Consider the following 57,671-nt stretch of genomic DNA (forward strand, 5'->3'; position numbering starts at 1 on the left):
GTCGGGGGTGCCGTCACCCGCGAACTGTTCGGCCCCGGCGGTCGGACGGGTCAGGTTCTGCGGACGCAGCACGATCGGGTTCGAGGCGCTGCCGATGTAGCAGTTGCTGCCCAGGAACGGGTTCTCCAGGTGGATGCGCACCGGCAGCGAGACGATCGGTTTGCCCGTCGTCGTGCCTGCCAGCAGCTGGAAGTCGCTCGGTGAGTTGACCGACTGAATGGTGGCGGTGACCTTGTTCAGGGTGCTGTCGGTGATCTGCTGGCAGATGGAGCTGACGACCGGGATGCCACTGGGACACATCAACCCGAGCAGTCCGCCCGGGAGTTGGGCCGGGTCGGCGACGAGTGCACCGCCGACCGGGGAGACCAGGGTCGAGGTGCCGTTGGCATGGGTGACCACACCGAGCTGGAGATCGCTGGCCCCGGTCGGCACGACGGAGCTGCCGAGCTTGATGGACCCGCCGGCCGAGTGGGACGAGACGCACAGAGCGGTGTTGTCCTGGCCGTCGGCGGCCAGCATGGTGGGATCGTCCACCGGGCAGCGCGTGAACGAGGCCCAGCTCCCGTTCAGTTCGGTGGGGGCGCCGGCCGCGGTGGCCGTGCCCACCGATATGAACGAGGCGAGCGCCGTGCTGGTGGCGAGCAGCCCCACTCGTACCCGGGTCGAAGCGGATCTCATGAGTTCCCCTTTTTTCTACTGGAGCAGCGGTCCGTGCGTGAGCGACGCACGGGGAGTTGTGGAAGAACAGAGGGCGTGAAAGGTGAATCCAGGCATACGGGACGGTTCAGTCTCCGGAATCGCCGAGCTGTGACGTTACTGGCGGGAAACACCACGGCACAATCCCGCCGTTCGAGGAACTTGTCCCTTTCTTCCGCGACGGGACGACGCCCGGCATGAATTGTCATCAGAGGACAGGTTTCGCTTCGGCATTGCTCAGTTGTCGCCAAGAACGGGGTGTTCGCGCGGTTACTCGTGAAATCTTGAAGAACTAGTATTGCGGGCCAGGTTACCCGGCCGTAACGTCGCACCGTAAGCAACTCGGCCTGTTGGTCCGGGGATTGCGCGTATGTGGAAAGGGGGGTTCCCGCAGTGGCCCGTCACCTGGGATTCATCGGGCGGGAGCCGGCGCTCCGGTCCCTCCTGAGGGCGGGCGTTCCGGCCGCCGGGCACCGCGGTCCCGGCCTCCGGGGCCGCAGGACTCCGGCCGGGGGCCCCGTTCTCCGTACGCAGTTTTCGACAAGATCGGCGGACGGACTTGTCATCGGATGACAAGTGTCCGGGATCTTGCTGAATTCCCTGTTCAAGGGCTTGTCCCGGCGGTGTCGGTGAACTTAACGTGCGCCTCTCGGTGCGCTTCTGTCACTTCGTGAGTGTATGCAGGGGGTGGGATGGGAATCGAAGTAGTCGTTGAAGGGCTCACGAAGTCTTTCGGCAAGCAGAACATCTGGCAGGACGTGACACTCACGCTTCCCGCCGGTGAAGTGAGCGTCATGCTCGGGCCTTCCGGAACGGGAAAGACCGTATTCCTGAAGTCCGTCATCGGGTTGCTCAAGCCGGAGCGCGGCAGTGTCCTCATCGACGGCGTCGACATGGTCAGCAGCCCAGAGCGCGACATCTACGAGACGCGCAAGCTCTTCGGCCTGATGTTCCAGGACGGTGCGCTCTTCGGCTCGATGACTCTCTTCGACAACATCGCCTTCCCGCTCCGCGAGCACACCAGGAAGAAAGAGTCCGAAATTCGCCGCATCGTCATGGAGCGGATGGACATGGTCGGGCTCGTGGGCGACGAGGACAAGCTGCCCGGTGAGATCTCCGGCGGCATGCGCAAGAGGGCAGGCCTCGCACGGGCGTTGGTGCTCGATCCCCAGATCATTCTCTGCGACGAGCCCGACTCCGGCCTCGACCCGGTCCGGACCGCGTACATCTCGCAGCTCCTGATCGACCTCAACGCCCAGATCGACGCCACCATGCTGATCGTCACGCACAACCTCGACATCGCGGCCACCGTGCCCGACAACATGGGCATGCTCTTCCGCCGCAACCTGGTCACCTTCGGTCCGCGTGAAGTGCTGCTCACCAGCGAGGAGCCGGTCGTCGCGCAGTTCCTCAGCGGTCGCCGCGAGGGGCCCATCGGGATGTCCGAGGAGAAGGACGCCGCGACCATCGCGCGGGAGCAGCTGAGCGTCAACGGCGGCAGCCTCACCCCGGACGGCCCCCGGTCACTGGTGCCGCAGCTGGAGCCGTCGCCGGGGATGCCGGAGCGCAGGGCTGTCCTGCGGCGCCGCGAGCGGGTGCTCGGCATGATGGCGCAGTTGCCCGAAGCGGCTCGCTCGGCCATCGCCAAGAGCTACGCCGCCCCGTCGGCCGGCGAGGCGCGGACATGACGGCGCAGCTGCCGGTCCGGCCGTCCGAGCCGTCGGACGCGCCCGGCGAGAAGGCCGGTACCCGCTCGGCGCCCAGACCACCGCTGCGTGCTCTCGCGCCGCTGCGCGAGACCGGGAAGCTCTTCGCGCTCGGGGCCACGGTGACCCGGGCGATCTTCCGAAGACCCTTCCAGGTAAGGGAGTTCATCGAGCAGTTCTGGTTCGTCGCGAGCGTGACCATCCTCCCGGCCGCGCTCGTCTCCATTCCCTTCGGCGCGGTCATCGCCCTCCAGGTGGGCTCGCTCACCCAGCAGCTCGGCGCCCAGTCCTTCACCGGAGGCGCGAGCGTACTCGCCGTCATCCAGCAGGCGAGCCCGCTGATCGTCGCCCTGCTGATCGCGGGCGCGGGCGGCTCCGCCATCTGCGCCGATCTCGGATCGCGCAAGATCCGCGAGGAGCTGGACGCGATGGAGGTCATGGGGGTGTCACCGGTCCAGCGGCTGGTCGTTCCCCGGGTGCTGGCCACCATGTTCGTGGCCGTGCTGCTGAACGGCCTGGTCTCCGTCGTCGGCACGCTGGGCGGCTACTTCTTCAACGTGATCATGCAGCACGGCACGCCCGGCGCGTACCTCTCCAGCTTCTCCGCACTCGCCCAGCTCCCCGACCTCTACATCAGTGAGTTCAAGGCGCTGATCTTCGGGTTCCTGGCCGGAATCGTCGCCGCCTACCGGGGCCTGAACCCCCGGGGCGGCCCCAAGGGGGTCGGCGACGCGGTCAACCAGTCCGTCGTCATCACCTTCATGCTGCTGTTCTTCGTGAACATGGTCCTCACGGCGGTCTATCTCCAGATCGTCCCCGCGAAGGGGAGCTGAGAGATGTCCATGCTCGGCTGGCTCGATCGCTCCGGCGATCAACTCGCTTTCTACATCAGGGCCTTGCTCTGGATCCCGCGCACCCTGCGCAGATACCTGAGAGAGGTGCAGCGGCTCCTCGCCGAAGTGGCGTTCGGCAGCGGCGGACTCGGTGTCATCGGCGGCACGATCGGCGTGATGATCGCCATGACCCTGTTCACCGGCACGGTCGTCGGCCTCCAGGGGTACGCCGCGCTCAACCAGATCGGCACCGCGGCCTTCACCGGCTTCATCTCCGCGTACTTCAACACCCGCGAGATCGCCCCGCTGGTCGCCGGTCTCGCCCTCTCCGCGACCGTCGGCGCCGGATTCACCGCGCAGCTCGGCGCGATGCGCATCAACGAGGAGGTCGACGCCCTCGAAGCGATGGGCGTGCGGTCCATGCCGTACCTCGTCACCACCCGGATCATCGCCGGCGTCGTGGCGATCATCCCGCTGTACGCCATGGGGCTGCTCAGCTCCTATGTCGCGTCGCGCTATGTGACGGTCCTCTTCAACGGGCAGTCCTCCGGCACCTACGACCACTACTTCAATCTCTTCCTCTCGCCGGACGACGTGCTCCTGTCGGTGCTCAAGGTGCTGATCTTCAGCGTGATGGTGATCCTGGCCCACTGCTACTACGGCTTCCGGGCCAGCGGCGGCCCGGCCGGGGTCGGGATCGCGGTCGGACGGTCCGTCCGTAACGCCATCGTGCTGATCAGCGTCACCGACTTCTTCCTCTCGCTCGCCATCTGGGGTGCCACGACGACCGTGAAGGTGGCGGGATGAGCGCGCGTACGGTGCAACGCAGACTCGCCGGAGTGGTCTTCATCGTGGTCCCCGCGCTGCTGATCTGGCTGTCGGTCGCCGTGTACCAGAAGGACTTCACCGACTCCGCGACCATCAGGGTGGACGCCGACACGGTCGGCAGCGAGATGCACCTCAACGCCGACGTGAAACTGCGCGGAGTGGTCATCGGACAGGTCCGTGACATCACGTCGCACGGCGACGGGGCGCAGCTCACCCTGGCCATCCAGCCCGACAAGCTCGGGCAGGTGCCGTCGGACGTCACCGCGCAGATGCTGCCGACGACGCTCTTCGGCGAGCGGTACGTCGCCCTGGTGCCGCCCGCGAACGCCTCGGCGCAGCCGCTGAAGGCGGGTGTCACCATCCCGCAGGACCGGTCGCGCAACGCCATCGAGCTGGAACAGGTCCTGGACAACGTGCTGCCCCTGCTCACCGCGGTGCAGCCGGAGAAGCTGTCCGCGACCCTCACCGCGGTCTCGCAGGCCCTGAACGGGCGCGGCCAGAAGCTGGGCGACACCCTCGTCACCCTCGACACCTACCTGAAGAAGCTCAACCCCCAACTCCCCACGCTCAACAGGGACATAGCGCAGCTGGTGAAGGTCACCCAGGTGTACTCGGACGCGTCGCCCGACATCCTCACGGCGCTCACCGACTTCACCACCACCAGCTCCACCCTCGCGCAGAAGCAGGCCGAACTGGCGGGGCTCTACGGCTCGACCACCCGGACCGCCCAGGACGTCACGGCCTTCCTCCAGCAGAACAAGGACAACATCATCCGGCTCTCGGCGACCAGCAGGCCCACCCTGGAACTCCTCGCCAAGTACGCGCCCGAGTTCCCCTGCACGCTGAGCACCCTCGCGGGCTTCGTCCCCGCCATGGACAAGGCGCTCGGCAAGGGCACGGACCAACCGGGGCTGCACGTCAGCCTCGTCTCCGTCCCCTCGCTCGGGAAGTACACGGCGGGCCGGGACACCCCGGCCTACCACGCGAGCGGCGGGCCGAACTGCTACTCGGTTCCCTACATCGGCAAGACCGTCCCGACAGCGGCGACCGGTGCGAGCAAGAAGGACAGCCTGGGGCTGCCCAACTCGCCCCAGGAGAACCAGCTCGTCAACGAACTGCTGTCGCCCGGCGCGAAGGCCGGGGCGAAGTCCCTGCCCGACTGGAGCAGCCTGCTGGCCGGTCCCGTCTTCCGCGGTGCGGAGGTGAAGCTGAAGTGAAACGCCGCAGCATGACCGGACCGGTCGTCAAATCCCTGGTTTTCACCGTGGTGACCTCGCTGGCCACCGTGGTCCTCGGGCTCAGCATCGCCAATACGGACGTCGGCGACACCGTCTCGTACAAGGCCCGCTTCACCGACGCCACCGGACTGATCGCGGGCGACAGCGTGCGGATCGCCGGGGTGAAGGTCGGCCAGGTCGAGTCGGTCCGGGTCGCGGACCGGCGGCTCGCCGAGGTGAGCTTCGCGGTGAAGAAGGGCCGGACCCTGCCCGCGTCGGTGACCGCGTCGATCAAGTACCTCAACATGGTCGGCCAGCGGTACGTCGACCTGGAGCAGGGCAGCGGTCCCGTCGGGCAGCACTTCGCGCACGGGGCCACCATCCCCCTCTCGCGCACCACGCCCGCGCTCGATCTCACCCAGCTCTTCAACGGATTCCAGCCGCTGCTGCAGGGGCTGGCACCGGACGAGATGAACCAGCTCGCCAACTCCATCGTGCAGGTCCTGCAGGGTGAGGGCGGGACCGTCGACAGCCTGCTCCAGCACGTCGGATCGCTGACCACCACGGTCGCGGCCAAGGACAAGGTGATCGGCCAGGTCATCAAGAACCTCAACACGGTACTGACGACCGTCAACGACCGGGAGTCGGACTTCAACGACCTCGTCGTCACCCTCCAGCAGCTCGTCTCGGGCTTCGCCGGAGACCGTAAACCCCTCGGCGACGCGATCACCGCCATGGGCGCGCTCACCACCACGACCGCCGGCCTGCTCCAGGACGGCCGGGCACCCCTCAAGCAGGACATCAGCGAACTCGGGCGACTTTCCCGGCAGTTGGACGCCGGTAAGCCGAAACTTCAGGACTTCCTGCAGAACACACCCGCCAAGATGCAGGCCATCACCCGGCTCGCCTCGTACGGATCGTGGCTCAACCTCTATCTCTGCGAGGCCAAGGTGACGGGCGTGACCACCTCGGACGGCAGCACGCCGCCCACCGGCATCGGGATCACCGAATCGAGGTGCCAGGGATGAAGGCACCCCGTGGCCGGATACCGAGGCTCAAGCCCGTACGGGACCGCAACCCGGTCGCGGTGAGCCTGGTCGGCCTGCTGGTCCTCGCACTCATCGGGCTCGCCGCCTACCGCGCCGACTCACTGCCCTTCATCGGCGGCGGTACGACCTACACCGCGGACTTCAGCGAGTCCGCGGGGCTCAGCAACGGTGACGAGGTACGGATCGCCGGCGTCAAGGTCGGGAAGGTGACGGGCGTCGGACTCGACGGCCCCAAGGTGAAGGTGACGTTCAAGGTCAAGGACGCCTGGGTCGGCAACTCCAGCACGGCGGCCATCGCGATCAAGACCCTGCTCGGCGACAAGTACCTGGCGCTCGACCCGGTCGGCACCGGCCCGCAGGACCCGTCGAGCCGCATACCGCTGAGCCGCACCACCTCCCCGTACGACGTCACCCAGGCGTTCAGCGGGCTCAGCGACACCATCGGGGAGATCGACACCAAGCAGCTCGCCAAGAGCTTCGAGACGATCTCCGCGACCTTCAAGAACTCGCCCCCCGATGTGAAGACCGCCGCCGACGGCCTCTCCGCGCTGTCGAAAACGGTCTCCGAACGGGACACCGAACTGGCCAAACTCCTCAAGGGCAGCAAGCAGCTCACCAAGACGCTGTCCGGGCAGAACAGCAGCTTCGACGCCCTGCTCAAGGACGGGAACCTGCTGCTCGGCGAGATCCAGAACCGGCGGGACTCCATCCACCTGCTGCTCACCGGGACCACCGACCTGGGCACCGAACTGACCGGCCTGGTCAAGGACAACAACAAGCAACTGCAACCGACCCTGACCGCGCTGAACAACGTCACGACCGTCCTGCTGAAGAACCGCAAGAGCCTCGACAAGGCCCTGTCACTGGCCGGACCGTACTACCGGCTCGTCGGCAACACCCTCGGCAACGGCCGCTGGTTCGACAGCTACATCTGCGGTCTCGTCCCGAAGAACTACCTGCCCGCCGGCACGCCTCCGGACACCGGATGCATGTCGCCCCAGCAGACCTCAGGCGGCAGCCGATGAACCACACCACCAGACGCGTCGTCACCACCGGCGTCGGACTCGCGCTCGTCGCGGGCGTGGCCACCACCGGCGTCGTCGCGCTCGACGACGCGGAAGGCAACCGGGTCACCGCCTACTTCGACCAGGCCACCGGCATCTACGCGGGGTCCGACCTGCGGATCCTCGGGGTGAAGGTCGGAAAGGTCGACTCCGTCAGACCCCAGGGCAAGGAGGTGAAGGTGGTGCTGATCCTCGACAAAGGGGTGAAGGTGCCGGCCGACGCCCACGCCGTCATCGTCGCGTCCAGCGTCGTCGCCGACCGCTACGTCCAGCTCTCACCGGCGTACGCGGGCGGCCCGCAGCTGAAGGACCGGGCCACGCTCGCCGCCGACCGCAACGCCACGCCCGTCGAGGTCGACCAGCTGTACGCGAGCGTCACCCAGCTCGCCGACGCGCTGGGACCGAAGGGAGCCAACTCCCAGGGCGCGCTGTCCGATCTGCTGAACACCGGGGCGGCCAACCTCGACGGCAACGGCAAGGCGATCGGCGACTCCATCGAGCAGTTCGGAAAGGCCACCAAGACGCTCGACAAGAGCAGCGGCAACCTCTTCGACACGCTCGCCTACCTCCAGTCCTTCACCACGATGCTCAAGGGCAACGACGGGAAGGTGCACACCGCGGAGCAGCAGCTCTCCACCGTCACCAGCTTCCTCGACGCCGACAAGAAGGACCTGGGGAGCGCCCTGCGGGAGCTCGGCACGGCGCTCGGCCAGGTGAAGACCTTCATCGAGAAGAACCGCGGTTCGCTGAAGAAGAGCGTCAGCCAGCTGAGGCCGATCACCGAGACCCTGGTCAAGCAACGGGCCTCGCTCGCCGAGATGCTGGACACCGCTCCACTGGCCGCCGGGAACCTGGTCAACGCCTACGACCCGGTGCACCGCACCATCGACGGCCGGGGCAACCTCAACGAACTGAGCATGAACAGCGCCCTCAACGGTGCGAGCACACCATCGGCGGGCGGTTCGGCGCTGAGCGGTCTGGTGCCCGTGCGGCCGTCGGAACAGAAGGCGCTCCCCGCGCTGCCGCTGCCCACGGTCGGGGACGTGTACGGCTCGCCGTCGCAGTCCGCACCGAAGACCTCTTCCGGGGCACCGTCACAGAAGGGGGCCACCCGATGAGCCGGGTCACCGGGCGCACCCGATCCCGTACCGGCCTGGCGGCCACGGTCGCCCTGGCCGTCGGCTGCGTCGTCACCCTCGGCGGCTGCGCCGCCCCGTCGTTCTCCGGAATCGAGAACCTTCCGCTGCCCGGCGGCGCCGACCTCGGCTCCCATCCGTACGAGATCACCGCGGACTTCGGCGATGTGCTGAACCTGGTACCGCAGGCCGCGGTGAAGGTGAACGACGTCGCCGTCGGCCGGGTCACGAAGATCACGCTGTCGCCCGACGACTGGTCGGCCCGGGTCACCATGCGGGTCAACGGCAAGGTACGGCTGCCGGAGAACGCGTACGCCCATCTCGAACAGTCCAGTCTGCTCGGCGAGAAGTTCATCCAGCTCGTCGCCCCCGAGAAGGGCGCGTCGACCGCCTCGCTGGGCAACGGCCAGACCATTCCGATCTCCCGCACCAACCGCAACCCGGAGGTCGAAGAGGTCTTCGGCGCGCTGTCGCTGCTCCTCAACGGCGGCGGCATCCAGCAGCTGAAGACCATCAGCACCGAACTCAACAAGACACTCGGCGGCCGGGAGCCACAGATCCGGTCGATGCTCCACGACGTCGACACGCTGGTGACCAGCCTGGACGACCACAGGAGTGACATCACGGACGCCCTGGACGGGGTCAACCGGCTCTCCGCGACACTCGCCACCCGTAAGCAGGACATCGGGAAGGTCCTCACGGGAGTCAGCCCCGGACTGAAGGTGCTGGAGAAGCAGCGCGGCTCACTGCTCACGATGCTCAAGGCACTCGACACCCTGTCCGGCGTCGCCGTGGACACGGTGAACAGGAGCAAGGACGACATGGTCGCCGATCTCAAGGCACTGGCACCGACGCTGAAGGAGCTGGCCGACTCCGGCAAGGATCTGCCCGACTCCCTCCAGGTGCTCTTCACCTATCCCTTCACGGACGAGGTGATGCGCGGGGTGAAGGGGGACTACCTCAACCTCTACCTGGACGTGACGGCCGTGCCCGGGACGCAGATCATCCCCCCGGTCGCCCCCACCACCATCGGGGCGGCGACGGCGAAATCCGGTGCGCCGCCCCTGCCGCTGCCCTCCGTCACAGCGCCGTCCACGAAAGGCGGCCACTGATGATCACCACGGCCACCCGGCTGAAGAACATCTCCTTCCTGCTGATCGCGGTGCTCGTCCTGGGCTACCTCGGGGCCCGGTACGCGGACCTCGGCCATCTGATCGGGCTGCGCGGCTACTACGTCGTCAAGGTCGAACTCCCGGAGACCGGCGGCCTCTTCACCCACTCCAACGTCACCTACCGGGGTGTCTCGGTGGGGCGGGTAGGACCGATCCGGCTGACCGCCGACGGCGTGGAGGCGGAGCTGCGGATCAACAATTCCGCGCCCGCCATCCCGGCCGACCTCAAGGCGGTCGTCGCGAACCTCTCCGCCGTCGGCGAGGAGTACATCGATCTGCGGCCCGTCGACAGCGGCAGCCCCTATCTGGAGGACGGCTCGACCATCGCGCAGGCCGACGCCAGCATCCCGGCGCCCGTGACACAGGTCCTCACCAGCGTCAACGACCTGTCGTCCTCGGTGGACCTGGACTCCCTGCGCACCGTGGTCGACGAGTTCGGCGCCGCGCTGAACGGCCGCGGGGAGGACCTCCAGGTCCTGATGGACAGCAGCAGCGACTTCCTCAAGGCGGCGGACAAGGCCCTCCCCACGGACACCAAGCTGATGGTGGACGGTGAGACCGTGCTCCGCACCCAGTCCGAGGAGGGCGACGCCCTCAAGTCCTTCGCCACGGGTGCCAAGGGGCTGGCCGGACAGCTCGTCGACTCCGACGCCGATCTGCGTTCCCTGATCGCGGTCGCGCCTGATGCGGCGACCCAGGTCAGCGGACTGCTCCGGGACCTCGACCCTGATCTGAGCGTGGTGCTCGCCAATTTGCTGACCACCTCGGACGTGGCGGTGACCCGTCAGCGGGGCACGGAGGAACTGCTGGTGAAACTGCCCGCCGTGGCTGCCGCGGGTTCGACCGCGATCAATGGCAAGGGGGCCCGCTTCGGCATGGCCGTCACCTTCTTCTCACCGCTGCCGTGCACCGCCGGGTACGGCGGGACGAAGTACCGCAACGGCCTGGACACCAGCGCCACTTCGGCCCTCAACACCGACGCGCGCTGCACCTCGCCGCCCAGCAGCGGCAAGGAGGTGCGCGGGTCGGCGAACGCCCCTCGTGGGGGACCCGTGCTGCCACCCGCGAAGCCGGGATCCCTGCTGCTGGGAACCGACGCGGGAGGCCCGCTCCCCGGAGCGCTCGGCATGCCCGCGCTGCCCGCCGGCGGTCCCACCGGCCTCGGCGGTCTGCTCGCACCGGGAGGCACTCGGTGAACAGGCGTACGCGCATGATGTGCGGGGCCGCGGTCCTGGTGGCCGTGCTCTTCTGCGGATTCTCCGGGTGGGTGTACTGGCAGGCGCACGACGACGGCTCACTCGCGTACTCCGCCTCACGCGACCGGGCGCTGACTGCTGGGCGTGAGCGTGTCGCCCAGCTCAACACGCTCGACGTGCGGCACACCGATGCCGGGCTCAAGCAGTGGCTGGACGCCTCGACCGGCGCGCTGCACGACAAGCTGGCCGCCACCCGGACCACCGACCGCACCACACTCACCGACGCCGGGACCTCCGCACGGGGCACCGTCACGGACGCGGCGCTCACCGCTCTCGACGACCGGGCGGGAACGGCTTCGCTGATCGCGACCGTCGACGTCGCCATCACGGCCAAGGGCGGTACGGCCACCACCGACCGCAAACGCTTCGCGGCCTCGCTCGCCCGGACCCCGGACGGCTGGAAGGTCACCGCACTCACCGCAGTGCCGGTGGGGAAGGAGGGCGCATGAGCGGCACCGTCGAAGAGACGCAGGAGGCCGAAGCGGCGCAGGAGACCGGTGAGTCGCCCGGGACCGGAGAGTTGCAGTCGGCAGAGGAGACCCCGGAGGCCCCGGAGGCCCCGGAGGCCCCGGAGACCCCGGAGACTCTGAAGAGTTCGGAGACCCCGGCGGAGGCCCCGGCCGCCCGGCCGCGCGGCCGGGGCCCGCTGGTGGTCGCCGTCGCCGTCCTGCTGCTGGTGCTCGGCGGCGCCGGACTGCTCTTCCGCGCCCACCAGTTGAGAAGCACCCCGGCCGCGGCGAACCAGGCGCTCACCGACACCGAGGCCACCGCTCAGGTCACCGGGGATGTCAGCGACGCGCTCGGCAAGGTCCTGTCGTACACGCCGCAGGCCACCGGCGTCACGGAGCAGGCAGCCCGCGAACTGCTCGCGGGAAAGGCGGCGAGGCAGTACGGCGCGCTCTTCGGGCAGGTCGGCAAGCGCGCCCAGGAGCAGAAACTGACGCTCACCACGCAGGTCGTACGGGCCGGTGTCACCCGGCTGACCGGCAGTGAGGCGCACCTGCTGGTCTTCCTCGACCAGACCGCGCAGCGCAAGGGCAAACCGGCCGAGGTAGTGGCCGCACAGCTGTCGGTGACCGCCGAACTCCGCGGCGGCAACTGGCTGATCACCGACATCACGGCCCGTTGAGGGACCCGCTGAGGGAGACGCACATGCTGAGCACGGTAAGAAACCCGCTGACCGCAGTGGCGCTGGCGCTGGCGCTGCTGGCCGCGGGCGCGGCGGCCTGGGGCGGCTGGTCCTGGTACGCGGCGGCACACGACGACTCCGCCGCCTACGCGCGGACCCGGGACAGTGTCCTCGCGGCGGGGGAGCAGGCCGTACAGAACATGAACACCCTGGACCACCGGAAGGTGGCGAGCGGGCTGGACGCGTGGGAGAACTCGACCACCGGGGATCTCCACCAGCAACTGACCAATGGGCGAACGGAGTTCGAGAAGCAGATCAAGGAGGCCCGGACGGTCTCCACGGCGAAGGTGCTGTCCGGTGCGGTCACCGAACTGGACGCCCGCACGGGGAAGGCCAGCGTGATGGTGGCGCTGCGGATCACCGTGACCGCTCCGAAGGGCAAGCCTTCGGAGAAGGAGAGCCGACTGCTCGGGGAGCTCACCCGTACCTCCGGGGGCTGGAAGCTCAGCGCACTCGGCCAGGCGCCCGTCGGCAACACCGCCGGCTGATCTCGGACAGGAGCTGAGAACGACATGTCGACGACCCGTCACCTCATCAACAGGCAGCGGCGGCTGGCAGCTGTGACGCCGGTGCGCGTCAAGCCCCGGGGGGAAGAGGAGCGGCCCGCGCAGGATCCGTCCGCGCAGGACCCGCCTACGAAGAGGCCGTCGGGGGAGGAACCGCTGCCCGACGAGCCGGACGCCGACGCACTGGAAGCCGACGAGTCGCACGCCGACACACTGGACTCCGACGAACTGGACCCCGACGGGCCGGACTCGGGCGGGCCGGACGCCGAGAAGGCGCACTCCCCGAAGACCTCCCGCAGGAACACCTGGCTGCCCGCCGTGCTCGGCGTCCTCACCGTGCTGCTCGGCGGATTCGCGGCGTACGCGGGAACCCAGGCGTCCGACCTGCACGACGACTCCGCGGCCGGCAACTCCGCGCTGACCGACGTCGCCCGTACGACCGAGGTGAAGGGCCAGGTCACCAGCGCGGTCGACGCGCTCTTCTCCTACAACTACGCCGATACCGGCAAGGCCGACCGGGCCGCGGCGACCCTCCTCACCGGCAAGGCGGTCCAGCAGCACAAGACCATGCTGGCTGCCGTGCGCGCGCAGGCGGCGAAACAGAAACTCGTGCTCACCACCACCGTGACCGCGAGCGGAGTGGAACTGATCGACGGCTCCCGCGCGCGGGTGCTGCTCTTCGCCGATCAGAGCAACACCGACACCGCGGCGAAGAAGGACCGGACGACGTACGCCGCCGCGATGTTCGCCGTCGACGCGGTGCGTGGGGGCGGCAGTTGGAAGATCTCGAACATCGACACCTTCACGCGATGAGCCCGTTGCGTCAGGTGGGCCCGACGACCCGGACAATTCGATGAGGGAGCGGCGTATGAGGCACGTACGGCGGATGCGGCGGGGACTCGGCGGTACGGCCGTCGCGGCGGTGGCCATGGCAGCGCTCACCGCCTCCCAGGCGCCCGGATTCGTCCACCACCAGGTTCCGCACCCGAAGGGACCGTTACCCGTGGGCGAGACCACCGCGCAGGTGGACGGACCCACGGACAACTCGTACCACACCGAGATTCCGCCGCTGATCACTCCGCCGCCGCCGGGCAACCCGGTCGACGCCGCCGGCGCGGGGGCTGTCCAGCAGCAGTCGGGGATCCCGGCCACCGTCCTCGCCGCCTACCGCTCGGCCGAGGCGCGGCTGCACCGCAGCGACCCCGGCTGCCATCTGCCGTGGGAACTGCTCGCCGCGATCGGCAAGGTCGAATCCGGGCAGGCCCGGGGTGGTGCGGTCGACGCGCACGGCACCACGCTCTCCCCGATCCTCGGCCCGGTGCTGAACGGCGCGGGCTTCGCGCACATCCCCGACACCGACCACGGCGCGTACGACGGGGACACCAGGTACGACCGTGCGGTCGGCCCGATGCAGTTCATCCCGTCGACCTGGGCCACCTGGGGCCAGGACGGGAACGGCGACGGCAAGAAGGACCCCAACAACGTCTTCGACGCGGCGCTCGCCGCCGGACGCTACCTCTGCGCGGGCGGCAGGGACCTGGCGACGGGGGCGGGGCTGGACAGTGCGGTCCTCAGCTACAACCACTCGGACGCCTATCTGCGGCTGGTGCGCTCCTGGCTGTCCTTCTACCGGAACGGGACGCACGAGGTACCCGACGGCGAAGGGGTGCTGCCCACCAGCCCGGGTGCGGGCAGTGAGTCGGACCCCGGAGGGAAGCCGGGCAAGGGCGGACCGGACAAGAACGGCCACGGCAAGGGCGGTGGCGGGATCGTCATCGGTCCCGCGCCGTCCCACAGCGCGTCGCCCAGCCCGTCCGGCGGTGCTTCCGGTGGTGGCACGCCCACGGGCGGCACCACGCCGACGCCGTCCGGCAGTCCGTCGGACGAACCGGGCGGGCCTCCCACCTCCGACCCCTCGTCGGGCCCGCCGTCCGACTCCCCGTCCCCCGATCCCAGCAGCACCCCGCCGGACTGCCCGACGCCCTCCGGGTCCGCGTCGCCCTCCGCCGACCCGTCCCCGAGCGGATCCCCCGGGGACGGCTGTGTCCCCCTCCCGGGAGAGGGGGACACACCGGTGGAGGGAGCTACAGCTCCTTGACGCGGATGTCGCGGTACGAGATCACGTCCGACGTGGAGTGGACCTGGAGCCCGACGTAGCCGGAGGCGAAGCGCCGGCCGTCGGTCCCCGGGTCGTCCGCGCGGGCCGGGGAGAACTCCTGCCCGCCCACGTTGTCGAACTCATTGATCAGGACACCGTTGCGCAGGATCGAGTAGTGCTGGTCCACCACCCGGATCTCGTAGTCGTTCCAGGTGCCCTTCGGTGTGACGCCCGCACCGCCCAGGCCCACCCGGTCGAAACCGTAGACCGAGCCCGTCTTGTACATGTCGCCGTCGGGCTTGTCGAGGATCTGGATCTCGTGCCCGTACTTGATGGCAGCCCACTCGGGCCGCGGCTCCTCCGGGTTGTCGTGCACCCAGGGGAACCGTACGAAGACCCCGCCGTTGGCGTTGCCCGCGTCCGGGGCGTCGTCGCGCCACTGCAGCTTCAGCGAGAAGTTGTCGTACTTCCGCTGCGGGTACCAGAGCATCCCCATGCCCTCCACGGTGGTGGAGCTGGTGATCGACCCGTCGGCGTTCAGGGCGAACTTCCCGCCGCCCACCTGCTCCCACTGGTCGAAGGACTTCCGGGTGCCGTCGAGGATGGTGTGGTAACCCGCGGTCTGTCCCGGCTTGCCGATGCCCGACTGCCTGGCCGCCCTGGCGATCCTCTTCTGCTCGCGTGCGTCGATCACCCCTTCACCGAGGAGAGCGCCGAGCACCTTGTCGACGTGCTTGAGGAAGAGGGCCTGGGACGTCCACTCCTTCTCGTCCTCGATCAGTTCGTTGACGGTGCAGCGGCTGCGGGTCATCCGGTTCGGCACGCCGGTGTCGACCGTGCCCACGATGACCGTCAACCGCTCGTCGTACTCCGGGCAGTTGGGGGCGGGGACGCCGCCGCCCTCGGCGACGGTGAACACCTGCTGCCCGGCGTCCGAGGTGTTGCCCGCCCTGTCGGTGGCCCGGTGCGCGAAGGTGTGCCGGCCCACCCGGTCGACGAGGACGGGCGCGGTGTACGCGAGGTAGGGGCCGCCGTCGAGGGAGTACTCGACCCTGTCCACCCCCGACCCGGTGTCCGTCGCGGTGACCGTCACCTCGGCGCTGGTGGCGTACGCGCCGTCGGAGTTGGTCCTCCCGCCGACCACCGCCGTGGTCACCGGCGGGGTCGTGTCCTCGGTGGGCGGGGCGACCACGGTGAACTCGGCCGCCTTCTCCGCCGCGACGTTTCCGGCCTTGTCGGTGGCCCGGTACCGCACCTTCCGGGCGCCGGCCCCATGGACCATCACCGGCCCGGTGTACGCGGCCCAGTCGGCCTGATCCACCGCGTACTCGATGGAGTTGACGCCCGAACCGGTGTCGGACGCGGTCACCGTCACCGTGGCCATGCCCAGGTAGTTGCCGTCGGCGTCCTGCTCGCCGCTGACCGTCGCCGAGGTCTCCGGGGGTGTCGTGTCGTCCGTCGGCGGCGCGGCGACCGTGAAGCTCTCCGTCTTCTCGGCGGACACGTTGCCCGCCTTGTCGGTGGCCCGGTAGCGGACCGTGTGGTCGCCGACCGTGCTGATCACGACCGGTGTGGTGTACGGCTGCCAGGCGTCGTCGCCGTCCGCGTACTCGACCGTGGCGACACCGGAGTCCGCGTCGGTCGCGGCGAGCGTCACCTTCGCCTGCCCGATGTACGCGCCCGCGGCGTTCTTCTCCCCTTCGACGGTGGCCGAGGTCTCCGGCGCCGTGGTGTCCGCACCGCCCCCGCCGTCCGTGACGACCAGGAGGCCCGTCATCGACGTATGGCCCGGAATGGTGCAGTGGTAGCGGTACGTGCCGGGGGTCAGCGTGACCTCGGCGGTGTGCTTGCCGCCCTGTGCGTCACCCGGGTTGGCCAGGATGTTCAGCGGGACGTCGTGGTTGTAGGCGGGGTCGGACACATCGAAGGTCAGCGTGTGCGGCATGCCCGTGGTGTTGCCCGTCGCCGCACTGTTCTCGAAGACGATCGTCGCCGGTCCCGCCACCGCGGTGGCCGGAGCGGAGGCGTACGCCGTGATGCTGTCACCGGCGGTCCAGGCGAGTACCTGGGCGGCGGCCCGCCGCTGATCACCGGTACGGCCGTACGCGGCCGTGGACGTCAGCCCGAGGATCATCAGCAGCGCCGTCAGCAGTACCGCCCCGCTGCGCGGCCGAGGAATTCGTCGCCTCACCGTCACTCCGCCTTCCTGGCCAGATCCGTGGCGGCCGGTGTCGGCCCGCCGCCCTTGTAAGTGACGCGCCACAGCGCCGATTCGGCGTCCGAGGTGAAGAAGCCGCGCCCGTAGTCGAGGACGTACAGCGAACCGTCCGGTGCGAACTTCCAGTCCATGAGGTTGCGGATACCGCCCTCGCCCACCGGAATGATCTTCTTCAGGGACTCGGCATGGGTGGGAATGCCGCCCTGGCCGACGGTCCTGGGGTCGGTGAGCACCGCGTGCCGCGGCTGGTCGCCGTCGTAGAAGTCACCGACGAACCACTTGCCGTCCCAGTACGCGGGCCACTTGTCCTCGCTGGTGCTGGTGGCGTCGTACCGGTAGACCGGTCCGTTCATGGTCGCCTGGCCACCGCCCTTGAGCCACGGCATCAGCTGCTTGCCCTCCTCCGTCCGGTAGCTGGGGATGCCGTCGGCGTCACGCGGGTAGTCGATGCCGCCGCCCTGCGGGGAGTACCAGATGTTGTTGCCGGTGACGGGCGGCAGGTTCACCAGGCCGTCGTTGTTGGGCGACTCGTTCTTCGGGTGATCGCAGTCGTACCAGCCCAGCGGCTTGTCCGGGTCCGGCAGATTGCGGTCGCGGTAGGGCTGCTTGTTGCCCATGCAGTACGGCCAGCCGCGGTTGCCCGCCTCGGTGATCGCGGCGAACGTGTCGTACTTGGCGGGGCCCCAGGTCGTCGACGGCTCACCGGCGTCGGGGCCGACCCAGCCCGCGTACAGGACGTCGGTCTTCCGGTCGACGGCGATCCTGGCCGGGTTGCGCACCCCCATGACGTAGATCTCGCCCCGGGTCCTGCCACCGCCCTCGTCCTGCTCCTTGCCGGTGAAGAGATTGCCGGCGGGCAGGGTGTACGTCCCGTCGGCCTCGGGGTGGATGCGCAGGATCTTGCCGTTGAGGTTGTTGGTGTTGCCCGCGGTGCGGCGGGCGTCGGCGAAGGAGAGGCCCTTGTAGTGGGGCTCCGGGTTGTTGCCGGAGTAACCGTCGCTGAATCCGGAGGAGTTGTTGTCACCGGTGGCGATGTAGAGATTGCCCTTGCTGTCCCAGGCCATCCCACCGCCCGCGTGGCAGCAGCTGTGCACCTGGACCGGCCACTTCAGCAGTACCTTCTCCGACGCCAGGTCGAGCTTGTCGGTCGCCAGGTCCAGGGTGAAGCGGGAGACGCGGCGTTCGGCGACCTGCTTGTCGCGGTCGAGCTGCGAGTGGGGTGTGTAGTGCAGATACACCCAGCCGTTCCGCTCGAACCCCGGGTCCAGCTCGATCCCGAGCAGTCCCTCCTCGACCTTGACCAGCTCGTCGCCGCCACCCTTGTTGCCGAAGACCGTCAGCGCGCCGGCGAGTGTCACCTTCTTGGTCTTCGGGTCGTACACATGGATCTGGCCCTGGCCCTTGCCGACATCGGGGTCGTTCCAGTCGGTGACCACGGGCTGATCGGAGTCCGCGCCGCCGCGACCGATGTAGAGCACCCGCCCGTCGGGGGCGGTGACCAGCCCGTGCGGCTCGCCGATCTGGTCGGACTGGCCCGGCTTGTTGGGCCGGGTGACGCGTTCCGCCTTGTAGTTGGCGTCGATGGTGGCCTTGCAGTCGGCCCGCACCAGCCGGGTCGTCCACAGCAGCGCGCCACGCAGATGGTCGCGGAAGTCGGCTTCGCTGTAGGAGTCCGCGGTGCCGCCCATCCCGGTGTAGAAGGAACGCCCGCCGTCGTAGTCGCGGCACCAGGAGACCGGGTGGTCCCAGCCGTTGGCGCTCGCGCCCGGCTTGTACGAGATCTCCCGCACCCGGGCCACGGTGTGGACGGCGCCGGACGGATTGGTCTTCCAGTTCAGCCAGGTGTCGGGCCGCTTCCACTCCAGCGGAAGGTCCTTGGTGGCCGGATGCACCCGGTCGCCGACCTCGACCGTGGCGCGCTGGACGGCGGCCGGGCTGCCGTCGGCGGGCCGGGCGCCGATCAGTCCGGTGAACCAGTCCGAGTACGGCTCGGTGCGCGCCGCGTCGTGGATGCCGAGGAACCCGCCTCCCGCCTCCATGTACGACTCCAGACCCGCCTCCTGCTCCGGGTCGAGGATGTCGCCGCCGCCGGTCAGGAAGACCACCGCGTTGTAGGTGCCGAGCTTCTTGGCGGAGGCGAAGACGGAGGCGTCGTCGGAGGCCACGGTCTTGAACCGCTGGTTCGCCGGGCCGCTCTGCCCGATCTTCTCGATGGCCGCGATCCCGGCGTCCACCGTCGGCGACTCCGCGGTCGCCGAGCCGTGGAAGACCAGCACCTTGACGTTGCTGCCGCCGGGTGGCGACGGCAGGGACAACGTTGTCCTCGGGCCGGTCCGTGCCTGCGTTCCGTCGGCCGGTGGAATCGGCCGGGCCGCCGCCGAGGGTCCGCCGAGTAACGACGCGCCCAGAGCGCCGGCCGCGAGAGCCGCCACCAGACCACGCCGCGATCCGGAGCCGCGTCGCTGTGGTGTGTGCTGCATGTGTTCACCCACCCCTCTGTGGTCACTGCAAACGCGGATGAAGCTAGACCTCTTTGCGCGGCACGCCAAGAGCTATGACCGCAATCGCACGAACTTTGTCCTGGGTGTGGATAAACGGGGATCCCCCGGCTACCGTACGGACGTCCCGGGGCGGCCTGTGCCCCGTCAATCTCCGTACAGCAGTGGGGAGTTCGGCATGGACCGACGTACCTTCAACCGGCGTCTCCTGGCGGGTGGCGCGGTCGCCGCGACGGGCGCGACATCGTTGTCCCTCGCCACGGCCACCGGACCCGCGAGCGCGGCGGAGACCGCTCCGAGGACGGCCCCGGCCGGCGGAGCGGTCCGCACGGTCAAGCTGTACGCCGAGAAGCTGGCGGACGGGAAGATGGGGTACGGCCTGGAGAAGGGGAAGGCTTCGGTCCCGGGGCCGCTGATCGAACTGACCGAGGGCGACACCCTCCACATCGAGTTCGAGAACACCATGGACGTGGACGCGAGCCTCCATGTGCACGGGGTGGACTACGACGTGGCGAGCGACGGCACCCGGCTCAACAAGAGCCATGTCGAGCCCGGCGGCACCCGTACGTACACCTGGCGCACCCACGCCCCCGGCAGGCGCAAGGACGGCACCTACCAGGCGGGCAGCGCCGGGTACTGGCACTACCACGACCATGTCGTCGGGACGGATCACGGCACCGGCGGCATCCGCAACGGGCTCTACGGCGGGGTGGTGGTCCGCAGGAAGGGGGACCTGCTGCCCGACCGGACGTTCACGATCGTCTTCAACGACATGACGATCAACAACCAGCCGCCGCACTCCGGTCCGGACCTGAAGGCGACCGTCGGTGACCGGGTGGAGATCGTCATGATCACGCACGGCGAGTACTACCACACGTTCCACATGCACGGTCATCGCTGGGCGGACAACCGGACCGGGATGCTGGCCGGGCCCGACGATCCGAGCCGGGTGGTGGATACGAAGATCGTCGGGCCCGCGGACTCCTTCGGGTTCCAGATCCTGGCGGGGGAGCATGTCGGCGCGGGTGCCTGGATGTACCACTGCCATGTCCAGAGCCACTCCGACATGGGGATGGCCGGTCTCTTCCTGGTGGCCAAACCGGACGGAACGATCCCCGGCTACGAACCGCACCACCCTGCCTGACCCGTGCACCGGGCCGTGAGAGGGCGCGGCGGGTCGGGGCGGAGTGTCCGCACGTACGCCAATGGGGTCGTCGCGCTACCCGGCCGGACGCACCGGGCGGCCCGCGCCGGGCCGCCCCGTCCGGGCCCCGCCAGACTCGGGAAGCAGGTCAGCGGGCACCCCAACAGAGGAGCAACCTCATGCTCAGCATCCCGTTCGTCGCGGGCTCACCCAACTGGATCGACCTCGCCACCCCCGACCTCGCGGGGGCCAACGCCTTCTACGGCGGGCTGTTCGGCTGGACGTTCCGGTCGGCAGGGCCCCAGTTCGGCGGCTACGGGATGTACATGCAGGACGGGAAGGCGGTCGGGGCCGCCATGGAGATGCCCGCCGAGCAGGCGAAGCCCTCCTGGTCCGTCTACTTCCACGCCGTGGACTCCGAGGCGACCGTCAAGGCCGTGGAGGCCGCGGGCGGTGCGTCGATGTTCGGGCCGCACGACGTGGCCGCGCTGGGGCGGATGTCCGGGTTCACGGACGTGACAGGTGCGCGCTTCTCGACCTGGCAGCCCGAGGAGCACAAGGGGCTGGACGAGGTGAACGCCCCCGGCACGTTCTGCTGGGCCGAGTTGTACACCACCGACGTGCCCGCGTCGGCGGCGTTCTACCGCGCGGTGTTCGGCTGGGACACCAACTCGGCGCCGTACCCGGGAGGTACGTACACGATGGCGAGCCCCGCGGGCACCGGCCCCGAGGCGAACTTCGCGGGCTTCGTCCAGACCGGGGCCGACTCGTCCGACGGCTGTTACTGGCTGCCGTACTTCGAGGTCGACGATGTCGACGCGACCGTGGCCAGGGCGAAGCAGCTCGGCGGCTCGGTGGTGATGGAGCCGGTCGACCTGCCGGGTGTGGGCCGACTGGCCAAGGCCACCGACCCGTACGGCGCGCAGTTCGCGCTGATCAAGGACGCCGACGCGGACGCGTGAGCACGGCGCGATCCTCGTTCATCGTTTGTTGAACGGATATTGATCGCTGCCGGGCACTGTGTCACCCATGTCGATCACCATCAGCAACGCCCCTGAGCTCGCTTGGCAGGAGCGGGCGCTGTGCGCCCAGACGGGGCCGGAGTTCTTCTTCCCCGACCCCGGAAGCTCGACCCGCGACGCCAAGCGGCTCTGCGGCATCTGCGAGGAGCGCGTGGCCTGCCTGGAATACGCACTCGACAACGACGAGCGGTTCGGCGTCTGGGGCGGCCTCTCCGAGAAGGAGCGGCTCCGCCTCAGACGCGAGGCGAGCTGACCCGGCGCCCGCGGACACCCGACGCCGCCGCCCGGTGGCCGGCGCCGACAACGGCACCGGCCACCGGGCGGCGGCTGCGAAACGGGAGCGGTGACGAGACCGGCGCGGCTACGACGCGGCGGCGGCGCGCGCCGCCATCCGCGCCTTGCGGGCCGCGAGCTTCTCGTCGAACTTGGCGGCCTCGGAGTCCAGGCCCCCCATGTACATCCCCAGCTCTTCCTGCGCCTTGAGCCCCTCCGGGCCGAGCCCGTCGATGTCCAGGACCTTCAGGTAGCGCAGCACGGGCTGGAGCACGTCGTCGTGGTGGATCCGCATGTTGTAGATCTCGCCGATCGCCATCTGCGCGGCGGCCCGCTCGAAGCCGGGCATCCCGTGACCGGGCATCCGGAAATTGACGACGACGTCGCGCACCGCCTGCATGGTGAGATCGGGAGCGATCTCGAAGGCCGCGCCCAGCAGGTTGCGGTAGAAGACCATGTGCAGGTTCTCGTCGGTCGCGATCCGCGCCAGCATCCGGTCGCACACCGGGTCGCCCGACTGGTGGCCGGTGTTGCGGTGCGAGACCCGGGTGGCCAGCTCCTGGAAGGCGACGTACGCGACCGAGTGCAGCATCGAGTGACGGTTGTCCGACTCGAAGCCCTCCGCCATGTGCGCCATCCGGAACTGCTCCAGCTTGTCCGGGTCCACGGCGCGCGAGGTCAGCAGGTAGTCGCGCATCACGATGCCGTGCCGCCCCTCCTCCGCGGTCCAGCGGTGCACCCAGGTGCCCCAGGCGCCGTCGCGCCCGAAGAGCGAAGCGATCTCGTGGTGGTAGCTGGGGAGATTGTCCTCGGTCAGCAGATTGACGACCAGTGCGACCTTGCCGATGTCCGTGACCTTGGACTGCTCCGGCTCCCAGGCCTTTCCGTCCTCGAACAGGCCCGGGAAGTTACGGCCGTCGCTGAACGGAACGTACTCGTGCGGCATCCAGTCCTTGGCGACCTTGAGATGGCGGTTGAGTTCCTTCTCCACCACCTCTTCCAGCGCATACAGCAGTCGGGCGTCGGTCCACGCGTCCGAACTGCCGAGGTGGGGAGAGGTGATCGTCACGGGTGCTCCTGGGGACGGGAGTGGTACCTACGGATTCGTAGGTTACGTATCCGTAGGTTAAGGCGGCAGTAAGGCCCCGCCAACCCCCGCTTCCGATATGCGCCCGTACAGACCGCTATGTGCGCAGGTCATGCGGGCACACGGAGAGCCAGGTCACTCAGCGTTCGCACGTTCCGGCTCCTGTGATGTTCACCGGAAAGGCCCCACGGCGCCCTCCCCGTCCTCCCCGCTCCCGCCGAGCGTGAGCCACCGGGTGATCCCGATCGACTCCAGGAACGGCAGGTCGTGACTGGCCACGATCAGTGCCCCCTCGTACGCGTCCAGGGCGGCCGTCAGCTGGCGCACGCTCGCCATGTCCAGATTGTTCGTCGGCTCGTCCAGCATCAGCAGCTGCGGCGCGGGCTCCGCGAGCAGCAGCGCGGCCAGTGCCGCGCGGAAGCGCTCGCCGCCCGACAGTGTTCCGGCCGGCTGATCGGCGCGGGCCCCCTTGAACAGGAAGCGGGCGAGCCGCGCCCGGATCAGATTGTTGGTCGCCTCCGGCGCGTTGCGTGCCACGTTCTCCACGACGCTCAGCCCGTCGTCGAGCACGTCGAGGCGCTGCGGCAGGAACCGCATCGGGACATGTGTCACCGCCTCGCCGGAGACCGGCTCCAGCTGCCCGGCCAGGGTCCGCAGCAGCGTCGTCTTCCCCGATCCGTTGCGCCCGGTCAGGGCGATCCGCTCCGGGCCGTGCACGGTGAACTCGCCGTCGATCCCGCTCCCGTAAGGCAGCCGGAGATCACGCAGAGTCAGCACGCCCCGGCCGGGATGCACGACCGTGTGCGGCAGCTCGATCCGGATCTCGTCGTCGTCCCGCACCGCGTCCGCGGCGTCGTTGAGGCGCTCCTTCGCCTCGTCGAGCTTCTCGGCGTGCATGATGCGGTGCTTGCCCGCGGATTCCTGCGCGGCGCGTTTGCGCGCGCCCATCACGATCTTGGGCTCACGCTTGCTGTCCCACATCTTCTGCCCGTACCGCTTGCGCCGGGCCAACTTCACCTGGGCCTCGGCCAGTTCGCGCTTCTGCTTCTGCACGTCGGCCTCGGCGACCCGGACCATGCGCTCGGCGGCCTCCTGTTCCACGGCGAGGGCCTCCTCGTACGCGGACAGGGCTCCGCCGTACCAGTGGACCTCCCCGTCGCGCAGATCGGCGATCTGGTCGACGCGTTCGAGGAGTTCACGGTCGTGACTGACGACGACCATGAGGCCCGACCAGGCGTCGACCGCCCCGTACAGCCGTCGGCGGGCGTGCAGATCGAGGTTGTTGGTCGGCTCGTCGAGCAGCAGGACGTCCGGCCTGTTCAGCAGCAGCGCCGCCAGCCTGAGCAGGACGGACTCCCCGCCCGAGACCTCGCCGACGGTCCGGTCCAGGCCGATGGAGCCGAGCCCGAGCTGGCCGAGTACGGCGTACGCGCGCTCCTCCACGTCCCAGTCGTCGCCGACCGCCGTGAAGTGCTCCTCGGCCACGTCGCCCGCCTCGATGGCGTGCAGCGCGGCCCGTGTCCCGGCGATGCCCAGGGCCTGGTCCACGCGCAGGGCGGTGTCGAGCGTCAGATTCTGCGGGAGGTATCCGACCTCGCCGGAGGTGCGTACGGCCCCTCCGGTCGGGGCGAGTTCACCGGCGATCAGTTTCAACAGGGTTGACTTCCCTGACCCGTTGAGGCCGATGAGGCCGGTACGTCCGGGGCCGACGGCCAGCTGGAATCCGTCCAGGACGGGGGTTCCGTCCGGCCAGGAGAAGGAGAGGGAGGTGCAGGAGATATGGGTGGTGGGGAGGGTAGACATGGGTCTCCCGGTTGCTGGAAGTAACGGAGGGCAACGGGTGGAGACACCGCCGGGGCATGAAGAAGGCCCTGGTCCGGCAGGACAGCTCGGATACCGAGGTCACACGCGGTGCGCGCAGGTGTGATCACTGCACGTCACGGTGTCTCAAGACCTCAGTAGAGCAACGTCCTACTCCGATCGACGACAACAGGGCCGTCGCCCACGGTACGGCCTGCGCCGGGCCGTCGCCAGCGATTAAACGGCACGTGCCGCCCGCCGGGGACGAGGCCGCTGTCAGCAGGCGTCGCGCAGCAGCTCCGCGACGTCCTGGTCGACGTCGAGATAGCTGTGCTCGCGCCCCGCGGGGACCAGCGCCTCGGTCTTCTCCAGGAAGCGGCGCAGCTCGGCGGTGTGGACGTGCACCATCGCGATGCCCTCGCGGGCATGGAACTCCAGCACCGTCCGGTCGTAGCCGTACGGCCTGATCCGTACGTCTCCGAGACCGGCCGGTCCGGACACCCCGGCGGCCAGCAGCTCACGGGCGAAGGCCCAGCAGACCTCGATGCCGGCCAGGGTGGCCTGCGGAGGGAAGCCCACGCTGACGGCGAAGGGGTCCTCGCGGTCGTAGCGCAGAGTGGTGGGGACGGTCTCCATCCGGGGCGCGGATGTGACCAGGCGAGCCTGGACGGCTTGTTCGACGACGTACGGCAAGGTCTCGCTCCCTCCTCGGGGTTCGGCTGACGATGCTCTCGAAGAGTCAGACGTTCGGCGGCGGCGATCCGTGCACCGGCCGCCGCCGTGACGTCCGTCACCCGCGTCCGTCACCCCGGGGGAGGGCGTGCGTCACCCTCCGGCCGGCCTCCACAGCACCGCGCTCGGCTCGGCGGGTGACAGGGTGACCTTCCCGCTCCAGTCGGCGAACGACGCCGTCGGCAGGTAGTCGCGGCCGAGGAAGAAGGCACGGGTGACTGCCGTGACGTCGAGGGTGGCCTCGCTCGCGCCGACCGGGGTGCGGATCGCGGTGATCTCCGCGATGTCGGCGGCCGTGGTGCCGGGCGGGAGTTCGACCGTGGTGGCGGCCGTACCGTCGCGGTTCACCGAGGACGTCGGTACGGCGTGGTCGGAGCGGTACACCGTGTCGCCGCCGCGCAGCCGGACACCGACGGTGAGGCCGACGTCGCCGGTGGCGCCCGCCGGGGCCGCGGTGTGGGCGACCGCGATGTAGAGGTAGTCGCGCTGGTCGCCGACCTCGGGGGTGGACGGGTCGGTGGGCGATTCCGTCCTGCCCTCGCGGACCATCTCCTGGGCCATCACCGGGTAGGTCCAGGCGTTGGTGTCCATCAGGTGCTCGCGCGGCTGCCCGGCGGGCAGGTCCTGCGCCGGGGAGAGCGAGAACCGCATGGGGTCGTCGACGCTGTCGCACATGTTGTTGTTGGAGGTACAGGTCTCCAGCAGCGGGCGGCCCCCGTCGAACTCGCCTGCGAACCGCAGCGTTTGATGGTCGGGGGCCTGGTAGACGCCGGTGCCGGGCACCCGGCGGCCGTGCGCGTCGATCTCGGTGCGGTAGACCCACTCGATGTCGGTGGTACGGCCCCAACGGGCCATCAGGGCGGGGGAGTCGGTGCCGCCGTCCTCGTTGCTCCAGATCACCGAGTACTGGAGCACGCGGTGGCCGGGCACGGCCGAGGGAAGGAACTCGTGCCACATGACCAGGGGGGTGTCGGTGGTGGCGCTCTGGAACTCCGTGCCGAGCGCGGGAATGTTCCGGCCGTACAGGACGGGCGCGTTGCGCAGGACCGTACCGGCGTCGGTGTCCTCGGGGGTGACGGAGACCGCGAGGGAACCCAGCAGCGCGCGCGTGGCACCGGCCGGGGAGCGGTCGGCCGCGAAGGCGAGACGCAGGGTGTGGTGCCCGGCGCGCAGATGTCCGAGCGTGAAGGAACGGGTGAGGGGCTCGCCCGAGGGGATCACGACATCGGTGGTGTACCGGCCGTCGGTGGACACGGACACCACGGCGGACTCGCTGCCCCTGGTCTGCCAGGAGACCCCGGGCGCCGAGGAGTCCAGGGTCAGGACCGCCTCCCCGGTGCGGGCCGTGGAGAACGCGACGCTTCTGGCGGGGCCGCCCCGCCGTACCTGGACGGCCGGTGGCGCGGGGGAGACGCGACTCGCCGACGCGCCGGACCGCGAGTGGGACGCCGGCCGGGACGCCGTGGCTGCCTGGGCCGGAGACATGACGCCCAGGGCCGCAGCGGCCGTCAGCGCCGCGGTGGCCGCGGCGGTGCTGAGCCGTGCCGTACGCCGTGCCGCGCGCCGCGATTGGTCCACTTTCCCGCCGCCGCCTCCGTATGCGCGCGGTCGCTCGCCCGTGTGCCCGTCCAAGTGCCTGCTCATCTGTGTCCTGGCCTCTCACTACGGTTCGGCTTCGATCACATCCGTGCTGTGCTCCGGAGAATGCACTGCGCCACTGAACGGAAGTATGCGTGCGCATATCTGCTCGGAAAAGCCTTCCTGCACGCATCGTTGACACGGAAAGGGTCAAGTGGTCTAGTCCTCCAGAGCCCCGTTCCGGGGGCGGTGCCGAACCGTGGAGGATCGTTGATGTTCCGCAAGCAGCCCGACGGACCACACCACAGGCCGCCCAGGCCTCTTCTCAGACCACTGGCTTCCGGGCTCGCGCTGGCACTCGCAGCAGCCCCGCTCACCGCGGCGGTCGCGGCCGGGACCGCGAGCGCGGCCCCGAAACCGGTCGCCCCCGTCATCACCCCCACCCCGCAGGCGGAGACCGTCCGCTCCGACAGCGTCCGGATCACCCCGACCGTCGACGTCGTCACCGGCAGCACGACCGACGCCGCCGCGCTCGCCCTGGTGGAGAAGTCCCTGAAGGCGGCCGGAGCCACCCGGCTGGCCGTCGGCACGAAGAGCAGTGATCCCGGCAGGCTGGCGGTCTACGTCGGTGGCCCCGGCGAGAACGCGTCCGCCACCAAGGCCCTCGACGCCCTCGGCGTCAAGGGCACGCAGGGGCTCGCCGCCGAGGGCTATGTGCTCGCGGCCGGCCGGGCCCACGGCGACGGCGCGGGCCGGATCGTGCTCTCCGGCGTCGACGCGACCGGCACGTACTACGCCGCGCAGTCGCTCAGGCAGGTGCTCCCGCAGAGCAGCCACCCCGGCGGGTCCGTACACGGCCTGAACGTACGGGACTGGCCGTCCACACCCATCCGCGGCACCATCGAGGGTTTCTACGGAACCCCGTGGTCGCAGGCCGCGCGCCTGGACCAGCTGGACTTCTACGGCGCGCACAAGATGAACATCTACGTCTACTCGCCGAAGGACGACGCCTACCTCCGGGACAAGTGGCGCGACCCCTACCCGGCGGACCAACTGGCCCAGATCAAGGCCCTGGTGGACCGGGCCCGCGCCGATCACGTGCAGTTCACCTACGCCCTCTCCCCGGGTCTGAGCGCCTGCTACAGCTCCGACGCGGACCTCAAGGCGCTGATGGACAAGCTCCAGACCATCTGGGACATCGGCGTGCGGCAGTTCGCCATCCCGCTGGACGACATCAGCTACACCAACTGGAACTGTGACGCCGACAAGACCAAGTTCGGCACCGGCGGCGGGGCGGCGGGTGCCGCTCAGGCCTACCTCCTCAACCGGGTCAACGAGCAGTTCATCAAGACCCACGAGGGCGCGCAGCCGCTCGAAATGGTGCCGACGGAGTACTACGACGTCACCCCGTCGCCGTACAAGACGGCCATCGCCGAGCAGCTGGACAAGGACGTACTGGTCGAGTGGACCGGAGTCGGCGTCGTCGCCCCGACCATGACGGTCGCTCAGGCGCAGTCCGCCAAGAAGGTGTTCGGCCACTCGATCCTGACCTGGGACAACTACCCGGTCAACGACTACGTCACCAACCGGCTGCTGCTCGGGCCGTTCAGCGGGCGCGAGAAGGGGCTCGCCGACCAGCTCGCGGGCATCACCGCCAACCCGATGATCCAGCCGTACGCCTCGAAGCTCGCGCTGTCCACGGTCGCCGACTACACGTGGAACGACACCGCGTACGACCCGGACCGGTCGTACGGGGAAGCGGTCGACGAGATGGCGGGCGGGAAGGCCGACGTGGAGCGCGCGCTGCGGGCGTTCACCGACGTCAACTACAGCTCCTCGCTGAACAAGCAGCAGGCGCCCGAGCTGTCCGCCGCGATCTCCGGCTACTGGGACGGCAAGGTGTCGGCCCGCACGCTGTCGGCGGCACTGCGGGAGCTGCAGGACGCCCCCGCCGTACTGCGGGCGAAGCTGTCCGACAAGGGTTTCCTCACCGACGCCGCGCCGTGGCTGGATTCGGCCGGGGCCTGGGGCACCGCGACGCAGACGGCGCTGACCATGATCGAGGACGCGAAGGCAGGCCACGGCGCAGCCGCGTGGACCGCCCGGCAGAAGCTGGCCGGGCTGGTCGCCAAGGCCAAGGCGCCGGTGTACGTCGACATGAACGGCGGGAAGATCCCGGTCGTGGTGGGCGACGGGGTGCTCGACACCTTCGTGACCCGGGCGCTCACCGAGCAGGGGAAGCTGCTCGGACTGCCGTCGAAGGCGGTGGGCCAGACAAATCTCGGTGTCTACTCCGGGAACGCCGCGGACCGGATGACCGACGGTGACGACTCCACGTACTTCTGGAGCAGCGAGGCCGCGAACAACGGGGACTGGGTCGGCGTCGACCTCGGCTCCGAGCGGAGCATCAGTGACGTCAGCGTCGCGATGGCGAAGTCCGGCAGCGACAGCGACTACATCCACCAGGGTGTTCTGGAGTACTCGTCGGACAACAAGACGTGGCACGAGCTCGGTTCGTTCAAGGACGAGCCGACCGCCACGGCGAAGGCCCCGGCCGGCACCACGGCCCGTTACGTCCGCGCCCGTTCGACGGCCGACCAGACCAACTGGGTGGTCGTACGGGAGTTCCACGTGGGCGGCGCCGAAGCACCGGCCGTGACGGGCAACCCGCCCGCGGCGGACGGCAGCACCCTGGCCGGCGCGGCGGACGGGAACGCGGAGAGTGTCTACCGGGCATCGCGCGCCCCGAAGGCCGGAGAGTCGCTGGACGTGACCCTGCCGCAGGCGCAGCCGGTGCACACCGTGACCGTCCTGGCCCCTGACGGGGTGACGGGCGTCAAGGCGTCCGTGCAGGTACGGTCGGGCGGAACGTGGCGGACGGTCGGAACGACGGCCGGCGCGTTCACCCAGATCAAGGTGAGTGCCGACGCGGCCGACGCGGTCCGTCTGCTGTGGGCCGACGGCTCGGCGGCTCCGCAGATCAGCGAAGTGGTCGTGCGATAACCGCGGGAACACCGCGTACTGATGGGGGCCGGGCGGCCACGAACCGCTCGGCCCCTCTCAACTGTCCGGGACCGTGGGGGAGTTGTCCTCGCGGTCCCGAACGGTTCCCGGCCGCGCCGTCACGCCGTGCGGGGTGTCACGCGGTATTGGGTGTCACGCCGTACGGGGTGTCACGCCGTCCCGAGTTCCGCGTACGCCACCGGATCGGCGAGTACCTCCTGGACGATCTGCGCGGCAGCTCCCCGGGCCGCGTCACCCGCGACCGACGAGGCGCGCAGCCGGCCACTCCCGTGCGACCAGAGCCCCGACACCACCCGGCCGGTCAGCTCCCGGTCGGCGCCCGGCGACAGCCACGGCATCAGGCCCCGGTAGATACCGCCGAGCACCACCGCGTCCGGGTCGAAGAGATTGACCGCGCCGGACAGCACCCGCCCGAGCATCAGTCCGGCCGCCCCGACGGCCGCCACCGCGCGCTCGTCACCGGAGCGGGCCCGCCGCTCCAGCTCCGCGACCCCGGACACCCCGGTGCTCTCGTCGATACCGGCGGCCCGCAGCAGCGCGGACTGGCCCGCGTACTGCTCCAGACAGCCTCGTGCGCCGCAACGGCACGCGGGACCCGCCACGTCCGCCACCACATGGCCGATCTCACCGGCGAACCCATGGGCGCCGCGCAACAGTTCACCGTCGAGCACCAGGGCGCCGCCGACGCCGATCTCGCCCGTCAGATAGAGGAAGCTGCGGACCTCGCCGAGACCGCCGAACCACAGCTCGGCCAGCGCGGCCAGATTGGCCTCGTTCTCCGAACTCACCGGCAGGGCCCGGTGGGCGGGGCGCACCGCGGCGAGCGCCTGCGCGAACAGTTCCTCGGCGGCGACCCCGTTCCAGCCGAGGTTGGGCGCCTGGCGGACGGTTCCCCCGGAAACCAGGCCGGGCAGCGCCAGCTGTACGCCGACCGGTCCCAGTTCCTGCTCCGCGGCCGACTCCAGCGCGCGGGCGGCGACCCGGGCGGCGCGGACCAGCACATCGGCGGGCGGCGCGCCCCGGTTGTCGAGGTGCTCGGTCACACGCACCCGGTCGGCGCCCGCCAGATCCACCACACACACCGACACGTAGTCGATGTTGACCTCGACGCCCACCCCCGCGGCCCCGGTCCTGGCGGGCTTGAGCACCGTGCCGGGGCGTCCCGCCTGCCCGCTGAACGTCTTTCCCGACTCGGCGAGGAACCCGCTCTCCAGCAGCTGTTCCACCAGCGAGGACACGGCCGCCCGCGTCAGGCCCACCCGTCCGGCGACTCCGGCCCGGGTCGCCTCGCCCTGGTCCCGGACGGCCCGCAGTACGAGGCTGAGATTGTGCCGCCGCACGGTGTCCTTGTCGGCCTTGGGCCCGAGCGGGGTCAGGTTCTTCTCCATATCGCCGCGAGCCTACTTCCCGGCCCCGTTCGCCGGGGTTCCGCCCGCCGGCCCCGGCGGGCGCCGTCGTGGGTACCGCGCCGTTGCCGGTGGCCGAGGTTAGCGTGGGAACCGCTGATCCGTACGGACCCCGCAGGCGAGCGCCGACCGGGAGCGGCCGGTGACGGGGTCCGGGTGACCGCTCGGTCCGAAGCCTTGTGCGGAGTGGAACACGTTCTTAACATCATCGATGTCACATCAGTTGTGTCACAGTGCTGGGGGCTTGATGGCAGCGACAGGGAACGGCCCGCTGGCCGGGGTGCGCGTGGTCGAGCTGGCGGGCATCGGGCCGGGCCCGTTCGCCGCGATGCTCCTCGCGGACCTCGGAGCCGATGTCGTACGCGTCGACCGGCCCGGCGGTGCGGGGCTCGCGGTCAACCCGGAGTACGACCTCACCAACCGCAACAAACGCTCGGTGCTCGTCGACCTCAAGGCCGAGGACGGCCCCGCCCGGGTCCTCGACCTCGTGGAGCGCGCCGACATCCTCATCGAGGGCTACCGGCCGGGCGTCGCCGAGCGGCTCGGCGTCGGCCCCGAGCAGTGCCACGCCCGCAACCCGAAGCTGGTGTACGGGCGGATGACCGGCTGGGGACAGGACGGACCGCTCGCCCGGCGCGCCGGGCACGACATCGCGTACATCGCCGTCACCGGCACGCTCGGCATGATCGGCAACCCCGGCGAGCCGCCCGCCGTTCCGGCGAACCTGGTCGGCGACTACGCGGGAGGCTCGCTCTACCTGGTCGTCGGCGTCCTCGCCGCGCTCCAGCACGCCCGTACGGACGGGGGAGCGGGCCAGGTCGTCGACGCCGCGATCGTGGACGGCACCGCGCATCTGACCACGATGATCCACGGCATGCTCGCGGCCGGCGGCTGGCAGGACCGGCGCGGCGCCAATCTGCTCGACGGCGGCTGCCCGTTCTACGGCAGCTACGCCACATCGGACGGCGAGTACATGGCTGTGGGAGCCCTGGAGCCGCAGTTCTACGACGAGTTCGTCCGGCTGCTCGGGATCGCCGCCGAAGCGCCCGCACGCAAGGACGTCGCCCGGTGGGACGCGCTGCGCGACACCATCGCCGCCCGTTTCCTGACCCGGACGCGCGCGGAGTGGACAGCGGTCTTCGAGGACTCGGACGCCTGCGTGGCGCCGGTCCTCTCGCTGCGCGAGGCCCCCGCGCACCCGCACGTCGCCGCGCGCGGAACGTTCGTCGAACACAGCGGCATGACCCAGCCCGCGCCCGCCCCGCGCTTCTCCGTGACGCCCGGTTCCGTACGCAGGGGGCCCGCGAGGCCGGGCGCCGACACCGTGGAGGTGGCCCGCGACTGGGGCGTGCCCGGTATCGCGGCGGAGACCGGCCCGCCGGAACGGGACGCGCGGCGGACAGCGGGGGCGGGAGACCGTTGAAGCGACAACTCCAGAAGCGGATGGCCGACGTTCCTGACCAACTGCTTCATGAATATGCGTACGTGACTGAGTGTCAGATATCGAAGGCGTGCACCGGCGGCCGTATACGGACGATCTGCGGCGGCACGACCGAGATCATGATGGAGAACACCGGCCGCCCCTTCCTTGCCTGACCCTCCTCGAAAGGCTGCTGTCTTGAGTACCGAAGCATTCGTCTACGACGCGATCCGCACCCCGCGCGGGCGCGGCAAGGCCAATGGCGCCCTGCACGGCACCAAGCCGATCGACCTGGTCGTCGGCCTGATCCACGAAATGCGCCGCAGGTTCCCCGGCCTCGACCCGGCCGCCATCGACGACATCGTGCTCGGCGTGGTCAGCCCGGTGGGCGACCAGGGCTCCGACATCGCCCGTATCGCGGCCGTCGCCGCCGGACTGCCCGACACCGTCGCCGGGGTGCAGGAGAACCGCTTCTGCGCCTCGGGCCTCGAAGCCGTCAACCTCGCCGCCGCCAAGGTCCGTTCCGGCTGGGAGGACCTGGTCCTGGCCGGTGGGGTCGAGTCGATGTCCCGGGTCCCGATGGCCTCCGACGGCGGGGCCTGGGCCATGGACCCGATGACCAACTGGGACACCGGCTTCGCCCCCCAGGGCGTCGGCGCCGACCTCATCGCGACCATCGGGGGATTCACCCGGCACGACGTCGACTCCTACGCCGCGCTGTCCCAGGAGCGGGCGGCCGAGGCATGGAAGGACGGCCGCTTCGCGCGCTCCGTCGTTCCCGTCACGGACCGCAACGGCCTGGTAGTCCTGGACCACGACGAACATCTGCGCCCCGGCACGACCGCGGAGTCGCTCGCCGCGCTCAAGCCCTCCTTCGCCACGATCGGCGAGATGGGCGGCTTCGACGCGGTCGCACTGCAGAAGTACCACTGGGTCGAGAAGATCGACCACGTCCACCACGCGGGCAATTCCTCCGGCATCGTGGACGGGGCCTCACTGGTCGCCATCGGCTCCGGCCAGATCGGCGAGCGCTACGGGCTGACCCCACGGGCCCGTATCGTCTCGGCCGCCGTGTCGGGGTCCGAGCCGACCATCATGCTGACCGGGCCCGCGCCCGCCACCCGCAAGGCCCTCGCCAAGGCGGGTCTGACCATCGCCGACATCGACCTCGTGGAGATCAACGAAGCGTTCGCGGGCGTCGTCCTGCGCTTCGCCAGGGACATGGAGCTCCCGCTCGACAAGATCAACGTCAATGGCGGGGCCATCGCGCTGGGCCACCCGCTCGGCGCCACCGGCGCGATGATCCTCGGCACTCTCATCGACGAACTGGAGCGCCGCGACCAGCGGTACGGCCTGGTCACGCTCTGCGTCGGCGGCGGCATGGGCGTCGCCACCGTCATCGAGCGTCTCTGACCGCGTCCCTTCCCTCACGGCCCGCAAACGGAGCAGCCACACCATGAGCGAGAACACCACCATCCGCTGGGAACAGGACGGGACCGGCGTGGTCACCCTGGTACTCGACGACCCCCACCAGTCCGCGAACACCATGAACCAGGCGTTCAAGGAGTCGATCGCGGCCGTCGCCGACCGTGCCGAGGCCGAGCGCGACAGCATCCGCGGCATCATCGTCACCTCCGCCAAGAAGACCTTCTTCGCGGGCGGCGACCTCAAGGACCTGATCAGGATCGGGCCCGCACAGGCCCAGCAGGCCTTCGACACGGGCATGGACATCAAGCACGCCCTGCGCCGGATCGAAACCCTCGGCAAACCGGTCGTCGCGGCCGTCAACGGCGCCGCCCTGGGCGGTGGTTACGAGATCGCGCTGGCCTGCCACCACCGGGTCGCCCTCGACGCCCCCGGCTCCAGGATCGGCCTGCCCGAGGTCACCCTGGGCCTGCTGCCCGCCGGTGGCGGCGTCACCCGTACCGTACGGCTGCTGGGCATCGCCGACGCGCTGCTCAAGGTGCTGCTCCAGGGCACCCGGTACACCCCCCGTAGCGCCCTGGACAACGGCCTGGTCCACGAGATCGCCGCCACCCCCGACGAGATGCTCGCCAAGGCCCACGCGTTCATCGACGCGAACCCCGAGTCGCAGCAGCCGTGGGACGTCAAGGGCTACAAGATCCCCGGCGGTACTCCGTCCGACCCGCGCTTCGCGGCCAACCTCCCCGCCTTTCCCGCCAATCTGAAGAAGCAGATCAACGGCGCCCCCTACCCCGCCCCGCGCAACATCCTCGCGGCGGCCGTCGAGGGCTCCCAGGTCGACTTCGAGACCGCGCAGACCATCGAGGCGCGGTACTTCGTGGAGCTGGTCACCGGCCAGATCTCGAAGAACATGACCCAGGCGTTCTTCTTCGACCTCCAGGCCGTCAACTCCGGCGCCAACCGCCCCCGGGACATCGAGCCACGCCCGGTCCGCAAGGTCGCCGTCCTCGGCGCCGGAATGATGGGGGCGGGCATCGCGTACGCGTGCGCCCGCGCAGGCATCGAGGTCGTCCTCAAGGACGTGTCGTCCGAGGCGGCGCAGCAGGGCAAGGCGTACGCGGAGAAGCTCCTCGCGAAGGCGCTCTCCCGGGGCCGCACCACCGAGTCGAAGCGCGACGCGCTGCTCGCTCTCATCACCCCGACCGGTGACCCCGCCGACCTGGCGGGCTGCGACGCGGTGATCGAAGCGGTCTTCGAGGACCCGGCGCTGAAGAGCAAGGTGTTCCAGGAGATCGAAGGCATCATCGAGCCCGGCGCGCTGCTCTGTTCCAACACCTCGACCCTGCCCATCACGCTGCTCGCCGAGGGCGTGACACGGCCCGCCGACTTCATCGGTCTGCACTTCTTCTCGCCCGTCGACAAGATGCCGCTCGTCGAGATCATCAAGGGCGAGCGGACCGGCGACGAGGCCCTGGCACGCGCCTTCGACCTGGTACGCCAGATCAGGAAGACCCCGATCGTCGTCAACGACTCACGCGGCTTCTTCACGTCGCGGGTCATCGGACAGTTCATCAACGAGGGCGTGGCGATGGTCGGCGAGGGCGTCGACCCCGCGTCGGTGGAGCAGGCGGCGGCGCAGGCCGGCTACCCGGCCAAGGTGCTCTCCCTGATGGACGAGCTGACACTCACCCTGCCGCGCAAGATCCGCAACGAGGCGAAGCGGGCCGTCGAGGAGGCGGGCGGCACCTGGGCCGGGCACCCGTCGGACGAGGTCATCGACCGGATGGTCGACGAGTTCGGCCGCACGGGCCGCAGCGGGGGAGCGGGCTTCTACGAGTACACCGACGGGAAGCGGGACGGTCTCTGGCCCGGTCTGCGCGAGCACTTCACCGAGGCCGGGGTGGACATCCCGTTCACCGACATGAAGGAGCGGATGCTCTTCTCGGAGGCGCTGGACACCGTCCGCTGCTTCGAGGAAGGCGTACTGACCTCGGTCGCCGACGCCAACATCGGCTCGATCTTCGGCATCGGGTTCCCGGGCTGGACGGGGGGCGTCATCCAGTACATCAACGGATACCCGGGCGGTCTGCCCGGCTTCGTGGCACGGGCGCGTGCGCTCGCCGAGCGGTACGGGGAGCGGTTCGCCCCGCCCGCCCTGCTGGTCGAGAAGGCCGAGAAGGGCGAGCAGTTCAGCGACAGCTGACCCGCTCGGCCCGCCGTGCCGCCGGTCGGACCGGTCAGCGGGGGGCGCCGGTCGCTGCGGGTCCGTCCACGTAACGGGCCCGCAGCTCCTCCTTCAGTGACCGCTGGAACGCGGTCACCAGCGCCTGCACGACCATCGGCTGCATGGAGGCGGAGAGCGACTTCATCGCCTCCACGGCCGCCGGATCGCGCTCGCGCTCCCGGTAGGGCCCCCACACCTCGTCCTGGAAGAGCCGGGTCAGTTCCTTCGCCGCGGCCCGGGTGTGTTCCAGCACCACCGTACGGGCGGCCAGGATCGTCTCGTGCTCGATCGGCACGTCGAGCAGCTGGACACCGAGCGCGAGCAACCCGGGGTCGACCCGGAAGGCATCCGGGTCGCCGGTCACCCTCTCCAGCACGTTCATCGCGGCCAGCCGGTCGATGTCCCCTCCCGACAACGCCCGCCCGGCCCGCCGCTCCAGCTCGGCCCGGGTGGCGTCGTCCGCGCCCTCCGGCGCCCACGAGGCCACCACGGCACGGTGGATGGCGAGGTCGTGCGCGCTCAGGTCCTCCGGCAGCTGCTGGAGGTAGCGCTCGATCGCGGCCAGCGTCAGCCCGTGGTGCTGAAGCTCCTCGATCAGCGCGAGGCGGGAGAGATGGGCGGGGCCGTACAGACCGACGCGGCGGGGACCGATCACCGGTGGATGCAGCAGACCGCGGGTGCTGTAGAAGCGGACCGTACGCACCGTGACCCCGGCACGCGCGGCCAGTTCGTCGACCGTGAGGGCCGTCTCCCCGGTCTCCGTCGACATGGCGGTGCCTCTCTTCCCCGGACCGGTACGCGGTCGGTCCGGTGCAACAGTATTGCTGTCTCACCACTCCTGTGAAAGTGCCCTGGTTGGGCTACTGTCGTCGGGCTGTGGCCGGGTGGCCGAAGGACGGACGGGGAGGGCCTGATGGCTCCACGGAGTACCGCCGATGCGGCGCTGCTGACCCACGCGCTGGACGGTGAGCCGGCGCCCGCGGACCCGCTCACCGAGCAGATACTCGACGCGGCGCGTGAGCAGTTCACCACCTTCGGTCTGCGCCGGTCGACCGTCGACGACGTGGCGAAACGGGCCGGGGTCTCACGCGTCACCGTGTACCGGCGGTTCGGCAACAAGGACGGGCTGGTCTCCGCCTGCCTGATCCGCGAGTACCGCAGGTTCGTCATGGACGTCGACGCGACCGTGGCCGGCCTGCCCACCGTGGAGGACCGGCTGGTCGAGGGGTTCCTCGTGGTGCTCCAGCACATCCGGCAACACCCGCTGATCGGCGGGCTGCTGCGGCTGGAGCCCGAGACGCTGCTGCCCTTTCTGACGGTGGAGAGCGGCCCTGGTTTCCTGGCCGTCCGGTCGTATCTCGCCGACCGGCTGCGGCACGCGCAACGGCTGGAGGGCAGGCCGGTGACCGATCCGACGCCGGTCGCCGAACTGATGGTGCGGATCACCGTCTCGTTCCTGCTCAACCCGGTCAGCTGCTTCGAGCTCGACGACGACGACCAGGTACGGGACTTCGCCCGCCGGTACCTCATTCCGCTGCTGGGGCGCTGACCCGGCGTACCGCGTGCGGACCGTCGCCCGTCCGCCGTCCGTCCGTCTCCTGGCCGTCCGTCTCCTGGCCGTCCGTCTCCTGCTCGTCGGGGAGCGGATGCAGCGGGCGGTTCTGCGCCCAGTGCGGACCGAGGTCGTCCAGCGTCCAGCCGAAGGGGTAGGAGCTCGGCTTGGGCAGCGCGGGCCGTCGTCCCGGCCGCGCGGGCAGAGCCCGTACGACGTACGACCTGGCCCGCACGGCCCGGACGGCGGCCGACCGTACCCACTGCGGCTGCGGGCGGAAACCGAGCGCCCGCAGCAGTGGCTCGTCGAGCAGCGCCAGCGCCAGCCGGGCCACCAGGGGGCTCATGAAGCGTGGATACCAGCCCGCCATCACCCGGAAGGTGGCGTTCGCGACCCGGCGGTTGGCCGGGTGGTACGCGAACATCTCCGCCTCGTAGGCGTCGAGGAATCTCTCGAAACCGGCGTAGCTGGAAGGGGCGCCGTCGATGCCCATCATCAGCGCCGTCCGGTGGCCGACCAGGGCCAGGGCCTCGGCCTCGTTGGCGCAGAGTTTTCGCCAGCCGAAGCGGTCGATCCAGCGCTTCGGGCCGACGACGGTCGTGGCGAGGACGTACAGGAAGTCCTCGTTGGGGATGCGGTACCTGCCGTGGATGCGGTTGAGATGGCGGGCGGCGGCCCGGCCGCGCGCGCTGTCGAACCCGTCCCGGACCATCTCGTAGCCGATGAGTACGGTGTCGTCGTACCGCTTCTGCCCGGCCTTCTCGAACTCCTGTGTGCGGTCGAGCAGTTGAGATATCCGGGGGACGCCGTAGTCGCGCAGGAAGGCGACGCTCACCCCCTGGGCGTAGTCCCAGGGGAACTCGTACTGCGAGATCAGCCGGTGGATGTGTTCGAAATCCCGCGCGGGGTCCATGGCGCGGATCTCGCGCAGGCGACTGTAGCGGCCCATGGCTTCGCCTCCTCGGGTGCCCGGAACGGAGGGTGCGTGAAGGCCCGCGCTGCTCAACCTGCCCTGGTACGCAGCGTGTTGACGAGCCCCTCCGATGCCGGAGAGTCAATGTTACAGAAACTATCGACTTGTTTCACAGCGCACGTCAACGCCCCTGACGGACCTTCAGGGATGTGGCTGAATCGGTCTGCTGAGGTGGTGCGGCCGGGTGCTCGTGGATGTCCTGGCGGAGCGGTCGGCCCGGCTGCATACTGGAAAATGCACAAACCGGACATATAGCGAACTGTTTCCCGGTGGCCCGGGGGACGGGGCCTGGTCCGACGGCACGCCTCCGTCCCACGACCTTCAGGAGCATCACCATGAGCAGCCCCAGCAGGCCCGCCGAACCGGCGCCGCCCCCGCCGGGCGGCGTGCTGTGGAGCGAGGTCGGCGACATCAGGACGCTGCTCACCCTGCCCGCGGCGCTGGCCATGCAGGTCGCGCACCCGGCCGTCGGCGCCGGGGTCGACGAGTTCTCCGACTTCCGTACGGACCCGTGGGGCCGCGCCGAGCGCTCGCTGTGGTCGCTGCAGCTCTGGGTGTACGGCGGTGACGCGGCCGTCGAGGAGGGGAGCCGCCTCCGGGCGCTGCACCGGGGTATCGAGGGCACCGACACCCGGGGCCGCCACTACCGCGCGCTCGCTCCGCACACCTACGCCTGGGTGCACGCCACCGGCTTCCCGGTCTTCCTGCGGCGCCGGACGTACCTCGGCCGCCCCTACACCGAGGCGCAGCAGCGGCAGCTCTACGGGGAGTGGCTCCAGGTCGGCCGGGTCCTCGGCATCGACGACCGGGACATGCCGCAGACCGTCGAGGCGTTCTGGCCGTACTACCGCAGGATGCTGGCCGACGAGATCGAGGCCACCCCCCTGGTGCGGGAACTGACCGATGTCCGCAGCCCGGTACCCGCCCCCGACCGGGGGCCCCGGGTGGTCCGGCTGCTCGTACGGGCGCTGTGGCCCGTACTGCTGCCGCCCCTGGCGCGCTTCCGGCGCTTCGTCACCGTCGGGCTGATGCCGCCGGACGCCCGCGAGGCCATGGGGCTGGAATGGACGGACTCCCAGGAGCGCGCACTGCGCCGCTTCGGCCGGTTCGTGGGAGCCGTGGTGCCGGTGCTTCCCGAGCGGCTGCGCTACCTCCCCCTGGCCCGCGCGGCGCGGGCCCGCCACCGGGTCAGGCGGACGCCCGGCGCACCAGATCCGTCGGCATGATCACTGAATCCGGCGGGGTGACGGTCTCCCGGTCCAGGCCGCGGATCAGCATCCGCACCATCAACTGCCCCATCCCCTCGATGTCCTGACGGATCGTCGTCAGCGGAGGGTCGGTGAGTTCCGCGACCTTCTCCATGTTGTCGAAGCCGACCACCGCCACGTCCTCCGGCACCCGCCGGCCGTGGTTCCGCAGCACCTGGAGCGCGCCGGACGCCATCAGGTCGTTGGCCGCGAACACGGCGTCCAGCTCCGGCCGGCGCGCCAGCAGTTCGGCCATGGCCGCGGCTCCGCTCTCCTCGGTGAAGGCGCCCTGGGCGGTGAGCCCCGGATCGACGTCCAGCAGCACGTCCCGGTACCCGTCCAGCCGGTCGATGCCGGAGGTCTGGTCCTGGGGGCCCGCGATGTGCGCGATGCTGCGGCGCCCGAGCCCGACCAGGTGCTGTACGGCCTGGCGGGCGCCGCCCCGGTTGTCGCAGTCGGCGTACGGCAGGGCGAGGTCCGACTCCGGGCCCTTCCACACCGGACGGCCGCCGAACACCGCCGGGATCCCGGCCTTGTGGATGACGGCGGGCAGCGGATCCTCGGTGTGCAGCGAGAACGCCAGCGCGCCGTCCACATGGCCGCCGGCGAGATAGCGGGCGACCCGGTCGTAGTCGCCGCTTCCCTCCACGAGGAGCAGGACCAACTGCGAGTCATGCGCTGTCAGTTCGCGGCTTATGCCGCGCAGCTGCTGGGAGAAGAACGGGTCCGAGAAGATCCGGATCTCGGGCTCCGCGATGATCACGGCCACCGCGCCGTTGCGCCGGGTGACCAGTGTCCTGGCCGCGTGATTGGGGATGTAGCCCAGCTCGTCGACGGCCTCCTGGACCCGTTCGACCAGCAACTGCCGCACCCCGGCGCCGCCGTTGACGACGCGCGACGCGGTCGCCCGGGACACACCCGCGCGGGCCGCTACGGCCTCCAGGGTCGGACGGGAGCCGGGGATCGGATCGGGCACGGGAGCTCCTCGTCGGCGTAGTTGCTGGTCGGGTGGTGCTCGCGGTGGGAGCAGCGTAACGACCTGGTGCACGATAGGCGGTTGATCAGACTGTCACCACCTGTCGCCGGACGCGGAAAGCCGCGCCGCCCTCGGGAACGGGCGGCGCGGCAGGGGCTGCAAGCAGGTCAGTGCGCGTGCACGGTGCGGTGCGTGCGCTCGATCTGCTCCCAGGACCTGGGCCGGACCGGCTTCGCGTCCGGGCGGGCGATCCGCGCCTTCGCCGCCGCCGGCGCGGCCGGCTTGGCGGTGGTGAACAGCCAGGTGTCGAAGAACTCGGCCAGCGGCTTGCCCGAGATCCGCTCGGCGTACTTCTCGAAGTCGGCCACCGAGGCATTGCCGTAGGCGTGCTCGGTGGGCCACCCCTTCAGGATCCGGAAGAACGCGGTGTCACCGATCTTGTTGCGCAGTGCCTGAATGGCGAGCGCGCCCCGGTCGTACACGGCGGCGTCGAACTGGTTGTCCGCGCCCGGGTCGCCCGGCTTCACCGTCCAGAAGGCGTCGTCGGCCGGGTGCGAGTCGTACACGTAGTCCGCGAGCTGCTGTGTGGTGCCCTGGCCCTCGCTCTCCGACCACAGCCACTCGGCGTAGCTGGCGAAACCCTCGTTGATCCAGATGTCCTTCCAGCCCTTGAGGGACACACTGTCGCCGTACCACTGGTGCGCCAACTCATGGACGATCACCGAGGTGTTGGCGCCGTTCGCGAACTGCTTGGGACTGTAGAACGGCCGGGTCTGGGTCTCCAGCGCGTAGCCCGTGGTGGTGTTGGGGACGTAGCCGCCCAGCGCGCTGAACGGGTACGGGCCGAAGTACCCGCTCAGCCAGTCGGCTACCTCACCGGTCCGCTCCACGCTGGCGCGGGCCGCCCCGTAGTTGTCGCCCAGGTCCTTGCTGTACGCGTTGACGATCGGCACGCCCGCCGCCGTCGTGTCCGTGGTGATGTCGAACTTGCCGACCGCGAGCGTGGTCAGGTACGTCGCCTGCGGCTTGTTGGACCGCCAGTTGAACGTGGTCCTGCCGAGCTTCGAGCGCTGCGACTGGAGCACACCGTTGCTGATGGCCTGGGTACCGTCCGGCACGGAGACCGACACATCGAAGGTGGCCTTGTCGAGCGGGTGGTCGTTGCTCGGGAACCACCACCAGGCCGACTCGGGTTCGTCCGCCGCGACCGCGCCGTCCGGGGTCCGGTGCCAGGTCGAGAAGCCGTACGCCGATTTCGTGGACGGCACGCCGCTGTAACGCACGACGACGGTGACGGAGGAACCCTTGGCCAGCGACCGGGCCGGAGTGACCTCCAGTTCGTGCTGCCCGGACGTGGCAAAGGTGGCCTTTGCGCCGTTGACCCGTACTTCGCTCACATCGAGCAGGAAGTCCAGATCGAACCGGGAGAGGTCCTGGGTGGCGGTGGCGAGGATCGTCGCCGTGCCGTCCAGCCGGTCGGTCGACGGCTCGTACTTCAGCTTCAGGTCGTAGTGCGAGACGTCGTAGCCGCCGTTGCCGTACGCCGGGTAGTAGGGGTCGCCGATGCCGGGGGCGCCGGGCGTGGCGTCGCTGGGCGCGGACCCTCGGGCAGCGGCCGATGCCGGGATCGCCAGCATGAGTGAGGCCGCGAGCACGCTCGGGACGATGAGTCTGCGGTGCACGGATGCTCCAAGTCGTGGGAGTCGTGGATCCCTTCGACCCTATTCAGCCCATGAACCACTGGTCATGTCCACGGTCACTGCTGTCACAGGATCGCCATCCGGCCGTCATGTGCCGCCCGCCGGGTACCCGTCCCCTCGTGCGCCCGCAACGGACAGGTCCTACGCGGCTGCCCCCGCGTCCACCAGCCGGGCCGCCTCCCTGGCGCAGCCCCAGGCCACGGTGACGCCCGCGCCGCCGTGGCCGTAGTTGTGCACCAGGACCTGGCCGGACGGTCCCGTCGGATCGGTCCGGGGCGTCCGGTGCGGTGGGTCGTCAGGCGCCGTGCCGGGCGTTCCGGGCCCGGCGGGGACCGGCCGGACACGTCCCGGCAGTGAACGGGCCGGCCGCTCGGCCTCCAGACGCACCGCGGACCGGGAAGGCCGGAGGCCGACCCGGTGGGCCAGGACCTTCGCGTCCGCGATCTCCGGCCTGAGCCGCGCGCACCGGGCGACGATCGCCTCCGCCGTCGCCGGGTCCGGCCGGAGGTTCCAGTCGTCCTCCTGCGCCGTGCCGCCCAGGAGCAGGCCGCCGGGTTGCGGGAAGTAGTACGTCGTATCGCTCGACGTGTGGTCGACGACCGTGCACCACTCGTCGATCCCCGGATTCTCGACGAGTACCAGCTGCCCGCGCACCGGCCACACCTCGGGGTCCGGCACCAGGCCGTGCGCGCCGAGCCCGGTGCAGTTGACCACCACCGGGGACGGCACCTCCGCGAGCTCCGTCACCGTCCGCTCCTCCACCCGGCCGCCCGCCGCTTCCAGCCTGCGGCGCAGCCACCCCAGATGGGCCGGCATGTCGATCAGCGGAAGCCGGGCCCGCAGGCCCTCCGCGACCTCCCGCAGCCCGGTCAGCTGCGCGGCCCAGGGGCCCAGTTCGGCGATCCCCGCCCCGACGTGCACCCCGTCGACCAGCCGGACCCCGGTCCGTCGCGGGTCCGCGGCCAGCGCTTCGTACTCCCGCAGTGACTCCAGCGACCAGCGGCCCACCAGCTCCTCGGGCTCGATGCGGTACGGCCACCACAGGGCCCCCGCGACCGCCGACGTCGTCCGCCCGGCCGGGTCCCGGCTCCACACCCGCACCGGGTGGCCGCCCTCCGCGAGGACGATGGCCGTCGTCAGACCGATGACCCCGCCGCCCACCACGATCACTTCGCTGCTCATCCTGCGGACCGTAGCCGAGTCCCCGCTGCGCCGTCCTCCTCTCCCACCCTCCAATTGCCGGTCGGTCTAAGATCGGTCCCCTCATGACTGCAACCCTTGTCGCCAAAGACCTCGCCGCGGGCCACGGTGACCGCTCGCTCTTCTCCGGCCTCGATCTCGTCGTCGCGCCGGGGGACGTGATCGGTCTCGTCGGAGTCAACGGCGCCGGAAAATCCACGCTGCTGCGCCTCCTCGCCGGGCTCGACACCCCCGAGGACGGCGAGCTGAAGCTGTCGCCGCCCACCGCCTCCGTCGGCCATCTCCCGCAGGAGCCGGAGCGGCGCGACGGCGAGACCGTACGGGCCTTCCTGGCCCGCCGTACGGGCGTCGCCGCCGCCCAGAGCGCCATGGAGGAAGCCACCCAGGGCCTCGTCGACGGGACCCCCGGCGCGGACGACGCGTACGCCACCACGCTCGAACGCTGGCTCGATCTCGGCGGCGCCGACCTGGACGAGCGCGCCGACGAAGTGGCCGGATCCCTCGGTCTGACCGTCGGGCTCGACCAGCCGATGACCTCCCTCTCCGGAGGCCAGGCGGCCCGCGCCGGTCTCGCTTCGCTGCTGCTCTCCCGGTACGACGTCTTCCTGCTCGACGAGCCGACGAACGACCTCGACCTGGACGGCCTGGAACGGCTGGAGCGATTCGTCGCAGGGCTGCGCGCCGGCACGGTCGTCATCAGCCACGACCGTGAGTTCCTGACCCGCACGGTCACCAAGGTCCTCGAACTGGATCTTGCCCAGCAGCAGATCACGCTGTACGGCGGCGGCTACGCCGGGTACCTGGAGGAGCGGGAGACGGCCCGCCGGCACGCCCGCGAGGACTTCGACGAGTACGCGGACAAGCGGTCGGCGCTCGAAGGGCGGGCCCAGATGCAGCGGGGCTGGATGGACAAGGGCGTCAAGAACGCCCGCCGCAAGGCGACCGACAACGACAAGATCGGCCGTAAGTTCCGCAGCGAGGCGAGCGAGAAGCAGGCGGCGAAGGCCCGCCAGACGCAGCGCATGATCGAGCGCCTCGACGTCGTGGAGGAACCCCGCAAGGAGTGGGAACTCCGCATGGAGATCGCGGCGGCCCCCCGCTCCGGCGCGGTCGTGGCCACGCTGCGCGACGCGAGGGTCGCCCGGGGCGCCTTCTCCTTCGGGCCGGCGCACCTCCAGATCGACTGGGCGGACCGGGTCGCCATCACCGGCGCCAACGGCGCGGGCAAGTCCACCCTGCTCGGCGCGCTGCTCGGCCGGGTCCCCCTCGACACAGGCCATGCGGCGCTCGGCCCGGGGGTCGTGGTCGGCGAGGTCGACCAGGCGCGCGGCCTCTTCTACGGTACGCAGACGCTCCTGGAGGCTTTCTGCGCGGCCGTCCCCGACACGGAGCCGGCCGAAGTCCGCACGCTCCTGGCCAAGTTCGGCCTGAAGGCGGCCCACGTCCTGCGCCCCGCGAACACCCTGTCGCCGGGCGAACGCACCCGTGCCGCGCTCGCGCTGCTCCAGGGTCGTGGCGTCAATCTCCTCGTCCTGGACGAGCCGACGAACCACCTCGACCTGGAGGCCATCGAGCAGCTGGAGTCGGCCCTCGACTCGTACGAGGGCACGCTGCTGCTGGTCACCCACGACCGCCGGATGCTCGACGCGGTCCGCACGACGCGTCGCATCGAGGTGGCGGAGGGCAAGCTCACCGAACTCTGAGCGGACGCCCCGCTAGCCCCGGCCGACGGACGGTCGGCCCGTCGGACGGGCCGACGGATGTGCTGAGGGCGGGGTGCCGAACGCTCCGCCGGACGGGACGGGACGGTACGCGCTGCTACCCGCGCGCACCGTCCCGTCCGCCGGCCGGGACACCGCTCAGCGGCGCCCGCGCTCCGGCCCGCTCAGTCCGGCCCGCCGCAGTGCGTCAGCCATCGCGCTGTTGGCGGGAGCCGGGGCCGAGGACTGCCGTCCGCCGCTGCCGCCGCCGCCACGCTGGGCGCGGCCTCCCTGCCGTTGCTGCGGAGGACGGCCGTCCTGCCCGCGCTCCCGGCGCTCCCCGCCACCACCCGACCTGGCCGGCTTGGACGCCGCCTCGTCGTCCAGCCGCAGCGTCAGCGAGATGCGCTTGCGCGGGATGTCGACATCCATCACCTTCACCTTGACGATGTCGCCGGGCTTGACCACGTCACGCGGGTCCTTGACGAAGGTCTTGGACAGCGCGGACACATGCACGAGCCCGTCCTGATGGACACCGATGTCGACGAACGCGCCGAACGCCGCGACATTCGTGACGACGCCCTCCAGGACCATCCCGGACGTCAGGTCGCCCAGCTTCTCGACACCTTCCTTGAAGGTGGCCGTCTTGAACGCGGGCCGCGGGTCGCGTCCCGGCTTCTCCAGCTCGCGCAGAATGTCCGACACCGTCGGCAGCCCGAACTTGTCGTTCACGAAGTCGGCCGGATCCAGCGAACGCAGCAGCGGCGCGTTGCCCACCAGTGAACTTCCGCCCGCGGACCTGGTCATCGCCCGCACCACCGGATAGGACTCCGGGTGCACGCTCGACGCGTCCAGCGGGTCGTCGCCGTCCCTGATGCGCAGGAAGCCCGCGCACTGCTCGTACGCCTTGGGGCCCAGCCTCGCCACGTCCTTGAGCGCCTTGCGGGACCGGAAGGGGCCGTTGGCGTCGCGGTGCGCCACGATGTTCTCGGCGAGTCCCGACCCGATGCCCGAGACCCGGGAGAGGAGCGGCGCCGAGGCGGTGTTGACGTCCACCCCCACGCCGTTCACACAGTCCTCGACGACCGCGTCGAGCGAGCGGGAGAGCTTCACCTCGGACAGGTCGTGCTGGTACTGGCCCACGCCGATCGACTTGGGGTCGATCTTGACCAGCTCGGCGAGCGGGTCCTGGAGCCTGCGGGCGATCGACACCGCGCCGCGCAGCGTCACATCCATGTCCGGCAGCTCCTGCGAGGCGAACGCGGAAGCCGAGTAGACGGAAGCGCCCGCCTCCGAGACCATCACCTTCGTCAGGTTCAACTCGGGGTGCTTGGCGCACAGTTCGCCCGCCAGCTTGTCGGTCTCCCGGGACGCCGTACCGTTGCCGATCGCGATCAGGTCCACCGCGTGCTCCTTCGCCAGCCGGGCCAGCTTGGCGAGCGCCTCGTCCCACCGGTTGGCCGGGACGTGCGGGTGGATCACATCGGTCGCCACGACCTTGCCGGTCGCGTCGACGACGGCCACCTTCACGCCCGTACGGAACCCGGGGTCCAGGCCGAGCGTGGCGCGGGTCCCGGCCGGTGCGGCCAGCAGCAGGTCGCGCAGGTTCGAGGCGAAGACCTTCACCGCCTCGTCCTCCGCGGCGGTCCGCAGCCGAAGCCTCAGGTCGATCCCCAGATGTACCAGGATCCGGGTGCGCCACGACCAACGCACCGTCTCCGCAAGCCACTTGTCGCCTGGCCTGCCCCGGTCGGCCACTCCGAAGCGCCGGGCGATCATCGCCTCGTACGTCGACGGTCCCGCGGTGTCCCCGGGCTCCTCCGGTTCGAGGACCAGGTCGAGTACGTCCTCCTTCTCGCCCCGGAGCATCGCCAGCACCCGGTGCGAGGGCAGCGCGGTGAACGGCTCCGCGAAGTCGAAGTAGTCGGCGAACTTGGCACCGGCCTCTTCCTTGGCCTCCCGCACCTTCGCCGTCAGCCGCCCGCGCGACCACATGCGTTCACGCAGCTCACCGATGAGGTCGGCGTCCTCGCCGAACCGCTCGGTGAGGACGGAACGCGCGCCCTCCAGAGCGGCGGCGGGATCCGCCACGCCCCTGTCCGCGTCGACGAACGCGGCGGCGGCCACGAGCGGTTCCACCGAAGGGTCGCCCAGCAGCCCGTCGGCGAGCGGTTCGAGACCGGCCTCGCGGGCGATCTGCGCCTTGGTCCGGCGCTTCGGCTTGAACGGCAGGTAGATGTCCTCCAGCCGCGCCTTGGTCTCCGCTGCCCGGATCTGCGCCTCCAGCGCGGCATCGAGCTTGCCCTGCTCCCGTACGGAGTCCAGAACTGCCGTCCGCCGATCCTCCAGCTCCCGCAGGTAGCGCAGCCGCTCCTCCAGCGTGCGCAGCTGCGCGTCGTCGAGCATCTCGGTCGCTTCCTTGCGGTAGCGAGCGATGAACGGCACGGTCGAGCCGCCGTCGAGCAGCTCGACGGCGGCCTTCACCTGCCGTTCCCGGACGCCGAGTTCGTCGGCGATCCTGCCTTCGATGGAACCTGGGGTGGTCGTGGTCACGATCCCGTACCGCCTTCTCGCTGGGCTTGCCGCATTCCTCCGGGGAAGTCCCCGGAACCCCATCGGACGGGCGGCCCGCCGGTCCTGGCCGGACCGCCGTCACGAGAGGGAAAACAGTGCACCAGCATTGTGGCAGGCGGCACCGACAGGCCGGGGGCCACGCTCCGCGGAGGCGGCGGAGCGCCGGTCCGGCGGGCCGGTCGCGGCGAGTCCGTCAGTCTCGCAGGTACGACGGGAAGGCCCCCGCGCCCGCCGCGGTGACCACGAAGTCGCGGACGAGCTCGGTGAGCCGTTCCACGCCCTCGGCGCCCAGGTGCGCGTACGGTGCCAGGTCGAGCCGGTCCGTCTGCGACTCGATGTCCTTGCGGAGCTGGATCCCCGCCTCGGTGAGCCCGTCCCCGGCGTCCATGAGCCCACGTCCGCGCAGTCGTTCCGCGGCGGAGTCCCAGTCCTCCTGGCCCCAGCCCCGGGTGGTGAGGAGCCAGCTGCGGGCCATGCCCTTGCCGGTCGCGGTGTGGCTCACGAGCGCCTCCAGCGGGCCCATTCCGGCAGTGAGCAGCACCGCGAGATGCCCGTCGCCGCGGTGTTCGCGCAGCAGTGTCGCCGCGTGCCAGAGCGCCAGATGCGGCTGCTCGGGCACCGGCAGATCGGCATGGGCGGAGTACAGCGGCCGGGCGTGTCGGGTACAGGCCTCGGTGGCCCGCTGCGCGAGCCGCGCGGCCTCCGCCATTTCGGCGGAGGCTACGGCCTCCTCGCCGAGCACCCGGCGCAGCGTGCGGTCCGCGGCGCGCAGCCGGGCGCCGAGCACGGCCTCGGGCGAGGCCGTCTCCCACACCGCGGGGACGTACCGGGCGATCAGCTCGGGGTTGAAGTTGTAGAACGCGGCGGCGATCGTGCCGGGCCCCACGGCCCCCATGGCGGCGCCCCGCGCGCCGAAGTAGGCGGAGCCCGCGTCGTCGACCCCGATTCCGGCGAGCTCCTCGGTGAATTCGGGGGAGAAGAACACCGTCGAGTGCAGGGGGTTGAGCACGTTGTGGCAGCGACGGCCGGCACGGGGCGGGAGAGAGGTCATGAGCCGCATGTTACTGACGGGTTGATGCACGGGGAAGGGTCGGGCCGGTACACGGGGTGGAGAGCCGATGGCAGGAAAGGTGGGAAGTTCGTCATTGCGGCCACCACCAAGGCCGCGAATGATGAGAGGCATGCCTCAGCGATCCGTGCTGGTCGTCCTCTTCGACGATCTGCAGAGCCTGGATGTGACCGGCCCGGTGGAAGTGTTCTCGGGTGCCGGACAGGTGCGGGGGGAGCCGTACCGGATCCGTACGGCCTCCGTCGACGGTTCCGCCGTCCGTACCTCCAGCGGCCTCACCCTCGTCCCGGACGGCTCCCTGGCCGATGCCGACGACCCGCACACCCTGCTGGTCCCCGGCGGCCGGGGCACCCGCCACCCCGACCCCCGGCTGACCGACTGGCTGCGCGAGCACGCCCCGCGCGCCGAGCGCATCGTCTCCGTCTGCACGGGGGCACTGCTGCTCGCCGCGGCCGGACTGCTGGACGGCCATCGGGTCACCACGCACTGGTCCGTCTGCGACCACCTGTCCAGGTCGTACCCCTCCGTGGACGTCGACCCGGATCCGATCTTCGTGCGGGACGGGAAGCTCGCCACCTCCGCCGGAGTCACCGCGGGCATCGATCTCGCGCTCGCCCTGGTCGAGGAGGACCACGGCCGGGACACGGCACTGACCGTCGCCCGGCACCTCGTCGTCTTTCTCCGACGCCCCGGCAACCAGGCCCAGTTCAGCGCGCAGCTGGCCGCGCAGACAGCCCGGAGCGAACCGCTCCGTGAGGTCCAGCAGTGGATCAGCGAACACCCGGGCGGCGATCTGTCGGTCGAGTCCCTCGCCGCCCGCGCACGCCTCTCACCCCGGCACTTCGCCCGCGCCTTCCACGCGGAGACCGGCACGACGCCGGGCCGGTACGTGGAACGCGTCCGCCTGGAACAGGCCAGACGCCTTCTGGAGGACACGGCGGCCGGCGTCACGGAGATCTCCCGCGCCTGTGGCTACGGCACCCCCGAGGCCATGCGCCGCGCCTTCGTCAGGGCGCTCGCCACCGCACCCGCCGAATACCGTCGCCGCTTCCGCGCCGCGCCGTCCGGCAGCACCCCACCCGTCGTCCCCTGTCCCGTCGGCTGAAAGGCACCCCGTGCAGATCGCCATCGTCCTCTTCGACCGCTTCACCGCACTCGACGCGGTCGGCCCCTATGAAATGCTCAGCAGCATCCTGGGCGCCGAGACGGTCTTCGTCGCCGAGCGGACCGGGCCGGTACGCAACGAGAGGGGCACCCTCGCGCTCGTCGCGGACAAGAGGCTCGACGAGGTGCCGCACCCCGACATCGTCGTGGTGCCGGGCGGCCCCGGGCAGTCCGCCCAGATGGAGAACGAGGCGCTGCTCGGCTGGCTGCGGACGGCGGACAGCACCAGCACCTGGACGACCTCGGTGTGCACCGGCTCACTGCTGCTGGCGGCGGCGGGTCTGCTCAAGGGGCGCCGCGCCACCTCGCACTGGCTGGCGCTCCCCACGCTCAGCACGTTCGGAGCCGAGCCGACCGGCGAACGCGTCGTCACCGACGGCAAGTTCATCACCGCGGCCGGGGTGTCGTCCGGCATCGACATGGGGCTCACCCTGGTCGGCCGGATCGCCGGTGACGAACACGCCCAGGCCGTCCAGCTGCTCACCGAGTACGACCCGCAGCCCCCGTACGACGCGGGCTCGCCGCAGAAGGCCCCCGCCGCGCTGGTCGAGAAGCTCCGGAACAGAAGCCGTTTCATCCTTCAGTGACGGCCGGACTCCAGGTGAACCGGGGCTCGCGCCGCTCCAGGAAGGCGGTGACCCCCTCCACGGGGTCGTCGGCGGCGCGGGCCCGCGCCCGCCAGTACGCGTCCCGGTCGCCCCGCCCGTCGGCGAACTCCTTGGCCGCGGTCTGGGTCAGCTGCGAGCGGGACACCAGCACCCGGCTGAACTCGGCGATGCGCCGGTCGAGTTGACCGGAGGGCAGTACCTCGTCCACCAGCCCGGTGCGCAGCGCCCGGTCGGTTCCGATCAACTCGGCCGAGAACAGCAGGTACTTGGCGGTCGCCGGGCCCACCAGCGACACCAGCCGGGCGGTGGACGGAGCGGGGTAGACGATCCCGAGCTTCGCGGGGGTCACCCCGAAGGAGGCTCCCTCCTCCGCGAACCGGAGATCGCAGGCAGCCGCCAACTGGCAGCCGCCGCCCACGCAGTACCCGCGCACGGCGGCGATCGTGGGCTTGGGGAATCCGGCGAGTGCCTCCTCGGCTCCGACCGCGAGCCGCTGAGGTTCTTCCCCGGCCGCACCGGGACCACGCAGTGTCGATATGTCGGCGCCCGCGCAGAACGTGTTCCCCGCGCCGGTCAGTACCATCATCCGTACGGCCGGGTCGGCGGCCAGTGTGTCCAGCAGCCCGGGGAGGGCCCGCCACATCCCGGCCGTCATGGCGTTGCGCTTGGCGGGGTGGCTGATCACGACGGTGGCGACCCCGTCGGCGACGGTGTGCTCCAGCTGCGGTTCCATGGCCGGATGCTATCGGGGCCGAATCCGCGGACGTCATCGGCGGATGCTGTCCGCAGGCATCTGCTGTCCGCAGGCAGCGCCCGAGGATGCCGTTCGTGGATGTCGTCCTTGGACGCTGTCCGTAGACGTCTCCGTAGACGTCTACGGAGACGTCAGAGAGAGACCGGCATCGGTCATGCGCGCGCTACGATGCAGCAAATCCAGTCGAATTGCGTCGATAGGCGCTGACTTCTGTTCAGCTGCCCGGCACCGACCCGGTCATTCCCAACACTCGTCGTGTGGTCACCATCGAGCGCGAGGGCGGGAGCCGGGACATGGAGAGCCGCGGGAGCAACAGCCCGCCCGACCCGGCAGTCGCCGACCCCCTGCCGTACGAGGGTGTCTGGCGGTTCACCGCTCCCGCGGTGGACGTCTCCGTACCGCAGGCGAGGCACGCCGTACGCGATCTGCTGGAACGCCAGCAGGTCCCGGTCGGCGGCGACACCGTCCAGGGCCTGCTGCTGATCGTCTCCGAACTCGTCACCAACGCCGTACGGCACGCCGCGCTGCTCTCACCGGAGATCGCCGTGGAGGTGGCCGTCGGGACATCGTGGATCCGGGTGTCCGTCGAGGACAACCACCCCTACCGGCCGAAGGCGCTGGAGGCGGACCACGGTCAGACGGGCGGCCGGGGGCTGATGCTCGTACGGGAGATCACCGGGGAAGCGGGCGGGACCTGCGGGGTCGAGCAGACGGCGAACGGCGGCAAGGTCGTCTGGGCCGCCCTGCCGCTCGTCGTCACCGTCACCAGCCCCCGTTCGACCCCGTCAGCTCTCTGACCGCGGGGCGCGCCGCGTCCAGCACCGTCATGAACCACGAGGAGAACGGCGCCGAGGCGTGCCGCTCGGCCAACTCCGCGGCGGTGACGAAGGCCGTGTCGTCGACCTCCTCGGGGTCCGGACGCAGCGCCGCCTGCGCCAGCCCGACGAAGAGGTGGTTGAACTCCTGCTCCACCAGGCCCGAATCGGGGTCCGGGTGGTTGTAGCGGACCGTGCCCGCCTCGGCGAGCAGTGCGGGCGAGATGCCCAGCTCCTCGTACGTACGACGGGCCGCCGCCGCGAAGGGGGACTCGCCCGGATACGGGTGCCCGCAACAGGTGTTGGACCACACTCCGGGGGAGTGGTACTTGCCGAGCGCCCGACGCTGGATCAGCAGCCGCCCCGACTCGTCGAAGAGGAACACCGAGAAAGCCCGGTGCAGCTGACCCGGGGCCTGGTGGGCGGAGAGTTTCTCCGCCGTCCCGATGGTCCTGCCGCTCTCATCGACCAGTTCGAGCATGATCGCTTCTGCTGCGCCGTTCGACATAACCATCCTTCGCATCGGGCGTCACCGGCTCCTCAGTCTGCCGTACAAAAGCGGCTTGTCCGCACTTCGGAGCGCAAGACGTGTCGGTGCCCCCGCCGCACCGTGCGGCAGGGGCACCGACCGGACTATCAGAATTCGCCGGTCGCCGGGAAACCGGTCCGGCTGCGGGGGCACCGTGCGGGAGCGGCGCAACCACATTCCCCGCCGTTTCCACCAGGTGCAACGAGCCTGTCGCGCAAGGGGTTTCACCCGTGCACTCTCAGTGACAGAGCTTCGCCTCGTGCTCCGCGTGGCCGCCCGGCTCCAGTTGGAACGTGCAGTGCTCGACATCGAAATGATGGCCGAGACAGCCCTGCAGCTCGTGGAGCATCTTCTCGTGCCCGATCGAGTCGAGGACATCGGGACTGACCACCACGTGCGCGGACAGGACCGGCATTCCCGAAGTGATCGTCCACACATGGAGATCATGGACGTCGGCCACACCGGGCAGGGCCAGGATGTGGGCCCGTACCTCTGCCATGTCGACGTCCTTGGGTGCCGCTTCCAGCAGGACGTCGAGCGTCTCGCGCAGCAGCTTGACCGTACGCGGGACGATCATGAGACCGATCACGATCGAGGCGACCGGGTCGGCCGCCTGCCAGCCGGTCGTGAGGATCAGCCCGGCCGCGATCAGTACCGCGACCGAACCGAGCGCGTCCGCCAGCACCTCCAGATAGGCGCCCCGGACATTGATGCTCTCGCTCTGCCCCCTGACGAGAATGGACAGCGAGATCATGTTGGCGACCAGCCCGATGAGACCGAAGACGATCGTCAGGCCGCCCGCGGTGTCGGCCGGGGTGATGAACCGCTGGATCGCCTCGTAGAGGACGTACCCCCCGACGCCCAGTAGCAGCAGACAGTTGGCGAGCGCCGCGAGGATCTCCGCCCGTGCGTAGCCGAAGGTGCGGTTCCCGCCGGCCGGGCGGTTGGCGAAGTGGATCGCCAGGAGCGCCATGGCGAGCCCGAGGGCGTCCGTCGCCATGTGCGTGGCGTCCGCGATCAGTGCCAGCGAGTCGGCCAGCAGGCCGCCGGTGATCTCCACCACCATCACGACCAGCGTGATGCAGAGCGCGATACGCAGCCGCCCCCGGTGGGCGGCCCCCGCGGTGCCCGTCGGGGGCGGCCCTCCGTGCGTATGCCCGTGGTCGTGCCCAGCCCCCATGAGGAACCACCTTCCGGATCGTGAGCGTTCCTGTCCGAGAGGTCAGCTAACTACGGGGTAGGGGTATCGGGCAACACGGGACTGAACACCGTTGTCAGCTGCTCTGACCTGCGGAAATGATTGCAGGTCAGAGCCTTGCGACCGGCAGCTCGCCCCGCGCGTCGGGGTGTCGCAGACACCAGCCCTGCCAGGCCGAATCGACCATCTCGCGCACCCCGCGCGACGCCGACCAGCCCAGCTCGCCGCCGATCAGCTCGGCCGACGCGACGGCCTTCGCGGCGTCGCCGGGGCGGCGCGGCCCGATCACGGGAGGCAGCGCCCGCCCGCTGACCTCGCCCACCAGGTCGGCCAGCTCGCGTACCGATACGCCCTCGCCGCTGCCGATGTTGACCGTCAGGTCCCCGGAGTGGCCGTCGGCGGACAGCTTGCGGGCCACGGCGAGATGGGCGTCGGCGAGATCGGCGACATGGATGTAGTCACGCACGCAGGTGCCGTCGGGGGTCGCGTAGTCGTCGCCGAAGATCAGCGGGTGCTCGCCGCGGGTCAGCCGGTCGAAGAACATCGGGATGACGTTGTACACCCCGAGGTCGGCCAGCTCCGGAGCCGCCGCTCCCGCCACGTTGAAGTAGCGGAGGCAGGCCGTGGACAGCCCGTGCGCCCGGCCCGCCGCCCGGACCAGCCACTCGCCCGCCAGTTTCGTCTCGCCGTACGGATTGATCGGGGCGCAGGCGGTCGACTCGGGGATCAGCTCCGCGTCCGGCACGCCGTAGACGGCGGCCGACGAGGAGAACAGGAACCGCCGTACCCCCGCCGCGACCACGGCTTCCAGCAGCACCGTCAGGCCGTACACATTGTCCCGGTAGTAACCCAGCGGCTGCTCGACGGACTCACCGACCTGCTTCCTGCCCGCGAGATGCACCACACCACTGACCTCGTACCCGGCCAGCGCCGCATCGAGGAGGCCGCGGTCCAGCACCGATCCGCGGACGAGGGGGACACCGTCCGGGAGCCGCTCGGCCAGGCCGCTGGAGAGATCGTCGAGGACGACCACCCGCTCGCCGGCCGCCGCCATCGCGCGCACCACGTGCGCCCCGATGTACCCCGCCCCACCTGTGATCAGCCATGTCATACCGGCCACCCTATAGATCCCCGGGGGCCGCGGTTTGTGGGGCGAGGCATCGATCGATCATGATGACCGCGGCAGGTTGCGCACAGCCCGGCCCGGTCTTTTCGGGACGTAAACGGCCCGTGAACTCCTGCTTCCGTCCATCCGATAGCCTCTGCCGACATGCCGCCCGCCCCTGCTGGGAACGGGCCGTCTCCGCGTGTGTCACGCCAGCTCCAAGGAGTGAGTTCGTCTGTCGACCGCCATCCTCGCCGGTGTGCCGGTACCCGGATCGTCGCTCGACGGCGATCTGCGGTCGCTGGGCTTTGACGTATGCACCGCAGCCGACGCCGAAGAAACCGTGAAGCTGCTCACCGCGGCCCCCGCCGACGAGCGGGTGGCGGTGGTCGACACCCGTTTCGTCGGCCACCTCCACGCGCTGCGCCTGGCGTTGACCGACCCGCGCTTCGCCGCTGCCGCCGTCCCCGGGGCGCTCACCGTCCAGCCCGAGGCCCGCCCCGCGCTCACCCGCGCGCTGGCCACCGCCGAGCCGGGCCCCGACACCCTCGCCGCGGCACTGGACGACGCGGGGACCGCCGTACAGCGCCCCGAACTGGGCACGCTCGTCGCCGCCGTCCCCACCGACCCGCAGACCCGGCACGAAGCCAGGGCCGCCGTCGCCGCGGTCGACGACGAGGCGGTCCGGCTGCGTACGGCGGTGAAGTCCCGCGACGGCTTCTTCACGACGTACTGCATCAGCCCCTACTCGCGGTACATCGCACGCTGGTGCGCCCGCCGGGGACTGACCCCCAACCAGGTCACCACCGCCTCGCTGATCACCGCGCTCATAGCGGCGACCTGCGCGGCGACGGGGACCCGCGGCGGCTACATCGCCGCGGGCCTGCTGCTGCTCTGCTCCTTCGTCCTCGACTGCACCGACGGGCAGCTCGCCCGCTACTCGCTCCAGTACTCCACGCTCGGCGCCTGGCTGGACGCGACCTTCGACCGGGCCAAGGAGTACGCCTACTACGCGGGCCTCGCCCTGGGCGCCGCCCGCAACGGCGACGACATCTGGGTCCTCGCGCTCGGCGCGATGGTGCTCCAGACCTGCCGCCATGTCGTGGACTTCTCCTTCAACGAGGCCAACCACGACGCCTCTGCCAACACGAGTCCCACCGCGGCCCTCTCCGACAAGCTCGACAGCGTCGGCTGGACGGTCTGGGTACGCCGCATGATCGTGCTGCCGATCGGTGAACGCTGGGCGATGATCGCCGTGCTCACCGCGGTGACCACCCCCCGCATCGTCTTCTACGCACTGCTCATCGGCTGCGCACTCGCCGCCTGCTACACCACGGCGGGCCGGGTCCTGCGCTCGCTGACCCGCAAGGCCACCCGTACCGACCGCGCGGCCCAGGCACTGGCCGACCTCGCCGACTCCGGCCCGCTCGCCCAGTTCTTCGGCCAGGTCCTGAAGGGCCCCCGCAGCGCCCTGCCGGTGATCGCGTTCGTCGGCGGCGCGGTGGTCGTGGGCACCTCGCTGTTCGCCCCCGTCGGCAGCTGGTGGCCCGTCGTGGGCGCCGCCGTGTACTGCGTCCTCTCCGGTATCGCCGTCTCCCGCCCCCTCAAGGGCGCACTCGACTGGCTGGTGCCGCCGGTGTTCCGGGCGGCCGAGTACCTCACGGTCCTCGTTCTCGCCGACCGCTCCGGCGTACCCGGGGCCCTGCCCGCGGCCTTCGGCCTGGTGGCGGCCGTCGCCTACCATCACTACGACACGGTGTACCGCATTCGCGGCGGCACCGGCGCGCCGCCCCGGTGGCTGGTGCGTACGGTCGGCGGCCACGAGGGCCGGACGCTGGTGGTGGCCGTACTCGCCGCCGTACTGACGACGCAGCACACCGACAACACCCGCTTCACCGTCGCGCTC

General features: G+C 70.4%; 47 protein-coding genes (2 of these 47 running past the window's edge). 28 read left to right on the plus strand and 19 right to left on the minus strand.

What is annotated here, in order from left to right:
• On the minus strand, positions 1-678 hold the 5' portion of the coding sequence (locus NBY69_RS21745) for a hypothetical protein (RefSeq protein ID WP_250302838.1). It extends 264 nt beyond the left edge of the window; 678 of the gene's 942 nt are visible here — the first part of the coding sequence; it begins with the start codon at positions 676-678; its stop codon lies beyond the left edge, outside the window.
• Positions 679-1,388: 710 nt separating this feature from the next.
• Between NBY69_RS21745 and NBY69_RS21750 the strand changes: the two genes are divergently transcribed.
• From NBY69_RS21750 to NBY69_RS21815, 14 genes are read left to right on the plus strand one after another with little or no spacing between them, the layout of a single operon-like run.
• Entirely contained in the window at positions 1,389-2,384 is a 996-nt protein-coding gene (locus tag NBY69_RS21750) for an ABC transporter ATP-binding protein (RefSeq protein WP_250302839.1), read from the plus strand.
• The gene (locus tag NBY69_RS21755; protein ID WP_250302840.1) at positions 2,381-3,235 is read left to right on the plus strand and encodes an ABC transporter permease; all 855 of its coding nucleotides are present in this window, start codon (positions 2,381-2,383) and stop codon (positions 3,233-3,235) included. Before NBY69_RS21750 ends, NBY69_RS21755 begins: the two co-directional genes overlap by 4 nt.
• Positions 3,236-3,238: 3 nt before the next feature.
• Positions 3,239-4,042, plus strand: a complete 804-nt coding sequence (locus NBY69_RS21760; RefSeq protein WP_250302843.1) for an ABC transporter permease — start codon at positions 3,239-3,241, stop codon at positions 4,040-4,042.
• Positions 4,039-5,280, plus strand: a complete 1,242-nt coding sequence (locus tag NBY69_RS21765; RefSeq protein ID WP_250302845.1) for an MCE family protein — start codon at positions 4,039-4,041, stop codon at positions 5,278-5,280. The genes NBY69_RS21760 and NBY69_RS21765 overlap by 4 nt, the downstream gene beginning before the upstream one ends.
• Positions 5,277-6,308: an MCE family protein gene (locus tag NBY69_RS21770; protein WP_250302847.1), complete on the plus strand. Its 1,032-nt coding sequence runs from the start codon at positions 5,277-5,279 to the stop codon at positions 6,306-6,308. The genes NBY69_RS21765 and NBY69_RS21770 overlap by 4 nt, the downstream gene beginning before the upstream one ends.
• Positions 6,305-7,354, plus strand: a complete 1,050-nt coding sequence (locus NBY69_RS21775; RefSeq protein ID WP_250302849.1) for an MCE family protein — start codon at positions 6,305-6,307, stop codon at positions 7,352-7,354. Before NBY69_RS21770 ends, NBY69_RS21775 begins: the two co-directional genes overlap by 4 nt.
• The gene (locus tag NBY69_RS21780; protein ID WP_250302850.1) at positions 7,351-8,511 is read left to right on the plus strand and encodes an MCE family protein; all 1,161 of its coding nucleotides are present in this window, start codon (positions 7,351-7,353) and stop codon (positions 8,509-8,511) included. The genes NBY69_RS21775 and NBY69_RS21780 overlap by 4 nt, the downstream gene beginning before the upstream one ends.
• Positions 8,508-9,641, plus strand: a complete 1,134-nt coding sequence (locus tag NBY69_RS21785) for an MCE family protein (RefSeq protein ID WP_250302853.1) — start codon at positions 8,508-8,510, stop codon at positions 9,639-9,641. The genes NBY69_RS21780 and NBY69_RS21785 overlap by 4 nt, the downstream gene beginning before the upstream one ends.
• A complete protein-coding gene (locus tag NBY69_RS21790) occupies positions 9,641-10,897 on the plus strand; it encodes an MCE family protein (RefSeq protein ID WP_250302855.1) in 1,257 nt (418 codons plus the stop codon). The genes NBY69_RS21785 and NBY69_RS21790 overlap by 1 nt, the downstream gene beginning before the upstream one ends.
• The gene (locus NBY69_RS21795; RefSeq protein ID WP_250302857.1) at positions 10,894-11,406 is read left to right on the plus strand and encodes a hypothetical protein; all 513 of its coding nucleotides are present in this window, start codon (positions 10,894-10,896) and stop codon (positions 11,404-11,406) included. Before NBY69_RS21790 ends, NBY69_RS21795 begins: the two co-directional genes overlap by 4 nt.
• On the plus strand, positions 11,403-12,086 hold the full coding sequence (locus NBY69_RS21800) for a hypothetical protein (protein WP_250302858.1): 684 nt from the start codon (positions 11,403-11,405) through the stop codon (positions 12,084-12,086). The genes NBY69_RS21795 and NBY69_RS21800 overlap by 4 nt, the downstream gene beginning before the upstream one ends.
• 23 nt (positions 12,087-12,109) lie before the next feature.
• A complete protein-coding gene (locus NBY69_RS21805; RefSeq protein WP_250302859.1) occupies positions 12,110-12,634 on the plus strand; it encodes a nuclear transport factor 2 family protein in 525 nt (174 codons plus the stop codon).
• Between the two features lie 24 nt (positions 12,635-12,658).
• On the plus strand, positions 12,659-13,465 hold the full coding sequence (locus NBY69_RS21810) for a hypothetical protein (RefSeq protein ID WP_250302860.1): 807 nt from the start codon (positions 12,659-12,661) through the stop codon (positions 13,463-13,465).
• A 55-nt stretch (positions 13,466-13,520) separates the two neighbouring features.
• Complete coding sequence (locus NBY69_RS21815; protein ID WP_250302862.1) at positions 13,521-14,750, plus strand: lytic transglycosylase domain-containing protein; 1,230 nt, start codon at positions 13,521-13,523, stop codon at positions 14,748-14,750.
• Here the strand turns inward: NBY69_RS21815 and NBY69_RS21820 are convergent.
• Both NBY69_RS21820 and NBY69_RS21825 read right to left on the minus strand, forming a co-directional pair.
• Complete coding sequence (locus tag NBY69_RS21820) at positions 14,737-16,884, minus strand: OmpL47-type beta-barrel domain-containing protein (RefSeq protein ID WP_250303140.1); 2,148 nt, start codon at positions 16,882-16,884, stop codon at positions 14,737-14,739. The genes NBY69_RS21815 and NBY69_RS21820 overlap by 14 nt on opposite strands.
• A 59-nt stretch (positions 16,885-16,943) precedes the next feature.
• Positions 16,944-19,448, minus strand: coding sequence for a ThuA domain-containing protein (locus tag NBY69_RS21825; protein ID WP_250302864.1), 2,505 nt, complete (start codon positions 19,446-19,448; stop codon positions 16,944-16,946).
• Positions 19,449-19,644: 196 nt separating this feature from the next.
• On the opposite strand from NBY69_RS21825, the gene NBY69_RS21830 reads away from it, so the two are divergent.
• The 3 genes from NBY69_RS21830 to NBY69_RS21840 all read left to right on the plus strand — a co-directional run bounded on the left by NBY69_RS21830 (position 19,645) and on the right by NBY69_RS21840 (position 21,885).
• Positions 19,645-20,610, plus strand: a complete 966-nt coding sequence (locus NBY69_RS21830) for a multicopper oxidase domain-containing protein (RefSeq protein WP_250302866.1) — start codon at positions 19,645-19,647, stop codon at positions 20,608-20,610.
• A gap of 179 nt (positions 20,611-20,789) precedes the next feature.
• A complete protein-coding gene (locus NBY69_RS21835) occupies positions 20,790-21,572 on the plus strand; it encodes a VOC family protein (protein ID WP_250302868.1) in 783 nt (260 codons plus the stop codon).
• A gap of 67 nt (positions 21,573-21,639) precedes the next feature.
• Positions 21,640-21,885 (plus strand): WhiB family transcriptional regulator, encoded by a 246-nt coding sequence (locus NBY69_RS21840; protein ID WP_250302869.1) that lies wholly within the window; start codon positions 21,640-21,642, stop codon positions 21,883-21,885.
• Positions 21,886-21,993: 108 nt separating this feature from the next.
• On the opposite strand, the gene NBY69_RS21845 is transcribed toward NBY69_RS21840, so the two are convergent.
• The 4 genes from NBY69_RS21845 to NBY69_RS21860 all read right to left on the minus strand — a co-directional run bounded on the left by NBY69_RS21845 (position 21,994) and on the right by NBY69_RS21860 (position 27,102).
• Positions 21,994-22,974: an acyl-ACP desaturase gene (locus NBY69_RS21845; protein ID WP_250302871.1), complete on the minus strand. Its 981-nt coding sequence runs from the start codon at positions 22,972-22,974 to the stop codon at positions 21,994-21,996.
• Between the two features lie 189 nt (positions 22,975-23,163).
• Positions 23,164-24,795, minus strand: a complete 1,632-nt coding sequence (locus tag NBY69_RS21850; RefSeq protein WP_250302872.1) for an ABC-F family ATP-binding cassette domain-containing protein — start codon at positions 24,793-24,795, stop codon at positions 23,164-23,166.
• Between the two features lie 273 nt (positions 24,796-25,068).
• Complete coding sequence (locus NBY69_RS21855) at positions 25,069-25,485, minus strand: SsgA family sporulation/cell division regulator (RefSeq protein WP_250302874.1); 417 nt, start codon at positions 25,483-25,485, stop codon at positions 25,069-25,071.
• Between the two features lie 132 nt (positions 25,486-25,617).
• The gene (locus NBY69_RS21860) at positions 25,618-27,102 is read right to left on the minus strand and encodes a hypothetical protein (RefSeq protein WP_250302876.1); all 1,485 of its coding nucleotides are present in this window, start codon (positions 27,100-27,102) and stop codon (positions 25,618-25,620) included.
• A 273-nt stretch (positions 27,103-27,375) separates the two neighbouring features.
• Here NBY69_RS21860 and NBY69_RS21865 point away from each other — a divergent pair, with 273 nt between their 5' ends.
• Positions 27,376-30,105, plus strand: coding sequence for a beta-N-acetylglucosaminidase domain-containing protein (locus NBY69_RS21865; RefSeq protein WP_250302878.1), 2,730 nt, complete (start codon positions 27,376-27,378; stop codon positions 30,103-30,105).
• A 170-nt stretch (positions 30,106-30,275) separates the two neighbouring features.
• Here the strand turns inward: NBY69_RS21865 and NBY69_RS21870 are convergent, their stop codons facing one another.
• Positions 30,276-31,514, minus strand: a complete 1,239-nt coding sequence (locus NBY69_RS21870; protein ID WP_250302880.1) for an ROK family protein — start codon at positions 31,512-31,514, stop codon at positions 30,276-30,278.
• A 265-nt stretch (positions 31,515-31,779) separates the two neighbouring features.
• On the opposite strand from NBY69_RS21870, the gene NBY69_RS21875 reads away from it, so the two are divergent.
• From NBY69_RS21875 to NBY69_RS21885, 3 genes are all read left to right on the plus strand, one after another.
• Positions 31,780-32,955, plus strand: a complete 1,176-nt coding sequence (locus tag NBY69_RS21875) for a CaiB/BaiF CoA-transferase family protein (protein WP_250302881.1) — start codon at positions 31,780-31,782, stop codon at positions 32,953-32,955.
• A 195-nt stretch (positions 32,956-33,150) separates the two neighbouring features.
• On the plus strand, positions 33,151-34,365 hold the full coding sequence (locus tag NBY69_RS21880) for an acetyl-CoA C-acetyltransferase (RefSeq protein ID WP_250302883.1): 1,215 nt from the start codon (positions 33,151-33,153) through the stop codon (positions 34,363-34,365).
• 43 nt (positions 34,366-34,408) lie between these two features.
• Positions 34,409-36,580, plus strand: coding sequence for a 3-hydroxyacyl-CoA dehydrogenase NAD-binding domain-containing protein (locus tag NBY69_RS21885; RefSeq protein ID WP_250302885.1), 2,172 nt, complete (start codon positions 34,409-34,411; stop codon positions 36,578-36,580).
• A gap of 34 nt (positions 36,581-36,614) precedes the next feature.
• Here the strand turns inward: NBY69_RS21885 and NBY69_RS21890 are convergent, their stop codons facing one another.
• Positions 36,615-37,370 carry a MerR family transcriptional regulator gene (locus tag NBY69_RS21890; RefSeq protein WP_250302887.1) on the minus strand — a complete coding sequence of 252 codons (756 nt, stop codon included), beginning with the start codon at positions 37,368-37,370 and terminating at the stop codon, positions 36,615-36,617.
• A gap of 144 nt (positions 37,371-37,514) precedes the next feature.
• Here NBY69_RS21890 and NBY69_RS21895 point away from each other — a divergent pair, with 144 nt between their 5' ends.
• Positions 37,515-38,150: a TetR/AcrR family transcriptional regulator gene (locus NBY69_RS21895; RefSeq protein ID WP_250302889.1), complete on the plus strand. Its 636-nt coding sequence runs from the start codon at positions 37,515-37,517 to the stop codon at positions 38,148-38,150.
• On the opposite strand, the gene NBY69_RS21900 is transcribed toward NBY69_RS21895, so the two are convergent.
• Complete coding sequence (locus NBY69_RS21900; protein WP_250302890.1) at positions 38,128-39,102, minus strand: oxygenase MpaB family protein; 975 nt, start codon at positions 39,100-39,102, stop codon at positions 38,128-38,130. The genes NBY69_RS21895 and NBY69_RS21900 overlap by 23 nt on opposite strands.
• Before the next feature lie 359 nt (positions 39,103-39,461).
• On the opposite strand from NBY69_RS21900, the gene NBY69_RS21905 reads away from it, so the two are divergent.
• On the plus strand, positions 39,462-40,352 hold the full coding sequence (locus tag NBY69_RS21905) for an oxygenase MpaB family protein (protein ID WP_250302891.1): 891 nt from the start codon (positions 39,462-39,464) through the stop codon (positions 40,350-40,352).
• Here the strand turns inward: NBY69_RS21905 and NBY69_RS21910 are convergent.
• The 3 genes from NBY69_RS21910 to NBY69_RS21920 form a co-directional block, all read right to left on the minus strand.
• Complete coding sequence (locus tag NBY69_RS21910; RefSeq protein ID WP_250302893.1) at positions 40,315-41,349, minus strand: LacI family DNA-binding transcriptional regulator; 1,035 nt, start codon at positions 41,347-41,349, stop codon at positions 40,315-40,317. The two genes, NBY69_RS21905 and NBY69_RS21910, sit on opposite strands and share 38 nt — an antisense overlap.
• Positions 41,350-41,516: 167 nt before the next feature.
• The gene (locus tag NBY69_RS21915; protein ID WP_250302894.1) at positions 41,517-43,031 is read right to left on the minus strand and encodes a M1 family metallopeptidase; all 1,515 of its coding nucleotides are present in this window, start codon (positions 43,029-43,031) and stop codon (positions 41,517-41,519) included.
• Positions 43,032-43,190: 159 nt separating this feature from the next.
• The gene (locus NBY69_RS21920; protein WP_250302896.1) at positions 43,191-44,231 is read right to left on the minus strand and encodes an FAD-dependent oxidoreductase; all 1,041 of its coding nucleotides are present in this window, start codon (positions 44,229-44,231) and stop codon (positions 43,191-43,193) included.
• 83 nt (positions 44,232-44,314) lie between these two features.
• Between NBY69_RS21920 and NBY69_RS21925 the strand changes: the two genes are divergently transcribed.
• Complete coding sequence (locus NBY69_RS21925) at positions 44,315-45,952, plus strand: ABC-F family ATP-binding cassette domain-containing protein (protein WP_250302898.1); 1,638 nt, start codon at positions 44,315-44,317, stop codon at positions 45,950-45,952.
• Positions 45,953-46,108: 156 nt separating this feature from the next.
• Here the strand turns inward: NBY69_RS21925 and NBY69_RS21930 are convergent, their stop codons facing one another.
• Both NBY69_RS21930 and NBY69_RS21935 read right to left on the minus strand, forming a co-directional pair.
• Positions 46,109-48,502, minus strand: a complete 2,394-nt coding sequence (locus tag NBY69_RS21930; RefSeq protein ID WP_250302900.1) for a Tex family protein — start codon at positions 48,500-48,502, stop codon at positions 46,109-46,111.
• Between the two features lie 214 nt (positions 48,503-48,716).
• The gene (locus NBY69_RS21935) at positions 48,717-49,574 is read right to left on the minus strand and encodes an SCO6745 family protein (RefSeq protein ID WP_250302902.1); all 858 of its coding nucleotides are present in this window, start codon (positions 49,572-49,574) and stop codon (positions 48,717-48,719) included.
• Positions 49,575-49,704: 130 nt separating this feature from the next.
• Between NBY69_RS21935 and NBY69_RS21940 the strand changes: the two genes are divergently transcribed.
• A complete protein-coding gene (locus NBY69_RS21940) occupies positions 49,705-50,697 on the plus strand; it encodes a GlxA family transcriptional regulator (RefSeq protein WP_250302903.1) in 993 nt (330 codons plus the stop codon).
• 10 nt (positions 50,698-50,707) lie between these two features.
• Positions 50,708-51,343, plus strand: a complete 636-nt coding sequence (locus NBY69_RS21945; protein WP_250302905.1) for a DJ-1/PfpI family protein — start codon at positions 50,708-50,710, stop codon at positions 51,341-51,343.
• Here the strand turns inward: NBY69_RS21945 and NBY69_RS21950 are convergent.
• Positions 51,330-52,097, minus strand: a complete 768-nt coding sequence (locus NBY69_RS21950; protein WP_250302907.1) for an enoyl-CoA hydratase/isomerase family protein — start codon at positions 52,095-52,097, stop codon at positions 51,330-51,332. The two genes, NBY69_RS21945 and NBY69_RS21950, sit on opposite strands and share 14 nt — an antisense overlap.
• 278 nt (positions 52,098-52,375) lie before the next feature.
• Between NBY69_RS21950 and NBY69_RS21955 the strand changes: the two genes are divergently transcribed.
• Entirely contained in the window at positions 52,376-52,915 is a 540-nt protein-coding gene (locus NBY69_RS21955; RefSeq protein ID WP_250302909.1) for an ATP-binding protein, read from the plus strand.
• Here the strand turns inward: NBY69_RS21955 and idi are convergent.
• The 3 genes from idi to galE all read right to left on the minus strand — a co-directional run bounded on the left by idi (position 52,881) and on the right by galE (position 55,771).
• On the minus strand, positions 52,881-53,441 hold the full coding sequence (gene idi / locus NBY69_RS21960; RefSeq protein WP_250302911.1) for an isopentenyl-diphosphate Delta-isomerase: 561 nt from the start codon (positions 53,439-53,441) through the stop codon (positions 52,881-52,883). The genes NBY69_RS21955 and idi overlap by 35 nt on opposite strands.
• A gap of 259 nt (positions 53,442-53,700) precedes the next feature.
• On the minus strand, positions 53,701-54,642 hold the full coding sequence (locus NBY69_RS21965) for a cation diffusion facilitator family transporter (RefSeq protein ID WP_250302914.1): 942 nt from the start codon (positions 54,640-54,642) through the stop codon (positions 53,701-53,703).
• A gap of 127 nt (positions 54,643-54,769) precedes the next feature.
• Entirely contained in the window at positions 54,770-55,771 is a 1,002-nt protein-coding gene (gene galE, locus NBY69_RS21970; protein ID WP_250302915.1) for a UDP-glucose 4-epimerase GalE, read from the minus strand.
• 229 nt (positions 55,772-56,000) lie between these two features.
• Between galE and NBY69_RS21975 the strand changes: the two genes are divergently transcribed.
• Positions 56,001-57,671, plus strand: the 5' portion of a protein-coding gene (locus NBY69_RS21975) for a DUF5941 domain-containing protein (protein WP_250303141.1). 105 nt of this gene lie beyond the right edge of the window; 1,671 of the gene's 1,776 nt are visible here — the first part of the coding sequence; it begins with the start codon at positions 56,001-56,003; its stop codon lies off the right edge, out of view.

It is taken from the genome of Streptomyces sp. A 4/2, assembly GCF_940670765.1.
GTDB lineage: Bacteria > Actinomycetota > Actinomycetes > Streptomycetales > Streptomycetaceae > Streptomyces.

Bases quoted from the DNA above. Each gene is read 5' to 3' on its own strand.
- NBY69_RS21750 (WP_250302839.1), top strand. From the start codon at position 1,389: ATGGGAATCGAAGTAGTCGTTGAAGGGCTCACGAAGTCTTTCGGCAAG.
- NBY69_RS21755 (WP_250302840.1), top strand. From the start codon at position 2,381: ATGACGGCGCAGCTGCCGGTCCGGCCGTCCGAGCCGTCGGACGCGCCC.
- NBY69_RS21760 (WP_250302843.1), top strand. From the start codon at position 3,239: ATGTCCATGCTCGGCTGGCTCGATCGCTCCGGCGATCAACTCGCTTTC.
- NBY69_RS21765 (WP_250302845.1), top strand. From the start codon at position 4,039: ATGAGCGCGCGTACGGTGCAACGCAGACTCGCCGGAGTGGTCTTCATC.
- NBY69_RS21775 (WP_250302849.1), top strand. From the start codon at position 6,305: ATGAAGGCACCCCGTGGCCGGATACCGAGGCTCAAGCCCGTACGGGAC.
- NBY69_RS21780 (WP_250302850.1), top strand. From the start codon at position 7,351: ATGAACCACACCACCAGACGCGTCGTCACCACCGGCGTCGGACTCGCG.
- NBY69_RS21785 (WP_250302853.1), top strand. From the start codon at position 8,508: ATGAGCCGGGTCACCGGGCGCACCCGATCCCGTACCGGCCTGGCGGCC.
- NBY69_RS21790 (WP_250302855.1), top strand. From the start codon at position 9,641: ATGATCACCACGGCCACCCGGCTGAAGAACATCTCCTTCCTGCTGATC.
- NBY69_RS21800 (WP_250302858.1), top strand. From the start codon at position 11,403: ATGAGCGGCACCGTCGAAGAGACGCAGGAGGCCGAAGCGGCGCAGGAG.
- NBY69_RS21805 (WP_250302859.1), top strand. From the start codon at position 12,110: ATGCTGAGCACGGTAAGAAACCCGCTGACCGCAGTGGCGCTGGCGCTG.
- NBY69_RS21810 (WP_250302860.1), top strand. From the start codon at position 12,659: ATGTCGACGACCCGTCACCTCATCAACAGGCAGCGGCGGCTGGCAGCT.
- NBY69_RS21815 (WP_250302862.1), top strand. From the start codon at position 13,521: ATGAGGCACGTACGGCGGATGCGGCGGGGACTCGGCGGTACGGCCGTC.
- NBY69_RS21820 (WP_250303140.1), bottom strand. From the start codon at position 16,884: ATGATCCTCGGGCTGACGTCCACGGCCGCGTACGGCCGTACCGGTGAT.
- NBY69_RS21825 (WP_250302864.1), bottom strand. From the start codon at position 19,448: ATGCAGCACACACCACAGCGACGCGGCTCCGGATCGCGGCGTGGTCTG.
- NBY69_RS21830 (WP_250302866.1), top strand. From the start codon at position 19,645: ATGGACCGACGTACCTTCAACCGGCGTCTCCTGGCGGGTGGCGCGGTC.
- NBY69_RS21835 (WP_250302868.1), top strand. From the start codon at position 20,790: ATGCTCAGCATCCCGTTCGTCGCGGGCTCACCCAACTGGATCGACCTC.
- NBY69_RS21840 (WP_250302869.1), top strand. From the start codon at position 21,640: ATGTCGATCACCATCAGCAACGCCCCTGAGCTCGCTTGGCAGGAGCGG.
- NBY69_RS21850 (WP_250302872.1), bottom strand. From the start codon at position 24,795: ATGTCTACCCTCCCCACCACCCATATCTCCTGCACCTCCCTCTCCTTC.
- NBY69_RS21865 (WP_250302878.1), top strand. From the start codon at position 27,376: ATGTTCCGCAAGCAGCCCGACGGACCACACCACAGGCCGCCCAGGCCT.
- NBY69_RS21870 (WP_250302880.1), bottom strand. From the start codon at position 31,514: ATGGAGAAGAACCTGACCCCGCTCGGGCCCAAGGCCGACAAGGACACC.
- NBY69_RS21875 (WP_250302881.1), top strand. From the start codon at position 31,780: ATGGCAGCGACAGGGAACGGCCCGCTGGCCGGGGTGCGCGTGGTCGAG.
- NBY69_RS21885 (WP_250302885.1), top strand. From the start codon at position 34,409: ATGAGCGAGAACACCACCATCCGCTGGGAACAGGACGGGACCGGCGTG.
- NBY69_RS21890 (WP_250302887.1), bottom strand. From the start codon at position 37,370: ATGTCGACGGAGACCGGGGAGACGGCCCTCACGGTCGACGAACTGGCC.
- NBY69_RS21895 (WP_250302889.1), top strand. From the start codon at position 37,515: ATGGCTCCACGGAGTACCGCCGATGCGGCGCTGCTGACCCACGCGCTG.
- NBY69_RS21900 (WP_250302890.1), bottom strand. From the start codon at position 39,102: ATGGGCCGCTACAGTCGCCTGCGCGAGATCCGCGCCATGGACCCCGCG.
- NBY69_RS21905 (WP_250302891.1), top strand. From the start codon at position 39,462: ATGAGCAGCCCCAGCAGGCCCGCCGAACCGGCGCCGCCCCCGCCGGGC.
- NBY69_RS21920 (WP_250302896.1), bottom strand. From the start codon at position 44,231: ATGAGCAGCGAAGTGATCGTGGTGGGCGGCGGGGTCATCGGTCTGACG.
- NBY69_RS21925 (WP_250302898.1), top strand. From the start codon at position 44,315: ATGACTGCAACCCTTGTCGCCAAAGACCTCGCCGCGGGCCACGGTGAC.
- NBY69_RS21935 (WP_250302902.1), bottom strand. From the start codon at position 49,574: ATGACCTCTCTCCCGCCCCGTGCCGGCCGTCGCTGCCACAACGTGCTC.
- NBY69_RS21940 (WP_250302903.1), top strand. From the start codon at position 49,705: ATGCCTCAGCGATCCGTGCTGGTCGTCCTCTTCGACGATCTGCAGAGC.
- NBY69_RS21950 (WP_250302907.1), bottom strand. From the start codon at position 52,097: ATGGAACCGCAGCTGGAGCACACCGTCGCCGACGGGGTCGCCACCGTC.
- idi (WP_250302911.1), bottom strand. From the start codon at position 53,441: ATGTCGAACGGCGCAGCAGAAGCGATCATGCTCGAACTGGTCGATGAG.
- NBY69_RS21965 (WP_250302914.1), bottom strand. From the start codon at position 54,642: ATGGGGGCTGGGCACGACCACGGGCATACGCACGGAGGGCCGCCCCCG.
- galE (WP_250302915.1), bottom strand. From the start codon at position 55,771: ATGACATGGCTGATCACAGGTGGGGCGGGGTACATCGGGGCGCACGTG.